Consider the following 57,671-nt stretch of genomic DNA (forward strand, 5'->3'; position numbering starts at 1 on the left):
CCTTCTCCCGGTCGCCGACCACGTCGAGGATCGCCTCCTCGACCTGGAAGTCGACCAGCTGGGTGTCCGACTGCGCGTCGGACACGCAGTGGATCTTCGCGATCGCCCGGCCCAGGTAGTCCAGCACCGGCACGATCTCGCTCGGCTCGGTCAGGTCGCCCCACTCCAGGTCCGACTCGTAGGGCGAGAGCTCGTCGACCAGGTAGCCGACGCCGCCCATCTCGGTGTGGCCCAGCATCGGGTCGGCGTGGGCCTGCAGCGCCCGCTGCGACAGCGCGGTCCGGTGCCCGTGGTGCTTGAAGTGGGCGCGGATGCGCTCATCGGTGACCACCCGCGACGGCGCGGCCACGTTGCCCTGCTTCATCGACAGCACGATGTCGTTCTCCAGGGCCTCGGTCGGGCCCTCGATGAGGATGTTGTAGGCGGGCAGGCCCGCGCTGCCGATGCCGAAACCGCTGGACCCGACGATGTCCTTGATCGTGTAGGCCACGTCCCGCATCCGGTTTTCCGGCGGGATCGACTCCAGGTAGCGCCCGAAGGCCTCCTCGACCCGGCCGCGCTCGGCGTCGTCGAGCTGGCGGATGTTGGGGCCGCGGCGCATCCGCCGGTCGTAGCCCTCGGCCTCGGTGAGCCGGTTGAGCAGCTCGGTGCGGCTGCGCAGCCGGGTCTGCTGCAGCAGCTCGTGGATGGTGCCGTCGGTGGTCGACAGCCGCAGCGAGTACTCCGAGTCGCCGTCGCTGGAGGCGAAGGTGCGCACCTGGTCCAGGTAGGAGGTGGCGGCGTGGCGCACGAACGCGACGATGTCGCCGTCGGGCAGCGCCTTGCTCCAGGCCAGCAGCGCCAGGCTCGCGGCGAAGCGCTGCAGGTCCCAGGTGAAGTGCCCGAGGTAGGCCTCGTCGAAGTCGTTGACGTCGAAGACCAGCACGCCGGAGGCGTTCATGTAGGTGCCGAAGTTCTGCGCGTGCAGGTCGCCCTGGATCCACACGCGGCTGGTGCGCTCGTCGGCCCACGGGTCGGTCAGCCGGTTGACGTCGGCGTAGAACAGGCACGCGCTGCCCCGGTAGAAGGCGAACGGGTCGGCGGCCATCTTGCGGAACTTGGTGCGGAACGCGGCCGGGTTGCGTTCCATGAGGTCGGAGAAGGCGTCGACGAGGATGTCGGCGATCTCCCCGCGGCGGGCGTCGGTGTCGGTGACGCCGAGGCTTCGAGCGAGCTCGGACATGATTTCCGTCCACTGTGAACAGTAGTGACAACGAGGGTGACCGCAGTTTATCGGAGTGTTCCGCGCCTTTCGAAGACGCCAATCCGTCCACATAGAACAATCTGGACTCCCGGTGCGATACCGGAAGTCCGATGCGCCCCGACGAGTATCCGCCCCCGGCCCCACCCCCGCAACGAGGGCGAAAACCGCAGGATTCGACCGGTCAAATACCGCAGTTTTTGACCGGTCGAATCCTGCGGTATTTGACCGCGAGGTGAGGCGAGGTTGTTCCGGTCGGGGTGGGGAAATAGCCTCTGGCCGGTGGTGGGACCGTGCGAGCGGAGGTGGTGATGGCCGAGGTGGGGAGTCCTCCCGCGCGCAACACGCGGCCCCGGAACCGGCGGGCGATGATCACCGCCGCGGCCGCGGAGCTGTTCTTCCGCGACGGCTTCGACCAGGTCGGGATGAGCGACATCGCCGAAGCCGTGGGCGTGGGGTCCTCCGCGCTGTACCGGCACTTCGCGGGCAAGCAGCAGCTGCTGACCCACGTGGTGCTCGACGAGCTGCACCCGTTCGTCGAGATCACCGCCGAGACCGGCGACCTCGACGAGACCGTGGGCAGGCTGGCCGCCGCCGCGCTCGACCACCGCCAGCTCGGCGTGCTCTGGCAGCGGGAGTCGCGCAGGCTGCCCGAGGAGCGCCGCGACGTGCTGCGCGGCGAGCTGCGCGAGGTCGCGCGCGGGCTGGCCCGGCTCGCCCGGGCCTTCCGGCCCGAGCTGACCGACGCCGACGCCCGGTTCCGCGCCTGGTGCATGTTCAGCGTCCTGACCAGCCCGTCCTACCACCAAGTGCAGCTGTCGCGGCGCGAGTTCGAGCAGCTGCTGCGCGCGATGGTGGTGATCATCGGCCAGCGGCCGCCGCAGGAGCTCGCGGCCCGGCCCGACGCTCAGCCCGAGCAGGTCGAGCGCTTCGCCGGGCGGGCGTCCCGGCGCCGGTTGCTGCTGGTCGCGGCCAGCAGGCTGTTCGCCGAGGCCGGATACGGCAAGGTCACCACCGAGGACGTCGGCGCCGCCGCCGGGATCGCCGGGCCCAGCCTCTACAACTACTTCGCCAGCAAGCAGGAGCTGCTCAGCGCCGTGATCACCCGCGGCAACGCGTGGCTGGAGGTGGACCTGGAGCGCACGCTGGCCACCAAGTCCGATCCGGCCGAGGCGCTGCGCGCGCTGCTGCGCTCCTACATCCGCTTCGCCTTCGACCACGGCGGCTTCATCGACATCCTGGTCAGCGAGGTCGGCCACCTGCCCGCCGAGGAGCGGCACCGCGCGCGCCAGACCCAGCACTCCTACGTCGCCGAGTGGGTCGGACTGCTGTGCGAGGCGCGTCCCGAGCTGGATCCCGTCCGGTCGCGGATCCTGGTGCAGGCGGCGTTGACCGCGGCCAACGACATGGCGCGCACCGGTCCGGTCCGGGACGCCAGGGCGGTGCTGCGGCTGGGCACCGCGCTGATGCTCGACACCCCGGTCGAGCGCTGAGGCTGCGCGCTACCCGCCGTTCACTTAGCGGAGGAAAGGGCAGGAGAACCAGCTCGAACGGCGTCGATCCGACTAATGGCGGCTCACTTCTCGGTTGACTCGATCATCATCGGCGAATTAATCTCCGGCGAGAGCGAATCCGCGCGGACGCTGGACCGCGCAGGCAGTCCCGAACAGGTGTCACGAGGACAGGTTGGTTGCATGAGCAGCGCGACGGAGCCGGTCGGTCAGCCGCCGGTTGACGTGCCGGACATCCACACGACCGCGGGCAAGCTCGCGGATCTGTACCGGCGGAACGACGAGGCGGTGCACGCCGGCTCGGCGCGCGCGGTGGCCAAGCAGCACGAGAAGGGCAAGAAGACCGCCCGCGAGCGCATCGACATGCTGCTGGACGAGGGCTCGTTCGTCGAGCTCGACGAGCACGCGCGGCACCGCTCCACCAACTTCGGGATGGAGGAGAACCGCCCCTACGGCGACGGCGTGGTGACCGGCTACGGCACCGTCGACGGCCGCAAGGTGTGCGTGTTCTCCCAGGACTTCACCGTCTTCGGCGGTTCGCTGGGCGAGGTCTTCGGCGAGAAGATCGTCAAGGTCATGGACCTGGCGCTCAAGACCGGCTGCCCGCTGATCGGCATCAACGACTCCGGCGGCGCCCGCATCCAGGAGGGTGTGGCGGCGCTGGGCCTCTACGCCGAGATCTTCAAGCGCAACACCCACGCCTCCGGCGTCATCCCGCAGATCTCGCTGATCATGGGCCCGTGCGCGGGCGGCGCGGTGTACTCGCCGGCGATCACCGACTTCACGGTGATGGTCGACAAGACCTCGCACATGTTCATCACCGGTCCGGACGTGATCAAGACCGTCACCGGCGAGGACGTCACCTTCGAGGAGCTCGGCGGCGCGCACACCCACAACTCGCGCTCGGGCAACGCGCACTACCTCGCCTCCGACGAGGACGACGCGATCGCCTACGTCAAGGAACTGCTGTCGTTCCTGCCGAGCAACAACCTCTCCGAGGCGCCGGTCTTCGAGGGCGCCGACACCGGTGCCGGGGCGATCGCCGACGCGATCACCGACGCCGACCGCGAGCTCGACACGCTGGTCCCGGACTCGCCGAACCAGCCCTACGACATGCACAAGGTCATCGAGACCGTGGTCGACGACGAGGAGTTCCTGGAGGTCTCCTCGCTGTTCGCGCCGAACATCATCACCGGCTACGGCCGCGTCGAGGGCCAGCCGGTGGGCATCGTGGCCAACCAGCCCACCCAGTTCGCGGGCACCCTCGACATCGGTGCCAGCGAGAAGGCGGCCCGCTTCGTGCGGACCTGCGACGCCTTCAACATCCCGGTGCTGACCTTCGTCGACGTGCCCGGCTTCCTGCCCGGCACCGACCAGGAGTGGAACGGCATCATCCGGCGCGGTGCCAAGCTGCTCTACGCCTACGCCGAGGCCACCGTCCCGCTGGTCACCGTGATCACCCGCAAGGCCTACGGCGGCGCCTACGACGTGATGGGCTCCAAGCACCTCGGCGCCGACATCAACCTGGCCTGGCCGACCGCGCAGATCGCGGTGATGGGCGCCCAGGGCGCGGCCAACATCCTCTACCGGCGGCAGCTCGCCGACGCCGCCGCCAACGGCGAGGACGTCGAGGCGCTGCGCGCGGACCTGCAGCAGGAGTACGAGGACACCCTCTGCAACCCCTACACCGCCGCCGAGCGCGGGTACGTGGACTCGGTCATCCCGCCCTCGTTCACCCGCGGCTACGTGGCCCGCTCGCTGCGGATGCTGCGGGACAAGCGGGCGAGCCTGCCCGCCAAGAAGCACGGCAACATCCCGCTGTGACCGGTCCGGTGAACGTCGACGAGGAGGAGCGATCGATGAGCGAGCAGACGCCGCAGCGGCCGGTGCTGCGCATCGTGCGCGGCAATCCCGACGACGTCGAGGTCGCCGCGCTGACCGCGGCGCTGGCCGGTGCGGCCGCCGCGCAGGCTCCCGAGGAGGGGGCGAAGCCGATGTCGCTGTGGGGCGACCCGGCCTCGTCGCTGCGCCACCCGGCGGGGCGCCGACCGCTGCGGCCGGGTCCGCACGCGTGGCGCGCGTCCGGCCTTCCGGGCTGAACCCCCTTGCCAGCCTTGAACTTTTCCGCCTGCTCCGGCGTCGCGCCGGGAAGATGAGGAGTTGACCACTGTGGACGTGACGCCGATCAGCAAGGTCCTGATCGCCAACCGCGGTGAGATCGCGGTGCGGGTCATCCGCGCCTGCCAGGACGAGGGCATCGCCTCCGTCGCGGTCTACGCCGAGCCGGACGCCGACGCGCAGCACGTGAGGCTCGCCGACGAGGCCTTCGCGCTGGGCGGTGCCACGCCCGGCGAGTCGTACCTGAACATCGAGAAGATCATCGACGTCGCGAAGCGCTCCGGCGCCGACGCCGTGCACCCCGGTTACGGGTTCCTGTCGGAGAACGCCGACTTCGCCCAGGCCGTGCTGGACGCGAACCTGATCTGGATCGGCCCGTCGCCGCAGGCCATCCGCGACCTCGGTGACAAGGTCACCGCCCGGCACATCGCCACCCGCGCCGGTGCGCCGCTGGTGCCCGGCACCAAGGACCCCGTGCCGGGCGCCGACGAGGTCGTCGCCTTCGCCCAGGAGCACGGGCTGCCGGTGGCCATCAAGGCCGCCTTCGGCGGTGGCGGTCGCGGCCTGAAGGTCGCGCGCAGCATCGAGGAGATCCCGGAGCTGTTCGCCTCCGCCGTGCGCGAGGCCGAGACCGCGTTCGGCCGCGGCGAGTGCTTCGTGGAGCGCTACCTCGACCGCCCGCGCCACGTCGAGGCGCAGGTGCTGGCCGACCAGCATGGCAACGTCATCGTGGTGGGCACCCGCGACTGCTCGCTGCAGCGCCGCCACCAGAAGCTCGTCGAGGAGGCCCCGGCGCCGTTCCTGAGCGCCGAGCAGCACAGCCGCATCCACGAGGCCGCCCGGTCGATCTGCGCCGAGGCCGGCTACTACGGCGCGGGCACCGTCGAGTTCCTGGTCGGCCAGGACGGCACCATCTCGTTCCTGGAGGTCAACACCCGGCTGCAGGTCGAGCACCCGGTGTCGGAGGAGACCACCGGCATCGACCTGGTGCGCGAGCAGTTCCGCATCGCGGCGGGGGAGAAGCTGCACCTGGGCGCCGACCCGGAGCCGCGCGGGCACTCCATCGAGTTCCGCATCAACGGCGAGGACGCCGGCCGCAACTTCCTGCCGGCCCCGGGCACCGTCACCAAGTTCGTGGCCCCGCAGGGCCCGGGCGTGCGGGTGGACGCGGGCGTGGAGACCGGCAGCGTCATCGGCGGCCAGTTCGACTCGCTGCTGGCCAAGGTGATCGTCACCGGCGCCGACCGGCAGCAGGCGCTGCAGCGCGCCCGCCGCGTCCTCGACGAGATGCAGGTGGAGGGCATGGCCACGGTCCTGCCGTTCCACCGCGCGATCGTGCGCGACCCGGCGTTCGTCGGCGAGGACGGGTTCACCGTGCACACCCGGTGGATCGAGACCGAGTTCGACAACACCATCGAGCCGCACACCGGTGGCGTCGAGGCCGGTGAGGAGGCCGAGGAGCGGCAGACGATCCTCGTCGAGGTCGGCGGTCGCCGCCTGGAGGTCTCCCTGCCCGCGGCGTTCGCGGCGCCCTCGGCGGCTCCGGCCGCGAAGGCCAAGCCGCGCAAGCGCTCCGGCGGGAAGGCGGGCGCCGCGGCCTCCGGTGACGCGGTGGCGGCGCCGATGCAGGGCACCATCGTCAAGGTCGCCGTCGAGGACGGGCAGGAGGTCGCCGAGGGCGACCAGATCGCCGTCCTGGAGGCCATGAAGATGGAGAACCCGGTCACCGCCCACAAGGCGGGCACGGTCACCGGCCTCACCGCCAAGCCCGGCGACTCCGTCACCCAGGGCACCACCCTCTGCGAGATCAAGTAACCCGCACTCCCGCGTTCCGGCCCCGGAGGACCCTCCGGGGCCGGAACGCGTTGCGCCCCTTGCGTTTCCGCAGAACGGGTCAGGGTAGGGATTCGCCCTCGGGGTGGCTGATGTAGCAGTGGGCGTGGTACCAGCCGTCGGCTTCCCTGCCCTCGGGATCGAGTCCCTGGCGCTCGACGTCGTGGACGGCGGCCCGGCGTTCGGCCTCGTCGGCGAAGCGGCGTTGGGGGTAGGTGCCGGGTAAGCGCTCGGTGGTCAGGCCGTGGTCGGCGAGGAGCGCGGCGATGTCGCCGTAGTCGAAGACGCGGAGCACGAAGATCGCCAGCCAGAGCTGCTCCGGCCGCTCGATCGCGGTGAGCAGTCGCTGGAACGTCGGCAGGCCGACGTAGCCGACCCCGCCGGTGGAGATGATCACGCCGGTGTCGGCGACGCCCTTGACGAGTTCCGGTGAGGGATCGGTGGTTTCGAGGTTCTCCGCCCAGCCGTCGGTGAGCAGCCCGGACCGGCGGCCGTAGGCGATCGCGGGTTCGGAGACGTCCAGGCCGATGATGTCGAGATCCGAGTCCAGCTCTCGCCGGTCGGCCTCGGCCAGCTCGGCGGTGGTCGACCGCGCCGCCGCCGGACCGGTGTAGCGGTCGAGCACCGAGTCCAGATCGCCGGAGGACTTCAGCAGGGCCGAGTTGATGCCGTAGGAGCAGCAGACGTCGAGCACGCGCGCGGGGCGCGCCGCCCCGATCACCTCGCGGAAGATCGGGGTGGCGCGCTGCGGGATCTGGTACTCGAACCGCTTCAGCGTCGAGACGTACGCCCGCGGGTCCGGCCGGGCGTAGATGTCGCTGAAGTCGGCCTTGTGATCCCCGGTCCGGCTCATGACACCAGGTCGGACAACTCGTCGATCGCGCGGCCCAGCTGCTCGGCGAACAGCGTCATCTGCTCGCCGACGGTGCGCGGCGTGCTCAGGTGCACGTGGAAGCTCCGCGGCAGCAGCACGTAGGCCACCCCGATGCAGTGCTCGCTGGTGGCGCCGAACCCGAAGTACTGGATGTTCACCGACGGCGCGGCGCTGGTGCTCAGGTAGTCGTCGCGCATCGTGCGCCACCCCGGCGAGGAGTACAGCGCGGGGGAGAAGTCCTGCCCGCGCCGGGCCGCGATGAGCTGCAGCTCCCACAGGTGCTGCTCGGGCGCGTCCCCGGCCTGGCACTCCTTGGCGCGCGTGACGTGCGCGTCGGCGGCCCGCCGGAACGCCTCGGCCCGCTCGGACCGGGAGGTCTCGGCGTCGTCCATCGCGGCCACGAACTCCAGGACCTCCGGGGTCACCACCCGCATCGCCTCGGTGCGCCCGTGGTGGAAGTGCCGGGTGGCGATGGACTCGTAGGTCGCGCCGGTGAAGCCCTTGGACCGCCGGTGCGCCAGCTGGAAGGCCATCTGCACGAACGCGTCCGGCGAGACCCCGAGCGCCTTGGCGCGCTCGGAACCGAAGTCGTCGAAGCGCGCGGTGCGGGTCGCGGTCGCCTCGCCGTAGGCCAGGTAGTCCTTGGTGGCCGCCTCCACCTCGCCCGCGAGCTCCGGCGACAAGCGGAACTCCAGCGCGCGGGGCTCCGGCACGCCCTGGGCGGTGGCGCCGGAGGCCCGCGCGTGCGACTCGGTGGTGCCCGACATCAGCGAGTCGACGAACTCGACGATCGTGGTGCCGTCGAGCAGGCAGTGCTCGCCGTTGATGCCGGCCGCGCCGTCGGGGAACACGATGAGCGTGACGCCCTTGTCGAACCAGCGGTCGGTCGGGTCCCCGGCCAGCAGCTGCTTGCACTTCGCGTCGAGGTCGGCGGGCTGCTCGTGCTCCAGCGCCAGGCAGAACAGCGCCGTCTCGATGACGTCCACCGAGGCGGTGTTGTCGACCAGCAGCGCCTCCCGGTTCGCCGCCCAGCGAACCCGGTCGTGGCTGGTCAGCGCCCCGACACCGGGACCTCGGTCGGGGGTCTCGGCGATCCGGCGGAGCGCCTCGGCGAGCTCGTCGGGGGAGTGCGGAGCTCCGTCGGCGCCGATCACGTCGAGCCGGAAGGCGTTGCCGCGGAAGAACACCGCGATGTGCCGTGCCGGGGTCGGACCCGGCTGCTCGGGCGTGTGGGGCGCCCGCACGCCGTCCCGCTCGGGCCGAGGGATGCGGGTGGTGGAGAACAGGTACCGGTGCTGCTGCATCGACAGCGGCTGACCGCGCCGCGTCGTGGGCGGCACGGTCTCGGCGTCCAGCGCCAGCTTGTGGTCCACGGCCGCGGTGATCAGCCGCACCGCGCGGGAGATCTGGTCGTCGTCGGTGTCGTTGAACAGGAAGAAGAAGTTCGCGTTGAGCGCGATCCGGTCCCGGCGGCCCAGGTAGCGGTCCCGCCAGAACTCGTCGAGCCAGCTGTGCACGTCGTCCTGACCGGCGTAGGCCGCCAGCGAGGCGTGCAGCTCGGCGGTCTCGTCGGAGGCGAGGAACTCGGCCACCGCCTGCCGGGTGGTGGCCAGCTCCTCCTCGGTCAGCAGCGGCGCGCACCACTGCAGGAACCGCTCCGAGCTGTCGGCGAGCGCGGGCAGCGGTATCCGGGGCAGGGAGTCCTCGTTGCCGAAAGTGCTGGTGCTCAAAGCAACCTCGTCGTTCACTAGTCGAGCAGGTCGTCGGTGCGGGCGGTGGTGCCGTGCGCCTCGGTGACCCGGCCGAACAGCTGCCGGGTGCGCTCCGCGGTGCCCACCACCCCAGGACGATCACTGTAGGCGAAGATCGCCGAGTGCCGGGCCACTTCGCCCTCCACGGCGCTGACCCGGTGCAGCGCGTAGCGGCCGTGGAACAGCTGCAGGTCACCGGGCCGCAGCGGCAGCGCACGCACCTGGTCCCGGCTGTCGCCGCTGATCACGGCACCGACGTCGGCGAAGTTCTCGGACTCGGCTGAGCGGATGTGCGGGCAGTACTCGAACACGCCACCGCCCTGCGGCTGCTGGGTGAGCATGCTGACCGCGAACTCGTTGGTGTCGAAGTGCCACGGGTGCTCTTTGCCCGGGTTGACGATGTTGACCACCAGCCCGGCCAGCGGGTCCTCCAGCGGGTGGATCCGCTCCAGCCCCAGGCACTCGGCGAGGAACCGCTGGAACAGCTCGTCGGTGTAGAGCCGGTGGATGAGGTGCTCGGCGGGGATGTCCTCGCGCGCCACGAAGGCGTTGCCGCGCACCGTGGTCCGCTTGCCCGGGTGCCAGTCGGGCAGGTCGGCGTCGGGCGCGGTGTTGTAGACGTTGACCGTCTGCTCCTCGTAGTAGGCGCGGTCGGCCAGGCCCGCGCACTCGGTGCGCAGCGCCTCCCGGTGCTCAGCGGCGACGAAGTCGCGCAGCACGCTGCACCCGTCCACGGCCAGCTCGGCGCGCGCGGACTCGACGGCGGCGCGCCAGCCGGGGCCGCCGGGGTCGGTGAGCGGGTAGCGGTCGGTGTCGACGATGTCGGTCACCGCAGCGGTCATCGGGTTCCCTCCGTGGCCGGGACGACGGGCAGGGTGATCTTCGAAGGATGCTCCGGCGAGGTGTGGATGGCAACGGGCGACAGCGCCGCGGGCAGGTCCCGGACGGTGGGCAGCAGGTGCGGCACGTCGAAGGCCTGCACCGAGATCCGCAGCTTGTGGCCGGGCGGGATGACCGCGCCGGTCGGGAAGATCTCGACGTCGACGGGCTCGACCTCGCCGGGCCGCATGGTGCGCTGGGCTTGCTTGGTGAACGGGTGGAACGGCTGGATCAGCTCGCCGTCGAGGTAGCGGGAGCGCGCCGGGTCGAGGGCGCGGTGCGAGAGCACCTGCCAGCCGCCGGTGAGACGGTCGACGCTGCCGTCGGGCGCCACCGAGGACACCGACACCGACAGCATCCCGTTGCCGGTCGGCGTGGAGGTCTGCAGGTGGGCGTTGATCGGCCCGCGCATCCGCATCGCCTCGGTCATCGGTGCGGTCTCGAACACCGCGCCGGACAGGTCGTTCCAGCGGTGGTCCTCGCAGAGGCGGCTGATCCCGGTGGCGTTGAGCATCCCGGCGGTCCACTGGTTGGTCGAGCGCGTGCAGAGCCCGGACACCGGCACCGGTGCGACCTCGGTCCGGCCGGGCTGCGGGTCGGCGTCGACGAGCCGGCCGGGAGCGCCGGGCAGCGAGGTGCCGGAGAGCTCGAAGCTGCGGGCGCGCTGCTCGCCGATCCACTGGTCGGCCTTGTACCACTGCCCGGACCCGATCTCGTGGTAGGTCAGCGGCGGGATGTCGGTGTCGAGGGCCGGGTCTGCCTGGCCGCGCACGTAGTGGTCGAACCAGCGCAGCTGCAGCTCCTGCAGCGTGCCGTAGCCGGCGGCCGGGACCTCGTCACCGGCGCCCTGCAGGTGGTCCCACGGGCCGAAGATCATCTTCACCGGGACGCCGCGCTGCCGCAGCGCGTCGAAGACCATCGGGGTGCCGCGCTGGAACAGGTCGTACTCGCCGCCGACGAGGAAGGTCGGCACGTCGATGCGGTCCACCACGCTCGCGGGGGAGCGCTCGGCGTAGAACGGGCCGTCGAAGGCCGCGTTGAGCCCGAGGGTGGCCTCCAGCAGCGTCGGCGCGGTGAAGCTCGTCGCCCCCTGGACGCGGTCGAGGTACATCTGCAGCGCGTTGTCGGGCTCGCCGGGGCCGTAAGCCGGTGGGATCAGGCCGGTTCCGGTCACCAGTCCCATCCACAGTGGAATGAACCCGACGTCGAGCGCGCCGCCGGAGGCGACCACGTCGCGGTAGGTGTCCATCGCGGGAACCTGCGGGAAGATCGCCTTGAGGCCCGGCGGCCGGTTGCCCGCCGCGAAGAGCTGGTTGATGCCCATGTAGGAGGCGCCGTGCATGCCGACCGCGCCGTTGCTCCAGGGGCGCTCGGGCGAGGCCGCCCAGTTCACGATCTCCCCGGAGTCGGCGTTCTCCCGCGCGCTGAAGGCCTGCCAGTCACCGCCGGAGGAACCGGTTCCGCGCGCGTCCACCGAGACGTGCACGTAGCCGCGCCGGACGAAGTAGTCGGGCTCGCCGCCGACCGCGCTCGAAGCGGGACCGCTCATGACGTTCTTGTTGTAGGCGATGATCGTCAGCAGCACCGGGAACCGGCCCTCGACCGGCCTGCCCTCGGCGTCGGCCGGGCGCCGCACATCGGCCCGCAGCACGGTGCCGTCCGACATCGTCACCGGCACGTCGGTCTCGATGACCGAACCGGGGTAGTCCTCACCCCGGGCGGTCCACCCGGACACCGGCGTGGCGTCGGCGGCGGTCACACCGGCGAGAACGGTCAGCAACGCGAGCAGAAGAGCCGATAACGAACGGCGCATTTCAGACCTCCCAGGATGTCCGGGAGATCAACGACCGGCTCCCCGGGAGGTTACGCGGATCACACCTAGATGACGTGGAAGTGCAGGTGGGCGGCCATGAATCGGCGCGCGGACGCCGGATCGCGGGCCTCGATGGCACCCAGCAGCCGCTCGTGGCGGGTGATCGCCTCGTCGTCGGTCTCCACCGGAAGGCCGGACAGCACGCGGGTGAACGGTTCGAACAGCAGCGGCACGAACGCGTTGCCGGTCGCGCGCACGACCGCCTGGTGGAAGGCGAGGTGGGCGGCGGAGCGGCAGGCGGGGTCGTCGCTCGCGCGCATCGCGCGCACCTGCTCGCGCAGCTCCCGCAGATCGGCCTCGGTGCGGTTGAGGGCGGCGAGTTCGGCGACGCCGGCCTCCAGCATCCGCCGGGCCTCGTGCACGTCGCTCGCGACGTCCGGATCGGCGCCGGGGGAGGTGGCCGCCCGGATCATCGGGTGCAGCGAGCTCCACTCCGCCGGTGGATTGACGTAGGTGCCGCGACCGCGCTCGATGCGCACCACGTTCTGCACCCGCAGCGCCTTGATCGCCTCGCGCACGGTCAGCCTGCTCATCGTGAACAGCTCGGCGAGCTCGGGTTCGGACGGCAGCGCGCCGCCGGGCGGGTAGGTCCCGTCGATGATCGACCCCAGGAGCTGCTCGGCCAGCTCTTCCGGCAACGACACGCGGTCTCCGCCCGTTCTCGACTCCGACGACGACTCGGCAACCGGGGACCGGCGTCCACAGTGGACCTCGAAGATCCGGATCGGATGAGTCTACTGCATGAGTGAGCGCGGACACACACCAACCGGTTGGTATGTGTGGTAGAGCTGATGGATCGGGTGTCTGGAGGTCGGACCATGAGCAACTCGCGGTACGAGTGGATGGAGCCGGGCGCGTTCGAGGTGGCCCCGGGCGTGCACCGCATCCCGCTGCCCCTGCCCAACGACGGCCTGCGCGCGGTCAACGTCTACGCCATCGCCGACGGCGACGCGCTGACCCTCGTCGACGGCGGCTGGGCACTGGAGGAGTCCCGCGAGCAGCTGGTGGCCGCGCTCGCCCAGATCGGCGCCGGACCCGGCGACATCACGCGCTTCCTGGTCACCCACGCCCACCGCGACCACTACACGCAGGCGCTGGCGCTGCGCCGCGAGTACGGCTCCGAGGTGCTGCTCGGCGAGGAGGAGCGGCACACCCTCGAGCGGCTGATGTCGCCCGAGCACCGCTCCATGGACCGCCAGCTGGAGCTGCTGGCCGAGCACGGCGCCAAACCCGTCCGCGACACGCTGCTGAGCCTGCGCGAGCAGGGATCGCGCAGCCACATCTGGGAGAAGCCCGACGCCTGGATCAACGCGAGCAGCGACCTCGGGCTCACCGACCGGACCCTGCGAGCCCTGCCCACCCCGGGCCACACCCGCGGGCACCTGGTGTTCCTGGAGGAGCAGGCCGGGCTGATGTTCGCCGGGGACCACGTGCTGCCGCACATCACCCCGTCCATCGGCTTCGAGCAGGCGCCCACCGCCAGCCCGCTGCGCGACTACCTCGCGTCGTTGCGGCTGGTCCGCGGCCTTCCCGACATGCGGCTGCTGCCCGCCCACGGCCCGGTCACCGACAGCGTCCACGACCGCGTCGACGAGCTGCTGGCCCACCACGACGCCCGGCTGACGGCCACCGCGGCGGTCGTGGCCGCCGGGGCGAGCACCGCCTACGAGGCCGCTCGCGCGCTGACCTGGACCCGCCGCGAACGCGCCTTCGACGACCTCGACGTGTTCAACCAGATGATGGCGGTGCTCGAAACCGCCGCCCACCTCGACGTCCTCGTGCTCCAGGACGAGCTCGGCGCCGAGCGCGTCGAAGGCGTCGTGCACTACTCCTGAGACCGCCCCGGCGGACCCCGAGGCTGCGCTGCGGAGTGATCGACAACGGTCCGTAACCGGATGCGGGGTCTCCGCCGCGCCGAAATCACCCGACTGCAGCGCAGAGCCGACGGGTGATCACGTGCGAGCCTGGATGAGCTCTCCGGCCGGTTCTGCCGTCGGGGAAAGCGAACCTCGTTGGGGTCGATGGGGACGTCACTAGGAGCTCGCCATGTTGAGCAAGCACGAGCGGGACCGGCTCGCCGAGATCGAATCGGCGCTGGCCACCGCAGACCCGGAGCTCGCCGAGAAGTTCGAGCGGTTCGAGGGCGAACGGGGCTCCGGCGTGCTGCGCCGCGTGCTGGTCTGCACGGCGCTGGCGCTGACCGCGATGCTGTCGCTGCTCTCCCTGGCCAGCGGGCTGGTGTGGACCTCGGCGGCGCTCGGTGCGATCACCGCCGCAGGCGTCATCGCGGCGGGATTCACCTCCCGCCGGCACGAGCAGACCTGACGTCCGTTGTGGACGGTCAGTCGTGCATCGGGTGCGGCAGCGACTGCAGCGCCGTGTCCGCCTCGACGTAGGTGCCCTCCGGCAACCCGTCGAGCCGGTCGAGCTGCTCCGGGCTCGCCCCGAGCTCCTCGCACTGCTGCAGGATCTCGCGCTTGGTCGCCGGGAACCGCACGTGGGCGAGCACCTGCAGCATCTCCGCGCGATCGGCCAGGACCATGACTCCTCCTCCGTCCGCCCGCCTGGTGCGGGCGAGAACCCTCACGGCACCAGCTCGCGGGCCTTCTCGGCGATGGCGGTGGCGTCGATGCGGGCCTGCCCGAGCAGCTCGGCCGGCTTGCCCGACCCCGGCATCTCGTGGACGGCCAGCCGCCGCACCGGAACCGGGTCCTCGGCCAGCGCGCTGAGCACCGCCTCGCCGAGACCGCCCTCGGGCCAGTGGTCCTCGGCGGTGACCAGACCGGCGGTCTCCTTCGCCGCCTGACGCAGCGTCGCGGTGTCGACGGGCTTGACCGAGTACAGGTCGATCACGCGCGCCCCGATGCCCTCGTGCGCCAGCAGATCCGCGGCCTTGAGCGCCTCGTGCAGGGTCACGCCCGCGCCCACCAGCGTCACGTCCGCGCCGTCGCGGACCACCTTCGCGCCGCCGATGGGGAACTCCTCGTCCGGCGGGTAGATCACCGGCATCGCGCCCCGGCTGGTGCGCAGGTAGCTGATGCCCGGCTGATCGGCCATCGCCGCCACCAGGTGCGCGGTCTGGTTGGCGTCGCACGGGTAGAGCACGGTGCTGCCGTGCACCGCGCGGAACGCCGCGAGGTCCTCCAGCGCCATCTGCGACGGGCCGTCCTCGCCGATGGCGACCCCGGCGTGCGAGCCCATCAGCCGCAGGTCGGCCCTGCTGATCGCGGCCATCCGGACGAAGTCGTAGGCGCGGGACAGGAACGCGGCGAAGGTGGAGGCGAACGCGCACCAGCCGCGCACCTGCATGCCCACCGCGGCGGCGATCAGCTGCTGCTCGGCGATGTACATCTCGAAGTAGCGGTCCGGGTGGGCGTCGCGGAACAGCTCGGCGAAGGTCGAGTTCGACACCTCGCCGTCCATCGCCACCACGTCCCCGCGCCGGTCGCCCAGCGCCGCCAGCGCCTGCCCGTAGGCCTTGCGGGTGGCCAGCTCGGTGCCCTCCTCGTAGGCGGGCAACCCGGTGTTGCCGGTGTCGAACGCGTGCGGCGCGGCGTCCTCGGGCGCGACCGGCTTGACCCGCAGGTCGCGCAGCCCGCCCAGCTCGGCGATCGCCTCCTCGGCGTGGGCCAGGGGTTTGCCGTGGAAGCCGGGCTTGTCGGCGACTTCGGCGACGCCCTTGCCCTTCTGGGTGGCGGCCAGGATCATCACCGGCCTGCCGTCGCCGCGCTCGGCCTCGGCCAGCGCGGACTCGATCTCGTCGAGGTCGTGGCCGTCGATCTCCAGCGTCCGCCACCCGGCGGCCTGGGCGCGGGCGGCGTAGGAGGACAGGTCCCAGCCGTGCATCGTCGGGCCGGTCTGGCCGAGCCGGTTGACGTCGACCAGCGCGATCAGGTTGTCCAGCTGCTCGTGCCCGGCGTGCTCCAGGGCCTCCCACACCGAGCCCTCGGCCATCTCGCTGTCGCCGCACAGCACCCAGACCCGGTAGGGCAGCCGGTCTAGCCGCTTGCCGGCCAGCGCCAGGCCGACGCCGACCGGCAGGCCCTGGCCGAGCGAGCCGGTCGCGACGTCCACCCAGGGCAGCACCGGGGTGGGGTGGCCTTCCAGGCGGCTGCCGAACGCGCGGAAGGTCAGCAGCTCGTCGTCCTCGACGGCGCCGACGGCCTTGAACGCGGCGTACTGCAGCGGCGAGGCGTGGCCCTTGGAGAAGATCAGGTGATCGTTGGCGGGGTGATCGGGACGGGAGAAGTCCAGCCGCAGGTGGCCGTCGAGCAGCACGGCCATCAGATCGGCCGCCGACATCGACGAGGTGGGGTGGCCGGACCCGGCGGCAGTGCTGGCCCGCACCGAGTCCACCCGCAGCTGCTGTGCCAGTTCGGAGCGGAACATTGCCTGGTCCATGCCCCGGAAGGTGCCCAGCGCGCGGCGTCGCGAAACAAGGGCCTGGTCACCCCGCCGGTGGCGGCGGGGTGCGGGAGATCAGTCCAGGCCGCCGTTGCTGAGGCCGGACAGCAGTCGCTTGATGACCTCGGGGTCGACCTCGGCGGTCTCCTCGGTGGTCTGCGGGGCCATCGCGTTCTTCTTGCGGGAGCGGCGGGGCAGCGGCACCGAGTCGGCCTTGACGCCGCTGGGCAGCGGCATCTCGCACCACACCAGGGTGCCTCCGGTGCGCAGCGCGGTGGCGCCGCAGCGACCGTCGGCGAAACCGGGCGCGAGCTGCGGGGGAACGGTGGCCTGCTCGTCCTGCACCTCGGCGACGAGGCTCTCACCGCTCAGGCGCAGGCGGACGGTGATGAATCCGGGGTTCTTCTGGTCGGCGGCGTCCACGGCCGCGGTCACCAGGGCACCGGTGAGCTGCGTGGCGATGTCGGTCATCTCGCGCAGGCTCCACTCGGCCAGGGAGAACCGCACGAACATCTCGGTGCAGTTCACCGCGCTGGGGAGCGCGATCAGTCGCAGGTCGTCGACTTGTGCGGTCTGAGTGTTCACCTGGTTGAGATCCTCCGTCCGCCCCCGCTGCGCTTTCGATCACCCGGAAGCCGTATTTTGCCAACTCTACTGGGTGGCTTGTACGCAGGGGCCCCTTTTGCTTTCGGCCTTGTTCTTCGCTCCTCGACCCGGGATTCGGCGGGCCGTCGCGAACACCGCTCGCGCCGTCAACAGCCTTCTCCATCTGCGACGACGCACGATCTGGTGAAAAACGTACGTGACGAAAGCGCATTGCGACCACCTCCGGACGTATCGGTTCCACAACGGGGACATTCCAGGCCGATGGCCCGGGTAATAACCGAGGAGGTGAACGACGATCGGGCGCGGGGAGTGTCGGGGCGGTCACGGCGCGTCGCGACCGCCCCGAGCGGATCAGGCCCCGAGCGGCTCAGGCCAGGGTGTCGAGGCCCTCGGCGAAGGCCTTGCCGATGAGGCCGATCTCCTCCTCGGTGATGATCAGCGGCGGCGAGACCGCCAGCGCCTTGCCCAGCGGGCGCACGATCACGCCCAGCTCGCGGATCGTCTTCTGCAGCGTGCCGAGCGCACCGGCCTGCAGCTGCTCGGCGGTGAGCTCGACGGCCCCGAGCAGGCCGACGCCGCCGCGCACCTCGGCCACCGCCGGGTGGTCGGCGACCTGCAGGAGGGCCTCGTGCAGCGGGCGCTCCAGCTCGTCGGCGCGGGACAGCAGCTTCTCCCGCTCCAGGATGTCGAGGTTGGCCAGCGCCGCGGCCGCCACCGTCGGGTGACCGGAGTAGGTGGCGCCGTGGCGGAACACCCGGCCCGGCTCGTTCCAGAACGGCTCGGCCACGTGCTCGGCGACCACCACCCCGCCCAGCGGCAGGTAGCCGCTGGTCACACCCTTGGCGAAGGTGATCATGTCGGGCTGCAGGCCCCAGCGCTCCACGCCGAACCAGCTGCCGACCCGGCCGAAGCCGCAGATCACCGAGTCGGCGACGAACAGGATGCCGTGCTCGGAGCAGATCTTGGCGACGGCCTCCAGGTAGCCCGGCTCCGGCGGGTACAGGCCACCGGCGCCCATCACCGGCTCGGCGAAGAACGCCGCGACGTTCTCCGCGCCGATGCGCTCGATGGCCTCGCGCAGGCTCTCGGCGTCGTCGTGCGCGACCCGGCCGGTCTCGGGCACCAGTTGGCCGAACCCGGCCTGGTTGGCCTCGATGCCGCCGATGCTGGTGCCCATGCCGTTGGTGCCGTGGTAGGCGTTGCCGCGGCTGAGGATGTGGGTGCGCTGCGGCTGCCCGCGCTGCGACCAGTACTGCCGGGCCAGCTTCGCCGCCGAGTCGATCGCCTCGCCACCGCCGGTGGTCAGGAAGATCTTGGCGTTCGGCATCGGGGCGAGCTCGGCCAGCCGCGCGGCCAGCGCCTCGGCGGGCGGGTTGGTGTAGTCGTTGAAGACGAAGTAGGACTCCAGCTCGCGCATCTGCGCCGCGGCGGCCTCGACGATCTCGGTGCGACCGTGCCCGGCGTTGGCGTACCAGAGGCTCGCGGTCCCGTCGAGGTAGCGGCGTCCGGAATCGTCGTAGATCCAGATCCCCTCGGCTCTGGTGACGCAGAAGCTGCTGCTCTTGACCTCGAACATGTCCGCGAACGGGTGCCACAGCGCGGTTGATGACATGGTTTCCTGCCTCCTTCGTGGTACCCCGACAGCTTCGTCGCCCGGACCCCCGGATGACCAGAGGGCGGGGCGGGAAGTTCGGCGCCGCGCGTCCGCCAGGTGAGAACGCGGGTCCGTTCGTTGACACCGCAACGTCACCGGCCGGACGATGAGCCGGTGACCGCTTCGATGTTCACCAGGCGCAGGCACGTCGACTTCCAGCTCGTGACGACCGGCGCCTGTCGTTCCTGACGGCATCGCATCGTCAGGGGAGGACGCCGTCACCAGGCGGATCCCGAACGCGGTCCACAGTGGACCATCGAGTGGGGAGCAATCCGTGTCCACCGTTCTGGTCATCTCCGGAAGCCCGTCGCGCACCTCGAAGACCGAGAAGGTCGGCGAGCACCTCGCCCAGCGGCTCACCGCAAGCGGTCGCAGCGCCGAGCACCTGCGGGTGCGCACCCTGCCGGCCGAGGCGCTGCTCGGCGCCGACGTCAGCGACCCGGCCATCGCCGCGGCGGTGGACCAGGTCGCCGCGGCCGACGGCATCGTGCTGGCGACGCCGACCTACAAGGCCGCCTACTCCGGCCTGCTGAAGTCGTTCCTGGACCTGCTGCCGCAGTTCGGGTTCGCGGGCAAGGCCGTGCTGCCGCTGGCCACCGGCGGCAGCGTCGCCCACGTGCTGGCCATCGACTACGCGCTGCGCCCCGTCGTGCACTCCCTCGGCGCCCGCCACGCGGTCCAGAGCTTCTTCCTGCTCGACAAGCACCTCACCCTCGCCGACGGACGCCTCACCATCCACCAGGACAGCGCCAACCCCCTGGACGACGTCCTCGAGCAGTTCACCAAGGCCCTCGACGGAATCCCGCACACCACGGTCCTCGGCCGCTCCGCCTGACCCCGCAGGACGAATACCGCAGGATTCGACCGGTCAAATCCTGCGGTATTCGACCGGTCAAAAACCGCAGGATTCGACCCGACGAATCCTGCGGTTTTTGACCCGGGGGTCCGGGGTTGCGGGTCAGAGGGGGTTGTCGATCCAGTTCTGGATGAGCGGGGCTGTGAGGGCGACCAGGTCCTCGGTGGGTTCGGCCGTGATCGCCCGGGTGCGCAGGACGAGGCGGGAGGCGCCGAGGCCCATGAGGTGGCTGCAGACCAGTTCCGCGCGCAGCCGGGCCCGGGGGCCGGTGAGGCGTTCGGCCAGGCGGGTGACCAGCTGGGACTCGAAGTTGTCCCGGAAGCTGCCACCCGCCGGGCGGGACGAGGTGAACATCGCGCGCACCAGCGGATCGCCCTGGGTGCGCTCGTGGTAGTCGAGCAGCGTGCGCACCAGGTGCTCCCCGAGGTTCTCCAGCTCGCAGTCCAGCAGCCGCTCGGCGTCGTTCTCGAAACCCGAGGCCTGGGCGAACAGATCTTCCTTGCTGCCGAAGTACTTCACCACCAGCGCGGCGCTGACCTCGGCGTCGGCGGCGATGTCGCGCAGCGTCACGTCGGCGTAGCCGCAGGACGAGAACCGGCGCCTGGCCGCCTTCAGGATGGTTTCCCGCGTCGCGCACGCGGCGCGGCGCTGCTCCTCGATCGACCCCGTGCTGGGCATGCGTTTCAGGCTAGCGCGAGCCTCCCACCGCAACGGGCATCCGGGGCGCAACGGACTCGTACCGGGCCGGTCCCGGTGTCGCCGCCGCGATCAGCGCCGCGCCCAGACCGGCGCCGGCGGCCACCACGAACACCCACGAGTAGGCGCTGATCGACGGGTAGGTCGCCCCGGCCACCCGCACCAGCGACCCGGTGGTCAGCGCGACCACGATGGCGCTGCAGCTGGAGGTGCCGATCGACCGGGCGAGGCTGTTGAGCGCGTTGGCGGCGGCGGTCTCGGTCTCGGGCACCGAGCGCATGATCAGCTGGGGCAGCGCGCCGTAGGCCAGGGCGCCGCCGATCGAGCTGATGGTCAGGTTCAGCACCACCAGGGTCAGCGGCCCGTGCAGCAGCGAGGCGCCGAGGTTGCCGACCAGCAGGACGCAGGAGCCGAGGATGAGCGTGGTGCGCGGGCCGAAGCGACGCGAGATCCGGGCCGAGACCGGCGAGAACAGCCCCATCGCGGCACCGATCGGCAGCAGCACCAGACCGGCGGTCACCAGCGTCATGCCGTAGCCGTAGCCGGTCTCCGCGGGTGCCTGCAGCAGCTGGGAACCGACCAGGAAGCCGGTGAACATCGCGATGCCCACCAGCACCGAGGCGATGTTGGTCAGCAGCACCGTGGGGCGTGCCGACACGCGCAGGTCCACCAGCGGCGCGGTGGTGCGCAGCTCGAAGGCGCCCCACAGCAGCAGCATCGCCACGGCCCCGGCGAGCAGGCCCAGCACGAGAGCGCTCGACCAGCCCCACTCGTTGCCCTTGGAGATCGCCAGCAGCAGGCAGGTCAGGGCCACCGACAGGCCCAGCGCGCCGACGAGGTCGAACCGGCCGCCGGTGCGCAGCGAGGACTCCGGCACCACCTTGAGGATGAGCGCGATCTCGACCAGCGCGAAGACCATCGCTCCGGCGAACAGCCAGTGCCAGTCCAGCTCCTGGGCGACCACGCCGGTGATCGGCAGGCCGACCGCGCCGCCGATGCCCAGCGTCGCGCTCATCAGCGCCACCCCGGAACCGACCTGGTCCTCGGGCAGCTCGTCGCGCATGATGCTGATCCCCAGCGGTACCACGCCGACCGCCGCGCCCTGCAGCACGCGCCCGATGAGCACGGCGGTGAAGTCGTCGTTGAGGGCGCCGATGGCGCTGCCCAGCGCCATGGTGGCCAGCGAGACCAGCAGCATCCGCCGTTTGCCGTACATGTCGCCGAGCCGCCCGGTGACGGGCGCGCACACCGCGCCGGCGACCAGCGGGGCGGTGACCAGCCAGCCGGCGTTGGCGGCGGTGGTGTGCAGCAGGTGCGGGAACTCGGGGAGCAGCGGGACGACCAGCGTCTGCATCAGCGACACCGCGATGCCGCACGAGGCGAGCACGAGAATGACCCATTTCGAACTGCGCGTAGCGGACGAAGCGGACCCGGCGGCGCTCATCGGACTCCTCACTCACGGGGTGAACTGGTGTTCACCCCGTGAGTAAACCTGTGTTCACCCCCGGAATCAAGACGCCGACCGTCCGATTCCACGGGGCAGCCACGCGAATTCACCTCGAAGTCGTCCACTGTGGACGATGAGTGCGCGCACCGGGCCGGTGCCGCTCAGAGCGGCGGCGGGAGTTCTGCGTGCCGGGTGGCCTGTTCGAAGGCGTGGGCGATGCGCAGCAGCTCCGGCTCGGACCGGTGCGGGCCCACCAGCTGCAGGCCCACCGGCAGGCCCTCCGGGGTGAACCCGGCCGGGACGGAGATCGCCGGGCAGCCGGTGGCCGAGATCCAGTACGCCGAGCGCATCCAGTCCAGGTACGACGGCATGGTCACGCCGCCGATCTCGGTCGGGAACTCCAGGTCGATGTCGAACGGCGGCACCTGGCTGACCGGCAGCGCGAGCACGTCGTAGCGGGTGAAGAACTCCCGCACCCGGTGGTAGAGCTCGGTGTGCAGCCGCTCGGCGCGGCCCACGTCGGCGCCGGTCAGCGCCCGGCCGACGTCGATGTTGTCGCGCAGGCTCGGCTTGATCCGGTCCGGGTGCGCGTCGCGGAGCTCGCCCAGCATCAGCTCGAACTGCCAGGCGCGCAGCGTCCGGAACACCTCGTCGGCGCCGGTCAGGTCCGGCCAGGCCTCCTCGACCGCGCCGCCGAGCTTGGCCAGCACCTGCGCCGCCGGTTCCAGCACCGCCCTGACCTGCGGATCGACCACCAGGTCGCCGCCGAGGTCCATCGAGAACGCCACCCGCAGGTCCTGGAGATCGGCGTCCAGCGGCTCCCGGAACACCGAGCCGGGCTGGTCGATCGAGATCGGGCTGCGGTCGTCGGGCCCGGCGATCACCGACAGCATCAGGGCGACGTCGGCGACCGTGCGCGCCATCGGCCCCTGCACCGACAGCGTCGACCACGCCGCGGCGTCCGGCCACGTCGGCACCCGGCCCGGCGCGGGCCGCAGCCCCACGACGTTGTTGAACGAGGCCGGGTTGCGCAGCGATCCGCCCATGTCGCTGCCGTCGGCCAGCGGCTGCATCCGGCAGGCCAGCGACACCGCCGCGCCACCGCTGCTGCCCCCGGCCGAGCGGTCCAGGGCGTAGGGGTTGGCGGTCGTGCCGAACACCGGGTTGAAGGTGTGCGAACCGGCCGCGAACTCCGGCACGTTGGTCTTGCCCATCGTCACCGCGCCGGCGGCCTTGAGCCGCTCCACGACCAGCTCGTCCCGGGCGGGCACGTTGTCGGCCAGCAGCGGCGAGCCGTAGGTGGTGCGCAGGCCCGCCGTGTCGTGGGTGTCCTTGTGCGCCATCGGCAGCCCGTGCAGCGGCCCGACCGCCGCGCCCGAGGCCAGTCGCTCGTCGGCCGCCGCCGCACCGGCCAGCGCGCCCTCCGGGTCGAGCGAGACCAGCGCGTTGACCTTCGGGTTCAGCCGCTCGATCCGGTCCAGGTGGGCTTGCATCACCTCGCGCGCCGAGACCTCCCGGGCGCGGATCAGCGCGGCCAGCTCGGTCGCCGTGCGCTGGCAGAGCGAATCGGACACGTCGTGGCTCCTCCCGCCGGTGCTTCACCCCGCAACATAGCCGCCCGGACGCGCCGGGGGAGCGGAGGTGATCACCGTCGCCCCGGGATCAGCCCAGGTCGAGGTCGACGACCACCGGGGCATGGTCGGAGGTGCCCTTGCCCTTGCGGGCCTCGCGATCGACGTAGGAGTCGGTGACCGCGCCGGTGAAGTCCTCGTTGCCGTAGACCAGGTCGATGCGCATCCCCTGGTTCTTCGGGAACCGCAGCGCCCGGTAGTCCCAGTAGGTGAACGGCACGTCGTACTTCAGGGCTCGCGGGTAGACCTCGGTGAGGCCGGTCTCGGTGAGCGCGGTCAGCGTCTTGCGCTCCTCGGGGGTGATGTGGGTGCAGCCCTCGAACGCGGCGATGTCCCACACGTCCTCGTCGGTGGGGGCGATGTTGAAGTCGCCCAGCACGGCCCACGGGGTTCCGGCGGTGAGCTCCTCGGCGGCGGTGGCGCGCAGCGCGTCCAGCCAGCGCAGCTTGTAGTCGTAGTGCGGGTGACCGACCTCGCGGCCGTTGGGCACGTAGACCGACCAGACGCGAACCCCGCCGCAGGTCGCGGCGACCGCGCGGGGCTCAGCGGTCTCGAACATGGAGCCGTCGGCCTGGAAGCCGGGCTGGTCGAGCAGGTCGTGGCGGACGTCGGTCAGGCCCACCCGGGAGAGCACGGCGACGCCGTTCCAGCGTCCGGTGCCGTGCGCGGCGGCCTCGTAGCCGAGCTCACCGACCTCGTCGTAGGGGAACGCGTCCTCGGCGCACTTGAGCTCCTGGAGGCACAGCACGTCCGGTTCGGCCGTGCCCAGCCAGTCCAGCAGCTTGGGCAGCCGCGCCCCGACCGAGTTGACGTTCCAGGTGGCGATCCGCATGGCCGCAGCTTGGCACACCCCACCGACGACCCGGCCGACCAGGGGCGGTCCGCGTGCGGTTCCGCGCTCAGCGCTCTCGGGAGGTCACGCTCTGCTCGCCGGCGTACTGGTAGCGCCAGACCCCGTCCGGGCGCTGGTCGTGGCGGTTGTAGCGGGCGCAGGGCGAGCACGGCGCCTCCCCGTCGCGGGGCGAGGGGAAGGCGAACTCGCCCAGGGGTAAGTCCGCGTCGACGGCCGGGATGATGAACGATCGCCCGTCCTCCGGGCCGCCGATGAGTTCTGCGTGCACGTGCTGCTGCATCGAGGTTCTCCTGTTCGGCGTTCGCCGCAATCCGCTTACAGCCAATAGGAACAAATGCAGCGCCCGTTGGTTCCCGTTGCCACCCGAATGTTTTAACGATGTGCTGCGAACGCCGCTCACGACCAGGTGATTGGGGGTTTCGGCGGCGGGGTACGACATGAGCATGCCGCGTCACGACCAGAGGCCGTCCAACCCGGACAAGGTGCTGTACCCGCAAGATTCTTTCCGGAAGCAAGACGTGTTCGACCACTACCGCTCGGTGTCCGGGCCGCTGATCGCGCACGCGCGGGGCAAACCCGCGACGCTGCGCCGGTTCCCGGACGGCATCGACGCCGAGGGCTTCTTCCAGAAGGAGGCCTCGAGTCACTTCCCGGAGTGGATCGCGCGGGCCGAGGTCCCGCAGCGCGGCGGTGGACCGCCCGTGCACCACGTGCTCGTCGACGACGAGGCGACCTTGCTCCACCTCGCCGACCAGGCTGCCCTGGAGATCCACACAGCACTGTCCACAGTGGATGACCTGGAGCGCCCGGTGCTCGCGGTGCTCGACATCGACCCGCCGGAGGAGGTCGAGATCGCGACGCTGCGCCACACCGTGCGCGCGGTGTGCGCGCTGTTCACCGAGGACGGTCTCGATCCGCACGTGCAAACCACCGGCGGCAAGGGATTTCACGTCGCCGCACCCCTGGACGGCAGCCGCGACTTCGAGGAGGTGCGCGGGTGGATCCGCGAGATCGCCGACCGCGCGGCCCGCGACGAACCCGACCGGCTCACCACCGAGCAGCGCAAGAACAAGCGCGGCGACCGGATCTTTCTCGACGTCAACCGGAACGCCTACGGCCAGACGATGATCGCGCCCTACTCGCTGCGCGCCCGCCCCGGAGCTCCCGCGGCCACCCCGATCGACCTCGACGAGCTCGGCCGCGTCCACCCGCGGTCCTACGGCCTGACCAACCTCGCCCGCAGGCTCGCCCGCAAGCCCGACCCGTGGAGCGACCTGCGCTGAACCCGCCGCCGGGTCTACTCGTGCGCGGCGTGCAGGGCCATCTCGGCGACGGTGCGCAGCGGCAGGCCGAGCGCGCTGGCGGCGGCCACGACGTCGTCGTGCTCGGGCTTGGACCGGTGCGGGCCGTGCTTGACGCGGATCGCGTGCCCGCGCACCTCCACGGTCGTGGTGCGGCGGGGCAGCGCCGTGCGCCGGACCTCGTGGCGGCGCACGCCGAGCGCGCCGGTCTCGGTCAGCACGATCTCGCTCAGCGCCGCTTCCCGGTCCGGCGCGCACAGCACGTGCACGACCTGGGCGGGGCGGGACTTTTTCATCGTCACCGGGCTGGTCCACGCGTCGGCGGCGCCGGACTCCAGCAGTCGCTGCACGAGATGTCCGAGGACCTCGCCGGTGACGTCGTCGACGGTGCACTCCACCACGACCATCGTCTCCACCTCCGCGCCCGGTGTCGCCGGCGACGGAGAGCCCAGCGAGGCCGAGAGCACGTTGGGGCGCTGCGGGAACCGCTTGGTGCCCGCGCCGTAGGCGGTGGCGCCCAGCGTCATCGCCGGGGGAGGGGTGAACCGCGCGCCCATCGCCGAGACCAGCGCCGCACCCGTCGGGGTCACGGTCTCACCGGGCAGGTCGGCGCCGACCACGGCCGCGCCCTCCAGCAGCCGCAGCGTCGCGGGAGCGGGGGCGGGAAGCACGCCGTGCGCGCAGGTCACGGTCCCGGATCCCAGCGCGATCGGGGCCGAGCGCACCTCGGTGATCGCCAGGTCGTGCAGGGCCGCGGCCACGCCGACGGTGTCCACGACGGTGTCGAGCCCGCCGACCTCGTGCAGGTGCACCTCGGCGGGGTCCCGGTCGTGCAGCGCCCCTTCCGCCTCCGCGATCGCCCGGATCGCCGAAACCGCCAGGGCGGCAACGGGTTCCGGGTGCGCTCGGGAGGCCAGGTCGAGGAGTTCGGCGGCGTGGCGCTCCGGTGCGTCGTCCTCGGCGGTCACCACGGCCCTGGTCGCGGCGATCCCGTCGACCCGCACCTGCTCGGCCGTCAGCGACCAGCCGGTCAGGCCGGTGGCCTCGATCGCCGAGCGCACCGCCTCCAGCCGGGCGCCGAGGCCGAGCAGGGCGCCCAGCAGCATGTCGCCGGACAGGCCGGTCGCCGGGTTGAGCCAGAGGATCATCGCCGCGCCACCGCGGCCAGTCGGTGCGCGGCCATCGCGGCGGAGAAACCCGAGTCGATGTTGACCACCGTCAGCCCGGCCGCGCACGAGGTCAGCATCGCCAGCAGCGCCGTCACGCCCTCCAGCGAGGCGCCGTAGCCGGTGGAGGTCGGCACCGCGATCACCGGGCACGACACCAGCCCGCCGACGGCGCTGGCCAGCGCGCCCTCCATGCCCGCGACCACGATCACCGCGTCCGCCTCGCGCAGGTCCTCGCGCACCGCCATCAGCCGGTGGATGCCGGCCACGCCGACGTCGCGGATCACGCGCGTGCGCAGGCCGATCGCCGACGCGACCGCCTCCGCCTCGGCTGCGACCGGCCAGTCCGAGGTGCCCGCGGTTGCCACGCACACCCGGAAACCGCGATCGGCGGCGGGGCGCCAGACCAGCAGCCTGGCCGTCTCGTCGTAGTCGCCGCCCGGCACCCGCACCCGCTCCGCGACCTCCGGGTCGACCCGGGTGACCAGGACCGGCCCGGTGCCGCGCGCCAGCAGTTCGGTGACGATCCCGGTGATCTCCTCGGGACGCTTGCCCGGGCCGTAGACCACCTCGGGCAGGCCCTGCCGGGACTCGCGGTCGGTGTCGACGCGGGCGTAGCCGAGGTCGGTGAAGCCCGTCATGACGCGGTCCGGGTGGGCAGCAGCGGCAGCAGCACGTTCATCCGGCCGCTGGAGAAGCCCGCCATGTCCAGCGCGCAGAAGTCGAAACCGGCGTCCCGGCCCGCGGCGTCGATCTCGGCGTGGTGCGCCGCCGCGCGGTCGATGTCCTCGGCCGGGACCTCCAGGCGCGCCACGGTGCCCTGCCCGTGCGCGCGGACCCGGCACACCGGGAATCCCAGGGCGTGCACCGCGGCCTCGGCGCGCTCGATCCGCGCCAGCACCTCCGGGGTCACCGGATCGCCGTAGGCGACGCGAGAGGCCAGGCACGCCGCCGCTGGTTTGTCCGCAGTGGACAGTCCCAGCGCGGCGCTCGCCTCGCGCACCTCGTCCTTGGTCAGGCCCGCGTCGACCATCGGCGCGACCGCGCCCCGCTGCGCCGCCGCCCGCTGGCCCGGCCGGTGATCGCCCAGATCGTCCACGTTGGTGCCCAGCGCGATGCGCGCGCCCAGCGTCGCCGCCAGCGGCTCCAGCGCGTCGAACAGCGCGGACTTGCAGTGGTAGCAGCGGTTTCCGTCGTTGGCGGCGTACTCCGGGCGGTCGGCCTCGTCGGTGCAGACCTCGACGTGGGCGAAGCCGTGCTCGCGCGCGAACCGCTTCGCCTGCTTGCGCTCCTCGGTGGCCAGGCTCGGTGACACGGCGGTCACCGCGAGCATCTTCGGGCCCAGCACCTGGTGCGCCACCACGGCCAGCAACGCCGAGTCCACACCGCCGGAGAACGCCACGACCAGGGCCTCCTCGGTGCCGACACGAGCCCGCAGACGCTCCAAACCGGTCACGACCTCACTCCTCACGCACGCGGTGACACCAGGCGGTCTGACCAGACTCTAACTCCAACGGGCGACGCGTCCCATGCTCGCGAAGGAGATCTTTCCGGTGGTCAACCGGCCTGTTGAGGTCCCGTTCGGGGTGCTAGTGCCGGACTCGCCGACATGTCCCCCGACCGAGTGGCTCTCCCGGGGAGGGCGGCCCGACCGACCTACCTTCCGAGGGGAAGGTGCCAACGGGGAGGAGACTGCGGTGACCGACAACAGCGCTGCCCAGCAGATCGCGTCCGGGTACGACACCGGCGGTGCCGCCGTCGAGCTCGGCGCGGTCGTCATCGACAACGAGGCCGACGCCGGGGCGGCCGTGCGGATCCCGCTGGCCACCCTCAACCGGCACGGTCTGGTCGCCGGGGCCACCGGCACCGGCAAGACCAAGACCCTCCAGCTGCTGGCCGAGCAGCTCTCCGAGGCCGGGGTGCCGGTCGTGCTCGCCGACGTCAAGGGCGACCTGTCCGGCCTGGCGCGGCCGGGGGAGGGTGGCGACAAGCTCTCCGCCCGTGCCCAGGACGTCGGCGACGACTGGCAGGCCTCGTCCTACCCGACGCAGTTCCTGTCGCTGGGCACCAGCGGACGCGGCGTGCCGATCCGCGCCTCGATCACCAGCTTCGGGCCGCTGCTGCTGTCGAAGGTGCTCGGGCTCAACGCCACCCAGGAATCCACCCTCGGGCTGATCTTCCACTGGGCCGACCAGCGCGGCCTGGCGCTGCTGGACACCAAGGACCTGCGCTCGGTCATCCAGTACCTGACCAGCGACGAGGGCAAGGAGGACCTCAAGGGCATCGGCGGTGTCTCGGCCGCCAGCGCCGGGGTGATCCTGCGCGCGCTGGCGAACCTGGAGGCCCAGGGCGGCGACGAGTTCTTCGGCGAACCCGAGCTCGACGTGGCCGATCTGCTGCGCCAGGTCGAGGGCAAGGGCGTGGTCAACCTCCTCGAGCTCGACGACGTGCAGGCCAACCCGGTGCTGTTCTCCACCTTCCTGATGTGGCTGCTGGCCGAGCTGTTCGAGGAGCTGCCCGAAGCCGGCGACCTGGACCGGCCCAAGCTGGTGTTCTTCTTCGACGAGGCGCACCTGCTGTTCAACGACGCCTCCAAGGCGTTCTTGGACCGCATCGAGCAGACCGTGAAGCTCATCCGCTCCAAGGGCGTCGGCGTGTTCTTCTGCACCCAGCTGCCCACCGACCTGCCCAACCCGGTGCTGTCGCAGCTCGGCGCCCGCGTGCAGCACGCCATCCGCGCCTTCACCCCCGAGGACCAGAAGGCGTTGGCGCGCGCCGTCAAGACCTACCCGACCACCGAGCACTACCAGCTCGACCAGGCGCTGACCACGCTCGGCATCGGCGAGGCCATCGTGACCGTGCTGTCGGAGACCGGCGCGCCGACGCCGGTGGCCTGGACCCGGCTGCGGCCACCGCGCTCGCTCATGGGCAGCATCGGCGAGGACGCCGTGCGCGAGGCCGCGCGGTCCTCGGACCTGCACGCCAAGTACGCCGAGACCATCGACCGCGAGTCCGCCTACGAGAAGCTCGCGCAGAAGGTCGCCGAGCCCGCCTCCCCGCCGGAGGGAGCCGCCGCACCGGAGGGGGAGGTGCCGGAGCAGCGCGAGCGCGAGGAGGCCGGGATGTTCCAGAAGGCGATGGAGAACCCCGCCGTGCGCTCCTTCTTCCGCTCCGCCGCCAGCGCCGTGGGCCGCGAGGTCACCCGGGGACTGTTCGGCAACCGGCGGCGCTGACTGACAGCGCCTCACCCGATCAGGTAGGGTCTGCGCGACTTATCCACGCGGGAGCTCGGGCGGACCGGGCTGAGAGGGTGGCAGACCACGCGCCACCGACCGCAGAACCTGTCCGGATAATGCCGGCGTAGGGAGCTGTCGATGACGCATGACGTCGCGCGGTCCGAAGTCCCCAACACCCTCGACGAACCGGCGCCGAAAACGCTGGGAGTGCTCGACCAGGGCGCGTTCTGGGGCAACCTCGGCGTGAGCCTGCTCGGCTTCAGCGGCGCGCTCGCCGTGCTCGCACCGGCCGGGGTGCCGCAGCTGTCGTTCGCCGCGGCGGTCACCGCGACCGTCGTCGGCACCGTGCTCGGCAGCATCATGGTCGGCATCGCCGCCATCCCGGGCGCGCGCACCGGCGCCCCCGCGATGATGCTGCTGCGCGGCCTGTTCGGAACCCGGCTGTCCTACGTGCCGACCGTGCTCAACATCCTGCAGCTGGTCGGCTGGGGCACCTTCGAGCTGCTGGTGATCGCCCAGGGCGCCGAGGCCCTGTTCGGCGGCGGCCCGCGGTGGCTGTACGTGCTCATCGCCGGTGTGATCACCACCGCGCTCACGCTGCGCCCGCTCGGCGCGCTGCGCCTGCTGCGCCGCTACGTGAGCATCGCCGTGCTCATCGCGATGGTCTACTTCTTCGTGCAGCTGCTGCGGGAACCGCTGCCGCCGATGCACGAGGGATCCTGGGAGGGCTTCTGGCCCGGGGCGGACGCCGCGCTGGCCGTGGCCGTGTCCTGGCTGCCGGTGGCCTCGGACTACTCGCGGCACTCCCGCACCGCGGGCGGCGCCTTCACCGCCGCGACCGTCGGCTACTCCATCACCCAGATCGCCTGCTACCTGCTGGGACTGCTCGGCCTGGCGCTGGTCGGCTTCGACGGCGACAAGGCCTTCGACCCGCTGCTGGCCGCGCCGCTGGGCGTGCTGTTCTTCGCGGTGCTGGTGCTGCGCGAGGTCGACCAGTCCTTCGCCGACACCTACTCCACCGCGGTGTCCATCCAAAACCTGCGCCCCAGCACCGATCGCCGCGTGCTGAGCCTGATCGTCGGCGCGATCAGCACGCTGGCGGCGCTGACCATGGACATCGAGCAGTTCTCCAACTTCCTGCTGCTGATCGGCTCGGTGTTCGTGCCGATGTTCGGCGTGCTGGCCGTGGACTACTTCCACAACGCCCGCCACCGCGAGTGGGACGTCTCCGCCGAGGCGCCGTCGCGCTGGGGGATGCTCGTGGCCTGGCTGCTGGGCTTCGCGACGTTCCAGCTGATCAACCCCGGCGAGCTCGGCTGGTGGACGGCGATGTGGACCAGCGCCCGCGAGGCCGCCGGGTTCACCGTGCCGACCTGGATGAGCGCGGCGCTGACCTCGTTCGTCATCTCCGCGGTGGCGGCGGGCGTCATCGGCCTGTTCGCCCGCCACCACCGCGACTGATCGTCCGGGGACGGCTCCGGCCTACGAGGGGCGGCGGGACCGGAGCCGTCATCCCGGACCGCCGGGATCAGTGGTCCCGGCGGGCCACCAGGTGGGCGAGCGCGGTCAGGCCCGCGGCCGCCTCCTCGTCCGGTTCGGTCTTGCGGAGCTCCGACAGCGCCGAGGCCAGCAGCTCGTCGGCCTGGGCCTGGCTCCAGGCCTTCCCGCCGGCCAGCGTCACCAGCTCCGCGGCCTGGGCCAGCTCGCCGCTGATCAACGGCTGCTCCCGGTAGTACAGCGCGGCCAGCCGCTGCCCCGCGCTGGTGCCCGAGGTCAGGGCCGAGACCACCGGCAGCGTCTTCTTGCGGGTCCGCAGGTCGGAGAACACCGGCTTGCCCGTCATCGCCGGATCGCCCCAGATCCCCAGCAGGTCGTCGACGTGCTGGAACGCCAAGCCCAGCCGCTCGCCGAAGCTGCGCAGCCGGGTGATCTGCTCCGGCGTCCCGCCGCCGTAGAGCGCGCCGAGCGCGCACGCGCAGCCCAGCAGCGCACCGGTCTTGTCGCGCGCCATCCGCTGGCACTCGGCGACGCCCACGTCCGCGCGGGTCTCGAACTCCAGGTCCGCGTTCTGCCCGTCGATGAGCCCGAGCACCGCGCTGCTGAGCATCCGCACCGCACTGGCCGATTCCGGGTGCTGCGAGGAGGCCAGCACGTCGGAGGCCAGCGACAGCAGCGCGTCCCCGGCCAGGATCGCCGTCGCGTTGCCGAACACCGTCCAGGCCGTGGGCCGGTGCCGCCGCGTGACGTCGCCGTCCACCACGTCGTCGTGCAGCAGCGAGAAGTTGTGCGCCAGCTCCACCGCCACCGCCGCCGGCACCGCCTTGGCCGGATCACCGCCCACCGCCGAAGCGCTGAGCAGCACCATCGCCGGGCGCATCGCCTTGCCCCGGTCGGCCCGCACCGGATCGCCGCGCTCGTCGAGCCAGCCCAGGTGGTAGCCGGCGACGTCGCGCATCCGGTCCGGGAGTCGGTCCACCGCCGCCCGCAGCGCCGGCTCGACCATGGTCCGGCTGCTGGTCAGCGCCTCGAAGGCCTGACCGGCCCGGTTCGCGTCCTGCTGCATCGCGGTCATCTCCGCACTCCCTTCGCTCAGCGGGTGATTTCGACGTTCTCCAGGACGCCGAGCGCGTCCGGGACCAGTACGGCGGCCGAGAAGTAGGCGCTGACCAGGTACGACAGCACCGCCTGATCGTTGATCCCGGTGAAGCGCACCGAGATCCCCGGCTCGTGCTCCTCGGCGATCCCGGACTGGCGCAGCCCGACCACGCCGTGGTCGTCCTCGCCGGTGCGCATGCACAGGATCGAGGTGGTGCCCTTGCCGCTGATCGGGATCTTGTCGCTGGGCAGGATCGGCACGCCGCGCCACGCCTGTACCGCCTGCCCCCGCACCTCGGTGGTCTGCGGGTAGATGCCGCGCTTGGTGCACTCCCGGCCGAACGCGGCGATGGTGCGCGGGTGGGCGAGGAAGAACCGCGACTTGCGCCGCCGCGACAGCAGCTCGTCGAGGTCCTCGGGGGTGGGCGGGCCGGTTCGGGTGTGCACCCGCTGCTGGAGGTCGGCGTTGTGCAGCAGGCCGAAGTCGCGGTTGTTGAGCAGCTCGTGCTCCTGCCGTTCCTTCAGCGCCTCGATGGTCAGGCGGAGCTGCTGCTCGGTCTGGTTCATCGGCTGGTTGTAGAGGTCGGCCACGCGGCTGTGCACCCGCAGCACGGTCTGGGCGACGTTGAGCTCGTACTCGCGGGGTGCGAGCTCGTAATCGACGAACGTGCCGGGCAGCACGACCTCGCCGGAATGCCCTGAGGCCAGGGCGATGTCGGCCTCACCGCGCTTGTTCGTCGCCGGCGTGGGGGAGGCGTACTCGGCGGCCACGTGCGCGCGCAGCTCGTCGAACTGCCGCGTGACCTCGTGCAGCGCGGCGCGATCCAGCGTCAGGACGATGCACGGCGTCACCGCCCGGTAGGTGCTGTCCCACGTGGACTGGGCGGTGGCCAGCACCTGCGAACCGAAGAACGCGCCCCCGGCGAGGGTGTCGGTGACGGTGTCCTCGCCGTACTCGCCGCTGCGGATCTTGTCGACCTTGCCGTGCGCCACGAGCACGACTTCGGTCGCGGGTTCGCCGGCCACCGACAGCAGCTGGCCCGGCTCGTAGTGCCGCTGCACGAACCGGTCGGCGAGCGCGCCGAGCGCCGAGTCGTCGTCGAAACCGCGCAGCAGCGGCAGTTCGGTGAGCTCGCGGGGGATGACGTGCACGGTGTCGCCGGTGTTGGTGAAGCTGATCCGGCCGTTACCGGAGGCGTAGGTCAGCCGCCGGTTGACCCGGTAGGTGCCCGCGTCGACGTCGACCCAGGGAAGCATCCCGGACAACCATCGCGGGGTCCTGCCCTGCATCTGCGGCTGCGTCTTGGTGGTGGTGGAGAGCTTGCGCGCAGCCTCGGTGCCCAGGCTCAGAGCCGCTTGTTCGGTCGCGGTCAAGGTGGTTCAACTCCTCGCGTCGGGAAGAGGAGCGGGCCTGTCGCAGCGACCGGCCCGCCTGCTCAGTTCTCGCGGCCCACTTCGACGTGCTCGAGCACGCCGAGCGCGTCGAAGACCATCACCGCGGCCGAGTAGTAGGTGCTGACCAGGTAGGAGATGACGGCCTGGTCGTTGATGCCCATGAAGCGGACCGACAGCCCGGGCCGGTACTCGTCGGGCAGGCCGGTTTGGTGCAGGCCGACCACGCCCTGGTTCTGCTCGCCCAGGCGCATCAGCATGATCGAGCTGGTGCGCTTGTCGCTGACGTGCAGCTTGTCGCAGGGCAGGATCGGCACGCCCCGCCACGCCGGCACCTGGTGCCCGCCGAGGTCGATGCTCTGCGGGTACAGCCCGCGCTTGCTGCACTCCCGGCCGAACGCCGCGATGCTCCGCGGGTGCGCCAGGAAGCAGCCCGGCTCCTTCCACACCAGCGTCAGCAACTCGTCCATGTCGTCGGGGGTCGGCGGACCGGTGCGGGTGGGGATGCGCTGGCGCAGGTCGGCGTTGTGCAGCAGGCCGAAGTCGCGGTTGTTGACCAGCTCCTCCTCCTGCCGCTCGCGCAGCGCCTCGATGGTCAGCCGGAGCTGCTGCTCGGTCTGGTTCATCGGCTGGTTGTAGAGGTCGGCGACCCGGCTGTGCACCCGCAGCACGGTCTGGGCGACGCTGAGCTCGTACTCCCGCGGCGAGAGCTCGTAGTCGACGAACGTGCCGGTCAGCGACGGCTCGCCGGAGTGGCCGGAGGCGATGTCGATGTCGGCCTCGCCGTGCGGGTTGTGCGGCCGGCCCGGTCCGGCCAGCGCCTCCCGCACGTGCGCGCGCAACGACTCCGAGGAACCGTTGAGCTCCTGGAAGGTCCGCTGCGCGAGGGAGAGCACGGTGCAGGGGGTGACCGCCTTGTAGCTGGCGTCCCACTCGCCGGCCTCACCGGCCAGCACCTGCGCGCCGAAGTACTGGCCGTCGGCGAGCACCTCCAGCACCGTCTGGTCGCCGTACTCGCCGGTGCCGATCTTGTTGACCTTGCCGTGGGCGATCAGGACGACTTCCTCGGCCGGATCCCCGGAGCTGGCGATGACCTGGCCCGGCTCGTACTGGCGCTGCACGAAGCGGTCGGCCAGCGCGCGCAGCGCCGTCTCGTCGTCGAAACCGCGCAGCAGCGGCAGTTCCTGCAGCTCCTGGGGGATCACGCGGACGTCGGCGCCGGTGTTGCTGAAGGTGATCCGGCCGTCTCCGAGCGTGTAGCTCAACCGCCGGTTCACCCGGTAGACGCCGCCCGCGGCCTGCACCCACGGCAGCATCCGCAGCAGCCATCGGGAGGTGATGCCCTGCATCTGCGGAACCGACTTGGTCGTGGTCGCCAGGTTCCGCGCCGCGGCCGTGCTCAGGCTCAGCTGCGGGGATTCGGTGTCGACGGGGTTGGTCGGATCGGTCGCAGTCACGACAGAAATACCACCAATCATTGTGCTGACAAATCGACGAGCGGGGAACTCGAAGAAGGGCAGGAGAGGTCGAATCGACGATTGTCGTCGAGGAATTAGAGGGAGATGAGGAGGAATAGTTCGTGCGCGGCAACGGCGACGTTGGCGTTGCTCACGAACGGAACGCTAGCACCGGCCCATCCGGCCGTACAGTCACCCGAAAGTGCTGACCGGTTCCATAGTCGGTGGTCAGCGGAGCGTAGCTCCATGATCACCTGATAGCACCCTTGTGCTCGGCGGGGTGCGTCGAATAGATGGGGCGCTTGTCGGGCTTTGTCGGCGGATGCCGTCGTCGTGAGCATTGTTGGGCTTGTTGCAGGACGGCTCTACGGTTTCGCTGCTCCATTGGAGCGACGGAGATGTGAACTCGAATTCCACGAATCGGGTTATCCATTTCTGACGGATCTCCGGCGTATTGTTCGGTCAGTGGTTCGGCCGGGTCTTTCCCCGAATCGATCGGGATGGTTGAAGACCTATCGGAATCGGCGAACCGGTCCGTTGTTCTCTCCAGGAGGCGATTTCGCGTGAAGTGGAACCTGAGGCTGGTCGCGGCTCAGCGGGGTATATGGAAGGCCACCGACCTGCAGCGGCGGTTCGCCGAGCACGGGCTGGTGATCTCCGCCGGGAAGATGTCCGGGCTGTGGTCGAAGACCCCGGCCAGCCTGAAGCTCGAAGACCTCGACGTCATCTGCCGCGTCCTCGGCTGCGAGGTCGGTGATCTGCTCGAACCCGAGGTGCACAGAGTGCCCGTTCCCCGAGCGCCGGAGACCGCGCCGGACAACAACGCGCACGGGTCGCCGGCCGGGGTCGCGGAATGAGCCTGGTCCTCACCGGCACCCTCTGGGTGCTCGGTGCCGCCGTCGGCGCGGCGGTGATCGGCTACCTGGTGCGCCGGATCGGCCAGGACGAGGGCGAACCCAGCAACAACGACGCCGCCAGGCAGGTCTTCACGATCGTCAGCGGCCTGCAGGCCGTGGTCCTGGCGTTCGTGCTGGTGACCCTGTTCGACGCGGTCACCGACGCGCGCGAAGGCGCCTACACCGAAGCGCAGGACCTGGTCGCGGTGTCGTGGGCGATGGAATCGCTGCCCGCGGACTCCGCCGCCGAGGTCCGGGAGCAGAGCCGGTCCTACCTCGGCACCGTGATCTCCGCCGAGTGGCCGCAGATGCAGCGCGGCGTCCCGGTGGGCGGACCCGGCTGGGGCGAGCTGGACAAGATCCGCGCCGCGGTGGTGGCCGCCGAGGCCGACGGGGAGTTCCAGGAGGACCGCAAGTCCGAGGCCCTCGACAAGCTCAACGAGGTCTACACCGAGCGGCACGAACGCCTCACCCGCGCCTTCGACCGCGGGGTGGTGGCGGTGGTGTGGTTCGTGCTCGTCGTCGGCAGCCTGGTGTGCGTGCTGCTGCCGAACCTCTTCGGCGGCACCCGCTCCTTCCCGCACATCGTGCTGGTGTCCACCCTGGCCGGTGCGCTGGCGCTGCTGCTGTTCGCGATCTTTCAGTTGCAGAACCCGTTCAGCGGCGGGTCCCGAATCGAACCGGAGGCCTTCCAGTGGGCGCTCGACCGCTTGGGGCGGGGCTAGCCGGCGCCGCGCTGGCGTCGCTCCTGGCGCTGCCCGCAGCGCCCGCGGTTGCCGAGGCCGCGCCGACCTGCGAAGCGCTGCAGATCCGCACCAGCGGTGCGACCTCGGTGCTGCACCGGGTGCGGCTGCCGGACTTCACCGACGTGCGGGTGGGGGAGCTGCCGTACCGGATGAACGCCCTCGGGTACGCGCGCTCGCAGGGCTGGGCCTACGGCATCGCCGAGGGGTTCGCCGACGGCGGGCACGTGGTGGCGCTGCGCCCGTCCGACCCACCGCTGGACCTCGGTCCCGTGGTGGCCGGGCGCGGCGACACCCCGTGGAACCCGATCGGCCACCCCGAGGCCGGCGCGATCCGCGGCGACCGCTGGTACGTCCTGGAGGACGACCGTCTGTACACAGTGGACGTCGACCGGGACAGCCGGACGTTCCGGCGCGTGCTGCGCTCGATCGCCCTGGAACGACGGCACGGCCCGTTCTCGGTCGACGACGTCGACGTCGGCCCGGACGGACTGCTCTACGGCGTCGCCCAGACCTACACCGGAATCCCGGCCGTCGTGCGGCTGGACCCGGGCACCGGGGTCGTCGAACCGGTCTCCTGGCTGCCGGACCTGCTGCCCGACAGCTACGGGTCGGTGGTGATCGGCCGGGACGGAGCCCTCTACGTCACCGGCAACCGCAGCGGCGGCGCCTACCGCATCGGCGAGGGAGGGAAGGTCGTGAAACTGGCCGAACTGCCGGGAACGTCCAGTTCGGACGCCGCCGGGTGCCTGCGACGACCCCCGTCGCCGGCACCCCCGGAACCACCACCCGTCCCGCCGCCTCCGACGAGCTCGGAGGAGCCACCGCCGCCCCCGACTCCGAGTGCGGAGACGCCCCCGCCCTCGACGACGCCGCCCTCGACGACGCGGCCATCACCGGCCCGGCCGACGCCGAGCCAGGCATCGCCACCACCGGAGGCTCCGCCGCCGAGCGAGACGCCGGAGACCGCCTCGCCCACGCCCAGCGAAGAGCCCGACTCGGACGAAACCGGGCACACCACCCAGGAGAAGCGCCGCTGGGCGCTGGCCGGACTGGTGCTGCTCATCGGCGGCAGCGCGGCCGTGCGCAGGCTCGGACGCGGCTGAGCCGGGACGTGACGCTGGTGACGACCGTGACATCGGCCGGTGGCACCAGCGGCTAGGCTGCCGCGCATGTTGCAGGCTCGGGATGAACGGACGCTGCTCCGCTGCGGGACCGCGGGCGCGGTGCTGTTCGTGGCGGCGTTCCTGATCATCGGTTCGGTGCGGGCCGGGTACGACCCGCTGCGCCACCCGGTGAGTTCGCTGTCCATCGGTTCGTTCGGCTGGACGCAGGCGGTGAACTTCTGCATCAGCGGTGTCCTGGTCACCAGCTTCGCCTTCGGGGTGCGCTCGGTGCTGCTGCGATTAGGCGGCGACTGGTGGATCCCCGGCCTGGTGATCGCGGTCGGCGTCGGGCTCATCGGCGCGGGCTTCTTCACCACCGACCCGATCAACGGCTACCCGCCCGGCGCCGAGGAGGTGACCACCGCGACCGGCGTGCTCCACCAGCTGTTCTCCGCGGGGGTCTTCCTCGGGCTGCCCGCCGCGAGCTGGATGCTCGGCCGCCTGTTCTGGGCCACCGAGCACCCGTGGTGGGCAGGCTACTGCTTCCTCACCGCCGTGGCGTTCCTCGCCGGGTTCGTGCTCGCCGCGCTCGGCTTCGGCGGAATGCCCGACTTCCAGCCCTACGCGGGCCTCTACCAGCGCATCACCCTCGGCATCGGATTCGGGTGGTTGCTGCTGATCTCGCTGTTCCTGCGCAGCGCGCGCTTCTCCCGCGCCTTCAACGTCCGGACCCGGACGAGCTGACGCCCCGGCCCGCGCGAGACCGGGGCGTCCCAGACGCTGCGGCCGGGTTTCAGTCCTGGGCCAGGCGAGCCGGGAAACCGCCGGTCGCGATCGGGCCCCAGCGCTCGATGGTGATCCGGATCAGCGACTTGTCCTGGCGGACCATCGCCTCCCGGTACTCGTCCCAGTCCGGGTGCTCACCGGAGATGCAGCGGAAGTACTCGACGAGCCCCTCCAGCGCATCGGGCATGTCCAGCACCTCAGCGGTGCCGTCGACCTGCACCCACGGGCCGTTCCACTCGTCGGAGACCACGCAGACCGACGCCTGCGGATTGCGCCGCAGGTTCCGCGTCTTCGCCCGCTCCGGGTAGGTGGAGATGACCAGCCGGCCCTCGGTGTCCACACCGCAGGTCAGCGGCGACATCTGCGGCCGCCCGTCGGCCCGGGTGGTGACCAGGACGCCCTTGTGCCTCGGCCGCAGGAACTCCAGCAGCGCGTCGCGGTCGACCTTGTCAGCGGTGGCGATCGCCATGAACAGCTCCTCGAAACAGATCGCAGAGAACGCCACCAAGCCTAATGTGGACTGTTGGTGGTCGCTGTGCTCGGCGGTGCGGCTTCGCCGGTTTTCTGGCGGTTTTAGATGCGTTCGAAGATCGCTGCTAGGCCTTGGCCTCCTCCGATGCACATGGTTTCGAGGCCGTAGCGGGCGTTGCGGCGGTGCATCTCTCGGGAGAGGGTCGCCAGGATGCGGCCGCCGGTGGCGCCGACCGGGTGGCCCAGCGAGATGCCCGAGCCGTTGACGTTGAGGCGGTCGAAGTCCGAGGGCTTGAACTCCCACTCGCGGGTGCAGGCCAGCACCTGCGCGGCGAAGGCCTCGTTGAGCTCGATCAGGTCCACATCGGCCAGACCGATCCCGGCGCGCTGCAGCGCCTTGGCCGTGGCCGGCACCGGACCGATGCCCATCGTGCGCGGCGGCACGCCCGCGCGCGCCCACGACACGAGCTTCACCAGCGGGCGCAGCCCCAGCTCGGCGGCCCGCTCCGGGGTGGTGACCACGCAGATCGCGGCCGCGTCGTTCTGGCCGCTGGCGTTGCCCGCGGTCACCGTGGCCTCCGGGTCGTTCTTGCCCAGCACCGGCTTGAGCGAGGCCAGCTGCTCCAGGGTGGTGTCCGGGCGCGGGTGCTCGTCGGCGTCGACCACGACGTCGCCCTTGCGGGACCGCACCGTCACCGGCACCAGCTCGTCGTCGAAGCGCCCGGCCCGCTTGGCCTCGTCCGCGCGCTGCTGCGAGCGCACCGCGAGCTCGTCCTGCTCCTCGCGCGGGATGCCGTACTCGCGGCGCAGGTTCTCGGCGGTCTCCAGCATCCCGCCCGGCACCGGGTGGTTCTTGCCGCCTGCGGTGGTGCGGCCGCGAGCCAGCGAGTCGTGCAGCTCCAGGCCGCTGCCGCGAATGCCCCAGCGGGCCTCGGTGGTGTAGAACGGCGCGCTGCTCATCGCCTCCGCGCCCCCGGCCAGGACCACGTCGCTGACCCCGGTCTGCACCTGCATCGCGGCGTCGACGACGGCCTGCAGGCCGGAGCCGCAGCGGCGGTCGATCTGGGTGCCGCCGACCTCCACCGGCAGCCCGGCGTCGAGCGCGGCGACCCGGCCGATCGCCGGAGCGTCCGAGGTGGGGTAGCAGTGGCCGAGGATGACCTCGTCGATCGCCTCCCCGGGCAGGCCCGTGCGCTCCAGCAGACCCCGGATCGCGGTGGCGGCGAGCTCGACCGCCGACACCGTCTTGAACACCCCGCCGAACCGGCCGATCGGGGTCCGCAGCGGCTCGCAGATCACCGCTTCGCGCATGGCTCGCTCCTTCACGTTGGCACGCAGCCGTTTCCGGCGTCGTCCTGTCGTTGGTAGCACAGCGCGGAGCCCGATCGTAAGCAGCGCGGATTAAGTCGCGTCCTGTCTCACCGGGGTCGCAATTCGGTATTGGACGCTCTCGGCGGGGGCGTGGGAAGCTGATAGGAACCGGTGTCGCCAACGAAGGAGTCGATCATGCTGCCGGGCGAGTGGGCGGAGCGCGTGAGCACCGTGCGAGTGATCGGCACCGGCGTGATGGGGCGCGGCATCGCCCAGATCTGCGCGGCCGCCGGCATCGCGGTGCAGCTCGCCGACGCGCGCCCCGAGGCCGTGAGCTCGGCCGTCACCGAGATCGGGCGGATGTACGACAAGCTCGTCGGCAAGGGCCGGATGAGCGCCGAGCAGGCCGAGGCCGCCACCGGCAGGCTCGTGCCGCTCGCCGACCCGCTGGCCCCCGCCGACTGCGACCTGGTCGTCGAAGCCGTCCGCGAGGACCTGCCGACCAAGCGGGAGCTGTTCGCGGCGCTGGAGAGCGCCGTCCCGCAGCACGTCGTGTTCGCCACCAACACCAGCTCGCTGCAGGTCACCTCGATCGCCACCGCCCTGCGCGACCCGAGCCGCCTGGCGGGCCTGCACTTCTTCAACCCGGTGCCGCTGATGCGGCTGGTCGAGGTGATTCCCGGCGCGCGCACGGCCCCGGAGCTGCCGGAGGTGCTGACCGCGCTGGTCCGCAGGCTCGGCCACACGCCGGTGCGCGCCACCGACACACCGGGCTTCCTGGTCAACCACGCCGGGCGCGGGCTGATCACCGAGTCGCTGCAGATCCTGGCCGAGGACCTGGCCGCTCCCGAGGACGTCGACCGCATCGCCCGCGACGTGCTCGGCCTCCGGATGGGCCCGTTCGAGCTGATGGACCTCACGGCGCTGGACGTGACCCACCCGGCGATGGAGAGCATCTTCGCCGGCTACTACGGCGACCCCAGGCTGCGGCCCTCGCCGATCACCCGGTCCCGGCTGGAGGCCGGACTGCTCGGGCGCAAGACGGGGGAGGGGTTCTACCGCTACGAGGACGGCGTCAAGCGGGAACGTCCCGAACCGGCCGCGCCGCAGCTCACCGACCGGCCGGTGTGGTGCGACGACACCGCGCTGCTGGACTCGCTGGCCGCGGCGGGCGTGCCCGTCGACCGCGGCGAGGAACCCGGCGAGTCGGCGATCGCGCTGGTCACGCCCTACGGCCACAGCGCGGCCTCGGCGGCCCTGTCGGCCCGGTTGCCCGCCGAGCGGGTCTGCGGCGTCGACCCGCTGAGCACCGCCGAGCGGTGCGTGCTGACCGTGCACCCGGCCACCGACCGGGACGTGGCGCGCGCGGCGTGGGCGGCGCTGGCCGCCACCGGGCGCGCGGTGACCATCGTGCGCGACGGTCCCGGCATGGTCGCCCAGCGGCTGCTCGCCGCGATCGTCAACACCAGCTGCTTCATCGCCGAGCAGCGCCTGGCCACCCCGGAGGACATCGACACCGCCGTGCGACTCGCCCTCGGCTACCCGCGCGGCCCGCTGGAATGGGGCGAGCAGGTGGGCACGCGGCGGATCCTGACCGTCCTGCGCGCCCTGCACTCGGCCACCGGCGACCCGCGCTACCGGCCCAGCCGCTGGCTGGTCGAACGAGCCGACCTGGGTCTCCCGCTCAACCAGACCGGCACCACGGTCACCGACGTGCTCTAGAAACCGGCGAACGCGGTTTCGCTACCCGCACCACCACGCGAAACGACCACGGGGACGGGTCACTCCTCAGGAGTGTTGGCCTCGCGGAGGGTGCGCATGGCTTGTGCCAGCGCCAGGGAATCGGTCTTGCCGAGCGGGGCGAGGACGTGTTCGCGCAGGACCTGGGCACAGGTCTCGCGGGCGCGGTTGGCGACCTCGAGGCCGTGCTCGGTGAGCTCGGCGTAGGTGACCCGGCGGTCGGTCTCGCTCGGGACCCGGCGGATGAGGTCGGCCTTGGCCAGCCGGTCGGCGACCTTGGTGAAGCCGCCGCTGCTCAGCGCCGCTTCGCGGGCCAGCTTGGTCATCGGCATCCGGTTGTCGGGTGAGCGCACCAATCGGATGAGGATGTCGAACGACGCCATCGGCAGCCCGTATCCCTCCATGATCGCGGCCGCCAGCTTCTCAGCCGTGACGTGGTAGCCCTCGATGACCAGGCCCCACCAGGTGACGATCTCGTCGTCGTCGACGGCGGCACTGTCCGGACTGATCGCCTCGCTCAACGCAACGCTCCTTCACTGCGGTCTTGTGAGATCCATGCTACACGAAAGAGATTTTCCGGAAAGTCGCTTGCGCGGAAGACATCTCCCCGATATTGTCTTCCGCGTAAGAGATCGACCGAGCCGGACGATCCGCCGTGTGAACAGGAGTTTTGGATCGTGAGCAACGCCGTCAAGGTCAGCGTCATCTACTACTCGTCCACCGGGATCGGTGCGGAGATCGCCAACACCCTGGTCGCCGAGGCTGAAGCGGCGGGCGCCGAGGTGCGGCTGCGTCGCGTCCCGGAGCTCGCTCCCGATGCCGCCATCGACAGCAACCCCGCGTGGCGCGCCAACGTCGAGGCCACCCGCTCGGTTCCGGAGGCCACGCCCGACGACGTCGTGTGGGCCGACGCGGTGATCTTCGGTTCGCCGACCCGCTTCGGCAACATCGCCGCCCAGCTCAAGCAGTACATCGACACCCTCGGCGGCCAGTGGGCCCAGGGCAAGCTCGCCGACAAGGTCTACAGCGGCTTCACCTCCAGCTCCACCGCCCACGGCGGCCAGGAGTCCACGCTGCTGGCGCTGTACAACACCATCCACCACTTCGGCGGCATCGTGGTCGCGCCCGGGTACACCGACGGCAGCAAGTTCGTCGACGGCAACCCCTACGGCACCAGCCACGTCGACGCCCAGGGTGAGAACAAGGTCGACGACGTCACCCGCGCCGCCGCCTCCGTCCAGGCCCGCCGCGTCGTCAAGGTCGCCCGCGCCCTGAAGAACGGCGCGTGACGACCCGCAGTCCACTGTGAGGGGGGAGTGGAGGGCGTCTTCCCGCCGATAGGCGTCCCGTCGATCTCGCGCCGAACGATTCCTTGAGGGGGGAACCGGACGAGCGCGGATCTTCGGGTGGCGGGGAGGCGCCCTCCTCCTATGCCCGCTCCGCGATGGCCGAGAGCACCAGCCCGTCGCGGACCAGCCAGCGGCCGGTGAAGCCTGTCAGCCCGGCCGCGGTCTTGTGCAGCCGCGCGGTGAACGTCCCGGTGGCGAACCTGGCCGCACCGTCTCCCGGGGCGAACTCCAGCGTCGCGTCCTCGAACCCGAGCCACTCGCCGGTGATCGGGTACCACGTCTTGTAGACCGATTCCTTGCAGCTGAACAGGAGCCGGTCCCACCGCGTTCCCGGCTCGCGCTCGCCCAGCTCCGCGACGTGCTCGCGCTCCTCCGGTCGGGAGACGACCTCCAGCACGCCCTCGGGCAGCGGCTGGTGCGGCTCCGCGTCGATGCCCACCGAACGCACCTCGCCGTCGCGGGCCACCGCCGCGCCCCGGTAGCCGGCGCAGTGCGTGATGCTGCCGACCAGCCCCGGCGGCCACACCGGCGCCCCGCGTTCGCCCCGCGGCAGCGCGACCGGCGGCACGCCCAGCTCCCGCATCGCCCGGTGCGCGCACCAGCGCCCGCTGGTGAACTCCAGGCGTCGCTTGGTAACGGCTTTCGCGATCTCGGCCGCTTCGGCCTCGAACAACCTCGCCTCGGGCGGGTCGTCGAAGGTCTCGGCCGTGGCCACCTCGGCGGGCAGGAGCTCCTCGATCACCTCGCCAAACTAGCTCACCCGGTCGCTGACCAGGACGGACGCCGGATGTTCCCACGATGTGGGGCGGGCTTCCACCGCTCGTGCGGTCCGGCTACCGTCGTCGTCATGATCCGGTCCGTGCCACTGACGATCCGGGGCCACGTCGACTTCTCCCGCGTGTCCTCGGCGCTCTGTCGCGCCTGACCTCCTCTCCCGCCTTCCCCCGCACGTCCTCCGCCGCTGAACGCTCACCGGCGGAGGCCTCCGGATGCCCGCCCACGCTCGTGGAGCCCTCATGACCACACACCTCACACCCGTGCCGACGGGTGAGCAGATCGCCGTCACGCGGGTGCGCACCCGCACCGCGCGGCGCGAATCCCGCATCCCCCGATGGACTTTCAAGCTGATCAGCCCGATCGCCCTGGTCGCGCTGTGGCAGGTGCTCAGCGCCACCGGCGTGCTCAGCGACGACACCCTCGCCTCACCGGCCACCGTGGTGGAGACCGGTGGTGAGCTGTTCGCCGAAGGCCGCCTGCAGGAGGCCATCGCCGTGTCGCTGCAGCGCGTGGGCGCCGGCCTGGCCATCGGCGTGGTGGCCGCGACGGTGCTGGCCACGCTGTCCGGGCTGTTCCGGCGCGGCGAGGACCTCATCGACGCGCCCATGCAGATGCTGCGCACCGTCCCGGTGATCGGCCTGATCCCGCTGCTGATCATCTGGTTCGGCATCGGCGAGGAACCCAAGATCGTGCTGATCGCGCTCGCGGTGACCTTCCCGCTGTACATGAACATCTACGGCGGCATCCGCAACGTCGACGCCGGACTGGTCGAAGCCGCCAAGACCCTCGGACTCGGGCCGCTGGCGCAGGTGCGGCACGTGATCCTGCCCGCCGCGATGCCCAACGCGCTGGTCGGACTGCGCTACTCGCTCGGATCCGCCTGGCTGGCACTGGTCTTCGGCGAGACGATCAACGCCACCGCCGGCATCGGCTACGAGATGAACACCGCGCGCGAGTTCTTCCAGACCGACGTGATCGTGGTCTGCCTCGTGCTCTACGCCCTGCTCGGCCTCATCGCCGACTTCATCGTTCGCGGACTGGAAAGGGTGGTGCTGGCATGGCGACCGGCGTTCAGCGGGAAGTGACCGCCAAACCTGCTGTCGTGCGCGGGCTCTCGCGCAGCTTCGGCGAGCGGACCGTGCTCGACCGCCTCGACCTGGACATCGAGCCCGGGCAGTTCGTCGCGCTGCTCGGCCCCAGCGGCTGCGGGAAGTCGACCCTGCTGCGCATCCTCGCCGACCTCGACCAGGAGGTCACCGGGGACGTCGAGGTCGCCGAGCGGCGGGCGGTGGCCTTCCAGGCCCCGCGCCTGATGCCGTGGAAGCGCGTGTGGCACAACGTCGTTCTCGGGCTGCCCGGACGGCCGGACAAGCAGCGCGCCGTCGCCGCCCTCGAGGAGGTCGGCCTCGGCCACCGGGTCGACGTCTGGCCCAAGGTGCTCTCCGGCGGCGAGGCCCAGCGCACCTCGCTGGCCCGCGCCCTGGTGCGCGAGCCCGACCTGCTGCTGCTCGACGAGCCGTTCTCCGCGCTCGACGCCCTCACCCGGCTCAAGGCGCAGCACCTGGTCGGGGAGCTGTGGAAGCGGCACGGCTGCGCGATCCTGCTGGTCACCCACGACGTGGAGGAGGCGCTGCTGCTCGCCGACCGCGTCCTGGTGATGCACGAGGGGCGCATCGGCTACGACCGGGTGCTGGACCTGCCGCGTCCTCGCGAGGTCGGCGACCCGGAGTTCGTGGCGTTGCGCGCCGAGCTGCTCGCGCGCCTCGGCGTCGAATGAGCCCGCGTCACCGCGCGGGCGCGGTGGTGGCGGCGAGCATCCGGTAGGCGTCGTGCTCGCAGTCGAGCACCTCCTGGTCGCCGTGGTGCGGGCGCAGCGGCTCGCCCGCGGCGACCTGGTGCGCGTCGCGCAGCGCGAACACCGCGCGCACCAGGTCCTCCCGCGCCGCCGGATCACCGGGGGAGCGGCGCAGCTCGGCGGTGGCCCGGCGGGTGGTCTCCAGCGCCTCGCGCAGCCGCGCCCGGGCGCGCCGGTTGGTCAGCACCAGGCACACCAGCACGCCCAGCAACGCGCCGAAGAACGTCATGCCCACGCGTTCGGCGACCAGGTGCGGTCCCTCGCCCGGACTTCCCAGCGAGGCCAGGCACAGCGCCAGCGGGGTCGCGAAGGTCAGGCCCAGCCCGTAGTTGGCCATCACCACGAGCTCCGCGGCGACCTGGCAGGCGATGATCACCACCAGGATCGCGACCGGTGAGGGGTCGGCGGCGAAGATCCCCAGCGCCAGCAGGGAACCCGCCGCGGTGCCCGCGCTGCGCTGCAGGGCGCGTTGCCAGGTGGTCGCGGTGTTGTGCGACTGCAGCACCGAGCTCACCGACACCACCGCCCAGTAGGCGTGGTCGAGCTCGAACGTCGCGGCCAGCAGGCCGGTGACCAGCGAGGCCACCGCCATCCGCAGCGCGTTGGTGCGCAGCTCGGCGAACCGGGCGCCACCGGTGCGGACCGGGCGCGGCAGCGGATGCCGGTGCGCCGGAGCCGGCACCGCGCCGCGGCGCAGGCTCCGGCCCGCGGCGCGCAGCTCCTCGGCGCGCTCGGCGGGGTGGTGCAGCAGGTGCAGGGCGCGCGCCAGGTGCCCGCGCAACCGGATCGCGGTGCGCCCCCGCTTCGCGCGCAGCGCGGTGAGCGCCTGGTGCGCGGCGGCGTGCGCGCGGCGGCGCGACGCGTGCCCGGGCTCGTCGAGGTGGTCGGCGACGGCCAGCAGCGCCCGCGCGGTGGCCAGCCGGTGCGGGCCGGTCGGGTGCAGCAGGCCGCCGAGCATGGCCAGCAGGTACGACAGCAGCGCGGACGCGGCCGCCGCCGCGACGGCCACCGCGAGCCCCGACCACGTCTGCGGCGAGTACGCGGCCGCGCCCGCCGCGAAGACGAACATCAGCCCGGCGGGCGGGCCCAGCCGCAGCGCGTCGGCGAGGAGCTTGGACAGCGTCGCCACGCCCGCCAGGACCACCACCTTGGTGAGACCACCGGCACCAGCTGCGGAGACCGCCGCTCCGGCGGCCACGCTCGCGGTGAGCCCGACCGCCACCACCGCCAGCAGCCACGCCCGGCGCCGGTAGGGATCGACCCGGCAGTACAGCGAGGTGAAGGCGCCCAACGCCGCGAACGGCGTCAGCTCCAGGTGCCCGGTCGTCACCAGCACCAGGATCGGCACCGCGTAGGAGACCCCGACCCGCAGCGCCGGTACCAGCACGCCGCCGAACATCGAGGTGATCCGCAGGGCGTCCCGGGTGCGCAAGGTCTGGAGCAACGAACCGTTCACGAGTAAAATATTACCCGGTGTTTTACCCGTGAAGGAGTGTGGCCTTGGACGTCGTCGGACGGATCCGGGAGCAATGGCGCGAGCGGCACCCCGACCTCGACCTCACGCCGATCGAGGTGATCGGACGGGTGCGCAGGCTGGCGGCGCTCACCGACCAGCGGCACGACGAGGACCTCGACGAGCTCGAGCTGTCGCGGATGGAGTTCGAGGTCCTCAGCGCCCTGCGGCGCGCCGGGGGAGCCCTGCGCCCGAGCAGGCTCACCAAGGAGATGCTGTCCTCGGGCGCGGCCACCACCAAGCGCCTCGCCCGGCTCGAGCGCGACGGGCTGATCACCCGGCACCCCTCCGCGCGGGACCGGCGCGAGGTCGACGTGCGGCTCACCGAGCGCGGCCGGGAGGTCATCGACCGCGTCTTCCCCGCCCAGCTGGACCGGGAGCGGGCGCTGCTGGAACCGCTCACCGACGACGAGCGGGCCCGGCTGGCCGAACTGCTGGCCAAGGTCCTCGGGCCGCTCGAAGGAGCGGGGTGAACGTCAACTCCTTCCCGGCGAGGCGGCTGCCGGATCCGGGTCGACGTGGGTTAAGGTTTTTCGGCTTTCACCGGGGGAATTCCCACGGCGCGGCGAACCCGGTGTGATCGCGCGATCACGCGGATGATGCGCCGGTGCCGCACGGACGAGAGGACAGCGGGTGGCCACGGTACGGATCGGCTCCGTCCCTGCTCTGCACCTCGGCGGTCTGCCCGACCGCCTGCGCGGATTCGTGGTCGCGAACTCGCGCGCGATCACGCTCATAGCGGTCCCGGTGGTGCTGGTCGCGCTCGGCCTGCTGCTGCTCACGCCGCGGGCGGGCCTCGACGAGGAATCGGCCATCGACTACCAGGTCTACCGCTGGGCTGTGCACACCTGGCTGGCCGGCGGCGACATCATGAACACCGCGCCCACGGTGAGCATCGGCCGCGTCCTGCCCTGGGTGTACCCGCCGTTCGCGCTGCTGCCGCTGACGCCGTTGGCGCTGCTGCCCTTCAGTGCGGGCCTGTTCGTGCTCTACCTGCTCGACCTGCTGGCCATCGGCGGCTCGCTCTACCTGGTCACCCGGCGCCTGTGGCCCGCCGTGGGGACGCGCGGTGCGCTGGCCGCGGCGATGGCGCTGCTGCCGCTGACGCTGTTCCTGGAACCGGTGTACTCCTCGTTCGGCCTCGGTCAGGTCAACATCCTGCTCATGGGCCTGGTGATGGCCGACTGCCTCGCCGAATCACCGCGCTGGCCGCGCGGACTGCTCATCGGCATCGCCGCGGCCATCAAGCTCACCCCGGCGGCCTTCCTGCTGTTCCTGGTGCTGCGCAAGGACTACCGCGCGGCCGTGGTCGCCGTGGTCACCGCGGCGCTGGCCACGCTGTCCGGGTTCGCGCTGAACTACTCCGCCGCCGTGGAGTACTGGTTCGGCAAGGGGCCCGCGCACGGCGTGAGCGGGTCGGCCTTCCACACCAACCAGTCCATCATGGGCGCGCTGTCGCGCTTCGAGTTCCCGGCACCGGTGCAGAACGGGCTCTGGCTGGTCGCGGCGGTCGCCGCGACGGTGGCCGTGGCGTTCGCCATCCGGCGGGTGGAGCCCGCGCTCGCCGTGTCGTCCAACGCCCTGCTGGCGCTGCTGATCTCGCCGACGTCCTGGTCGGACCACTGGGTGTGGTGCGCTCCCGGACTGCTGGTGCTGCTGGGCTACGCCGTCCGCCGGCGCAGCGTCGGCTGGCTCGTGGCCGCCGGGTGGACCCTGGTCACGGTGCTGGCGGCGGCCTTCAACTGGATGCCCAGCGGTCCTCCGTGGGACGCCGTGGCCCACCTGTTCGGCAACCCGTACACGCTGCTGGGGCTGCTGCTCACCGGGTTGCTGGTGCGCATCGCCCGGCGCGAGCCGATTCGCGCCGAGGTCCCGAGCGTCCCGCTGCGCGAACCCGCGGGTGTCTGAAATCGCGTTTTCGCATTCGGGTGATTGCGCCCACGCGCACGCACGGTGTAACAACAATTACGGAAAAGTGCGGTTCTGAACCGAATCCGAATGGTGTGAGCTGCTATTCGCACCGGATTCGGTGCTGCGCAAGAAGATCGTGAACAACACCACTGATGATCGCCAGCTGTCGCCTTAGGACAGATGCGTGGTGCACAATTCCTCGGACTCCCGGCCTTGGTGACAACGGCGTCTCACTGTCTGAGAGTCGTCATGTTCCCTTAACTTCGTGTTACCTAGCGGTAGCTTTTACGCCGCTGGGTCTGTACAGTGCCTCAAACTGACCAAGAGTGCAACGGCGCATCCTTCATTGTCAGTGCCCCCAAAGGCTCCCGCGGTTCGCAGTGGGTGAGTCATGCCCTGCTGCGCACCGCAGCCTGTCGACGGGAGGTCCGATGCCCCAATCCCACCATGCAAGAAGCGTGGCGCAGCGTAGCGCCCAAGCCAGTGGTCTGTATGACCCGGCCAACGAGCACGACGCCTGCGGTGTCGCGTTCGTCGCCGACCTCCGCGGTCGGCGGAGTCACGACCTGGTTGACAAAGCACTGACGGCGTTGCGCAACCTGGAGCACCGCGGCGCCAAGGGCGCCGACCCCGAGACCGGTGACGGTGTCGGATTGCTGACCCAGATCCCGGACGCGTTCTTCCGCGCGGTCGTGCCCTTCGAGCTCCCCGAAGCCGGCACCTACGCGGCGGGTACCGTGTTCCTGCCCGCCGATGACGCCGCCGCCGAGGAAGCCGCGGCCGTCATCGAGCGGATCGTGGCCGAGGAAGGGCTGCGGCTGCTCGGCTGGCGCGAGGTCCCCATCGCCGCCGACTGCGCGGGCACCTCCGCCCGCGAGACCATGCCGCAGTTCCGGCAGCTGTTCATCGGCGCCCAGGACGGGCAGCAGGCCGAGACGGCGCTGGCGTTCGAGCGGCGGGCGTTCTGCGTGCGCAAGCGGGCCGAGCACGAGGCCGACGTGTACTTCCCGAGCCTGTCCGCCCGCACCATCGTCTACAAGGGCATGCTGACCGAGGCGCAGCTGGGCGCGTTCTACCCGGACCTGGGTGACGAGCGCTTCGCCAGCGCGATCGGGCTGGTGCACTCGCGGTTCTCCACGAACACCTTCCCCTCGTGGCCGCTGGCCCACCCGTACCGGTTCATCGCGCACAACGGTGAGATCAACACCGTCAAGGGCAACCGCAACTGGATGCGGACCCGCGAGAGCATGCTCGACACCGACCTCATCCCGGGTGAGCTCAAGCGCCTGTACCCGATCGCCTCGCCGGAGGCGAGCGACTCGGCGACCTTCGACGAGGTGCTGGAACTGCTGCACCTGGGCGGTCGTTCGCTGCCGCACTCGGTGCTGATGATGATCCCGGAGGCGTGGGAGAACCACGCCGAGATGGACCCCAAGCGCAAGGCGTTCTACGAGTTCCACAACTACCTGATGGAGCCCTGGGACGGCCCCGCGCTGGTCGCCTTCACCGACGGGACCCAGATCGGCGCCGTGCTGGACCGCAACGGCCTGCGCCCCGGCCGCTACTGGGTCACCGAAGACGGCCTGGTCGTGCTGGCCAGCGAGGTCGGCGTGCTCGAGGTCGAGCCGGACAAGGTCGTCCGCAAGGGACGGCTGCAGCCCGGCCGGATGTTCCTGGTCGACACCGACGCCGGCCGCATCATCGACGACGACGAGATCAAGGGCGAGCTCGCCGACGAGTTCCCGTACCAGGAGTGGCTGGACGCCGGCGTCGTGCGCCTGGGCGACCTGCCCGAGCGCGAGCGCGAGCTGCCCTCGCACGACTCGCTGGTGCACCGCCAGCAGGTCTTCGGCTACACCCAGGAAGAGCTCGGCGTCCTGCTGCAGCCGATGGCCACCACCGGCGCCGAGCCGATCGGCTCGATGGGCAACGACACCGGCTTCGCCGCGCTCTCGGAACGCCCGCGTCAGCTGTTCGACTACTTCACGCAGCTGTTCGCGCAGGTCACCAACCCGCCGCTGGACGCGATCCGGGAAGAGCTGGTGACCTCCCTGGGCACCCACGTCGGGCCCGAGCACAACCTGCTCGACCACGCCCCGGAGGCCTGCCACCAGCTGGTGCTGCCGTTCCCGGTGCTCGACAACGCCCAGCTCGCCAAGATCGTGCACATCAACGACGACGGCGACCGGCCGGACCTCAAGCCCGCCGTCATCGACGCCACCTACCGGGTCTCCGGTGGGGGAGAGGCGCTGCGCGCGCGGCTCGACGAGATCTGCGAGGAGGTCTCCCGGGCGGTCGCCGACGGCGCCCACATCCTGGTGCTCTCCGACCGCAAGGCCGACGCGACGCGGGCACCGATCCCGTCGCTGCTGGCCACCGGAGCCGTTCACCACCACCTGGTGCGCGAGAAGGAGCGCACCCAGGTGGGGTTGATCGTCGAAGCCGGCGACGTTCGCGAAGTGCACCATGTCGCTCTCCTCATCGGTTACGGCGCCGCCGCCGTTAACCCCTACGTGGCGATGGCTACGGTCGAAGATCTCGTCAACACCGGCGTGATCACCGGGACCACCGCCGAGCAGGCGACCTCGAACCTGATCAAGGCGCTGGGCAAGGGCGTCCGCAAGACCATGTCCAAGATGGGCGTGTCCACTGTGGCCTCCTACACCGGTGCGCAGATCTTCGAGGCCATCGGCCTCGGCGAGGACGTGGTGCAGCGCTGCTTCACCGGCACCACCTCCCGGCTGGGCGGCGTCGGGTTCGACGTGCTCGCCCAGGAGGTCGCCGAGCGGCACCGCCACGCCTACCCGGTCGACGGCGTGCAGGCGCCGCACCGCTCGCTGGCCGTCGGCGGCGAGTACCAGTGGCGCCGTGAGGGCGAACCGCACCTGTTCAACCCGAAGACGGTGTTCAAGCTCCAGCACTCCACGCGCTCCGGGCGCTACGAGGTGTTCAAGGAGTACACCCAGGCCGTCGACGACCAGTCGCGCGACCTGATGACGCTGCGCGGCCTGTTCAAGTTCCGCGACGGCGTCCGCAAGCCGGTCCCGATCGACGAGGTCGAGCCCGTCTCGTCCATCGTCAAGCGCTTCGCCACCGGCGCCATCTCCTACGGGTCGATCTCGCAGGAGATGCACGAGACGCTGGCGATCGCCATGAACCGGCTGGGCGGCAAGTCCAACACCGGTGAGGGCGGCGAGGACGCCGACCGGTTCACCCCGGACGACAACGGCGACTCGCGGCGCTCGGCCATCAAGCAGGTCGCCTCCGGACGTTTCGGCGTGACCAGCGAATACCTGGTCAACGCCGACGACATCCAGATCAAGATGGCGCAGGGCGCCAAGCCCGGCGAGGGCGGCCAGCTGCCCGGCGGCAAGGTCTACCCGTGGGTGGCCAAGACCCGGCACTCCACGCCGGGCGTCGGCCTGATCTCGCCGCCGCCGCACCACGACATCTACTCGATCGAGGACCTGGCGCAGCTGATCCACGACCTGAAGAACGCCAACCCCCGGGCGCGCATTCACGTCAAGCTCGTCTCCGAGGTCGGTGTCGGCACGGTCGCGGCCGGTGTGTCCAAGGCGCACGCCGACGTCGTGCTCATCTCCGGGCACGACGGCGGCACCGGCGCCTCGCCGCTGTCGTCGATCAAGCACGCCGGTGGTCCCTGGGAGCTGGGCCTGGCCGAGACGCAGCAGACGCTGCTGGCCAACGACCTGCGCGACCGGATCGTCGTGCAGACCGACGGTCAGCTCAAGACCGGTCGCGACGTCGTGATCGCGGCCCTGCTGGGCGCCGAGGAGTACGGCTTCGCCACCGCTCCGCTGGTCGTCTCCGGCTGCATCATGATGCGGGTCTGCCACCTCGACACCTGCCCGGTGGGCGTGGCCACGCAGAACCCGAAGCTGCGGGAGAAGTTCTCCGGCAAGGCCGAGTACGTGGTGAACTTCTTCGAGTTCATCGCCCAGGAAGTGCGGGAGTACCTGGCGGAGCTGGGCTTCCGGTCCCTGGAGGAGGCCATCGGGCACGCCGACCTGCTCGACACCTCCGACGCCGTCCGGCACTGGAAGACCCAGGGCCTGGACCTCGGGCCGATCACCCACGTGCCGGAGCTGCCGCAGGGCGCGGCGCTGCACCAGACCACCGAGCAGGACCACGGTCTGGAGAAGGCGCTGGACAACACCCTCATCCAGCTCTCCGAGGGTGCGCTTAAGGAAGGCACCCCGGTGCGGCTGGACCTGCCGGTGCGCAACGTCAACCGGACCGTGGGCACCATGCTCGGCTCCGAGCTGACCCGGCGCTGGGGCGGCGAAGGCCTGCCGGACGACACCATCGACGTGACCTTCACCGGTTCGGCCGGGCAGTCCTTCGGTGCGTTCGTCCCGCGGGGCATCACCCTGCGACTGCTGGGCGACGGCAACGACTACGTCGGCAAGGGCCTCTCCGGCGGGCGCATCGTGGTGCGGCCCGACCCGAAGGCGCCGTTCGTGGCCGAGCAGAACATCATCGCGGGCAACGTGCTGCTCTACGGCGCGACCGGCGGTGAGCTGTTCGTGCGCGGCATCGTCGGCGAGCGGTTCTGCGTGCGCAACTCCGGTGCGATCGCCGTCGTCGAAGGCGTCGGCGACCACGGTTGCGAGTACATGACCGGCGGACGCGCGGTGATCCTGGGCAAGACCGGGCGCAACTTCGCGGCCGGCATGTCCGGCGGCGTCGCGTACCTGCTGGACATCGACCCGCAGCGGATCAACCCCGAGATGGTCGACCTGGACACGCTGGACGACGAGGACCGCGAGTTCCTGCACGACCGGGTGCGCAGGCACTTCGAGCAGACCGAGTCGGCGGTGGCCCGCGAGCTGCTGGCCGACTGGGACACCGCGGTCGAGCGGTTCGGCAAGGTCATGCCGCGCGACTTCAAGCGCGTGCTGGAGGCGCGCAGCGCCGCCGAGCGCGAGGGCCGCGACGTCAACGAGGCGATCATGGAGGCGGCTCATGGCTGACCCCAAGGGATTCATGACGACGCCGCGGGAGACCCCGCAGCGTCGCCCGGTGGACGTGCGCATCAAGGACTGGCGCGAGGTCTACCTGGAGTTCGAGCAGCCGCGGCTGACCAAGCAGGCCGGTCGCTGCATGGATTGCGGCATCCCGTTCTGCCACCAGGGCTGCCCGCTGGGCAACCTCATTCCCGAGTGGAACGACCTGGTGTGGCGGGACGACTGGGAATCCGCGATCGAGCGGCTGCACGCCACCAACAACTTCCCGGAGTTCACCGGGACGTTGTGCCCCGCTCCGTGCGAGGCGGCGTGCGTCGTCGGCATCAACAGCGACCCGGTGAGCATCAAGCAGGTCGAGATCTCGATCATCGACAAGGCTTGGGAGTCCGGCTACGTCAAGCCGCAGCTGCCGCCGAAGCGCACCGGCAAGAAGGTCGCGGTCATCGGCTCCGGTCCGGCCGGGCTCGCCGCCGCGCAGCAGCTGACCCGCGTGGGCCACAGCGTCGTGGTCTACGAGCGGGCGGACCGCATCGGCGGACTGCTGCGCTACGGCATCCCCGAGTTCAAGATGGAGAAGAGCCGCCTGGACCGGCGCCTCGGCCAGATGCGCGCCGAGGGCACCGAGTTCCGCACCGGGGTGAACGTCGGCGTGGACGTCACCGTGGAGCAGCTGCGCGCCGACTACGACGCGGTCGTGCTCGCCGGTGGGGCCACCCAGGCCCGCGACCTGCCCGCCCCGGGCCGGGAGCTCGACGGCGTGCACCAGGCCATGGAGTACCTGCCGCTGGCGAACAAGGTGCAGGAGGGCGACTTCGAGCGCTCGCCGATCCACGCCGAGGGCAAGCACGTCGTGGTCATCGGCGGCGGTGACACCGGTGCCGACTGCGTGGGCACCGCCCACCGCCAGGGCGCCGCGTCGGTGACGCAGCTGGAGATCATGCCGCAGCCGCCGACGGAGCGCTCCGCGGCGCACCCGTGGCCGACCTACCCGATGCTCTACCGCGTCACCTCGGCGCACGAGGAGGGCGGCGAGCGGCTGTACTCGGTCAACACCCAGGAGTTCGTGGGTGACGAGCAGGGCCGGTTGCAGTCGCTGCGGCTGGTCGAGGTCGAGCGCACCGACAACGGCTTCGAGCCGGTGGCCGGCACCGAGCGCGAGATCCCGGCGCAGCTGGTGCTGCTGGCGATGGGGTTCGTCGGCCCCGAGAAGCCGGGGCTGATCGAGGACCTGGGCGTGGAGCTCGACGCGCGCGGCAACGTCGCCCGCGACGAGAACTTCATGTCCAGCGTGGACGGTGTGTTCAGCGCCGGTGACATGGGACGCGGTCAGTCGCTGATCGTGTGGGCCATCTCCGAGGGCCGCTCCGCGGCCGCGGGCGTGGACCGCTACCTCACCGGACGGGACGTGCTGCCGGCTCCGATCGAGCCGACCGACCGCCCGATGGTCTGAGCGGAAGTTCCCGGCGGTGCCCCGGTCCTCTTCGGACCGGGGCACCGCTGTTTCGCGCTCAATCCGGCACCGGGGAACCGAAATCCGGTGTGCCGTCGTGCTTCCAGCCGAAGGACTGCAACCGGGCGTGCCGGTTGGGATCGCCGACCTCGGCGTCGTACGGGCGCGCGTGGTAGACGAGCACGTCGGTGCCGTCCTCGGCGACCGTGAAGCTGTTGTGGCCCGGGCCGTACTGGCCGTGGGCGACGGAGGTGCGGAACACCGGCTCCGGTTCCTTCCGCCACGAGTCCCGGTCCAGCAGGTCCGCGTCGGCCGGGGCCGTGAGCATCCCCAGGCAGTAGTTGCTGTCGGTGGCGCTGGCGGAGAAGGTCAGCAGCACCTTGTCCTTGCGCACCAGCGCGGCCGGGCCCTCGTTGACCCGGAAACCGCGCGTCTCCCAGTCCCGGGTGGGGATCGACAGCCGCACCGGCGGCCCGCCGAGCGTCCACGGGTCCGACAGCGGCGCGAGGTAGAGGTTCGAGTTGGTCTCGATGCCCGGCTCGCGCTGCGCCCACGACAGGTAGCGGACGCCCCGGTGGGCGAACGTCGTCGCGTCCAGGGCGAAGGTGTCCCACGGCGTGCGGATCGGCCCGCGCTCCACCCACGTGCCGCTCAGCGGGTCGGCCGCGGTGTTCTCCAGCACGTGCATCCGGATGCTCTGGATGTCCTCGGAACTCCCCGCGGCGAAGTAGACGTACCAGCGCCCGTCGACGTGGTGCAGTTCCGGGGCCCAGACGTGCCTGCTCATCTCGCCGCTGTCGTGCCTGCGCCAGAGCACGTGCTCCTCGGCGGTGCGCAGGCCGCGCAACGTCGCGGAACGGCGCAGCACGACGCTGTCGTAGGTCGGCACGGTCGCGGTGAAGTAGTAGGTGCCGTCGGTGTGCCGGTGGACGTGCGGGTCGGCGCGTTGCCGGGCCAGCGGGTTGTCGAAGCGCACGGGCGATCCCCAGGCGGCGGAGGTGGCGGTCGCGGTCAGGGCGCCGGTGGCCAGCGCCCCGCGCAGCAGTGTCCTGCGAGCGATTGCTGATCGGTGTCGCACGCCGCCGACCGTGCTGCGAACACGCCGCGCACGGGCCGATTTCCGGTCGTCGGCGTGGCATTCGAGCCGATCCGGGTCCCCCGTCCCGGGGACGGGCGCGGGGTTCGCCCAGCGATCGCGGAGTTCGGCCTGCGAACCGCCGGCGGGAGCGGATCCGGGGGTACCGGGTGGTGACCGGCCCGGTGCGGTTCCACTGGTCAGAGCGCGAATTCGGATGCTTTCCCCGCGCTGTTTCGGTGCTTTCGCCGATGCGGGCGCCGAGAACGTGCCTTGCTGTTCTCCTTTCGCGGACTAGCGTCGGAGACACCGGAATTCCGCAGCAGA

49 protein-coding genes and 1 riboswitch (1 of these 50 running past the window's edge) are annotated in these 57,671 nt (G+C 71.3%); of the genes, 22 read left to right on the forward strand and 27 right to left on the reverse strand.

The window, feature by feature from the left end; all coding sequences use genetic code 11:
* Positions 1-1,222, reverse strand: the 5' portion of a protein-coding gene (locus BM424_RS26125) for a DUF2252 domain-containing protein (RefSeq protein ID WP_093423327.1). Its footprint begins 125 nt before the window's first position; the window shows 1,222 of its 1,347 coding nt (coding positions 1-1,222); its start codon is at positions 1,220-1,222; the stop codon falls past the left edge of the window.
* 311 nt (positions 1,223-1,533) lie between these two features.
* On the opposite strand from BM424_RS26125, the gene BM424_RS26130 reads away from it, so the two are divergent.
* From BM424_RS26130 to BM424_RS26145, 4 genes are all read left to right on the forward strand, one after another.
* Entirely contained in the window at positions 1,534-2,733 is a 1,200-nt protein-coding gene (locus tag BM424_RS26130; protein ID WP_245776139.1) for a TetR/AcrR family transcriptional regulator, read from the forward strand.
* Positions 2,734-2,934: 201 nt separating this feature from the next.
* Entirely contained in the window at positions 2,935-4,575 is a 1,641-nt protein-coding gene (locus BM424_RS26135) for an acyl-CoA carboxylase subunit beta (RefSeq protein WP_093423332.1), read from the forward strand.
* Between the two features lie 35 nt (positions 4,576-4,610).
* Entirely contained in the window at positions 4,611-4,850 is a 240-nt protein-coding gene (locus tag BM424_RS26140) for an acyl-CoA carboxylase subunit epsilon (RefSeq protein WP_093423520.1), read from the forward strand.
* Positions 4,851-4,920: 70 nt separating this feature from the next.
* Entirely contained in the window at positions 4,921-6,684 is a 1,764-nt protein-coding gene (locus BM424_RS26145; protein WP_093423335.1) for an acetyl/propionyl/methylcrotonyl-CoA carboxylase subunit alpha, read from the forward strand.
* A gap of 79 nt (positions 6,685-6,763) precedes the next feature.
* Here BM424_RS26145 and BM424_RS26150 read toward each other — a convergent pair whose 3' ends face one another.
* From BM424_RS26150 to BM424_RS26170, 5 genes are all read right to left on the reverse strand, one after another.
* Positions 6,764-7,555, reverse strand: a complete 792-nt coding sequence (locus BM424_RS26150; protein ID WP_093423337.1) for a hypothetical protein — start codon at positions 7,553-7,555, stop codon at positions 6,764-6,766.
* Positions 7,552-9,306, reverse strand: a complete 1,755-nt coding sequence (locus tag BM424_RS26155; RefSeq protein ID WP_245776140.1) for a choline/carnitine O-acyltransferase — start codon at positions 9,304-9,306, stop codon at positions 7,552-7,554. Before BM424_RS26155 ends, BM424_RS26150 begins: the two co-directional genes overlap by 4 nt.
* A gap of 17 nt (positions 9,307-9,323) precedes the next feature.
* On the reverse strand, positions 9,324-10,169 hold the full coding sequence (locus tag BM424_RS26160; protein WP_093423343.1) for a HalD/BesD family halogenase: 846 nt from the start codon (positions 10,167-10,169) through the stop codon (positions 9,324-9,326).
* Positions 10,166-12,019, reverse strand: coding sequence for a CocE/NonD family hydrolase (locus tag BM424_RS26165; protein WP_093423345.1), 1,854 nt, complete (start codon positions 12,017-12,019; stop codon positions 10,166-10,168). The genes BM424_RS26160 and BM424_RS26165 overlap by 4 nt, the downstream gene beginning before the upstream one ends.
* A 65-nt stretch (positions 12,020-12,084) precedes the next feature.
* Positions 12,085-12,723: a FadR/GntR family transcriptional regulator gene (locus BM424_RS26170; RefSeq protein WP_093423348.1), complete on the reverse strand. Its 639-nt coding sequence runs from the start codon at positions 12,721-12,723 to the stop codon at positions 12,085-12,087.
* A 174-nt stretch (positions 12,724-12,897) separates the two neighbouring features.
* Here BM424_RS26170 and BM424_RS26175 point away from each other — a divergent pair, with 174 nt between their 5' ends.
* Both BM424_RS26175 and BM424_RS26180 read left to right on the forward strand, forming a co-directional pair.
* Positions 12,898-13,914, forward strand: a complete 1,017-nt coding sequence (locus BM424_RS26175; protein WP_093423351.1) for an MBL fold metallo-hydrolase — start codon at positions 12,898-12,900, stop codon at positions 13,912-13,914.
* Positions 13,915-14,125: 211 nt separating this feature from the next.
* Complete coding sequence (locus BM424_RS26180) at positions 14,126-14,404, forward strand: DUF3040 domain-containing protein (protein ID WP_093423354.1); 279 nt, start codon at positions 14,126-14,128, stop codon at positions 14,402-14,404.
* A 16-nt stretch (positions 14,405-14,420) separates the two neighbouring features.
* On the opposite strand, the gene BM424_RS26185 is transcribed toward BM424_RS26180, so the two are convergent.
* From BM424_RS26185 to BM424_RS26200, 4 genes are all read right to left on the reverse strand, one after another.
* On the reverse strand, positions 14,421-14,621 hold the full coding sequence (locus tag BM424_RS26185; RefSeq protein ID WP_093423356.1) for a DUF2795 domain-containing protein: 201 nt from the start codon (positions 14,619-14,621) through the stop codon (positions 14,421-14,423).
* 41 nt (positions 14,622-14,662) lie between these two features.
* Positions 14,663-16,480, reverse strand: coding sequence for a transketolase (locus tag BM424_RS26190; protein ID WP_093423359.1), 1,818 nt, complete (start codon positions 16,478-16,480; stop codon positions 14,663-14,665).
* A gap of 78 nt (positions 16,481-16,558) precedes the next feature.
* A complete protein-coding gene (locus tag BM424_RS26195; protein ID WP_093423361.1) occupies positions 16,559-17,068 on the reverse strand; it encodes a histidine kinase in 510 nt (169 codons plus the stop codon).
* 388 nt (positions 17,069-17,456) lie between these two features.
* Positions 17,457-18,701: an aminotransferase family protein gene (locus BM424_RS26200; RefSeq protein WP_093423364.1), complete on the reverse strand. Its 1,245-nt coding sequence runs from the start codon at positions 18,699-18,701 to the stop codon at positions 17,457-17,459.
* Positions 18,702-19,017: 316 nt separating this feature from the next.
* Between BM424_RS26200 and ssuE the strand changes: the two genes are divergently transcribed.
* The gene (gene ssuE, locus BM424_RS26205; protein WP_093423366.1) at positions 19,018-19,578 is read left to right on the forward strand and encodes an NADPH-dependent FMN reductase; all 561 of its coding nucleotides are present in this window, start codon (positions 19,018-19,020) and stop codon (positions 19,576-19,578) included.
* Positions 19,579-19,701: 123 nt separating this feature from the next.
* Here ssuE and BM424_RS26210 read toward each other — a convergent pair whose 3' ends face one another.
* The 5 genes from BM424_RS26210 to BM424_RS26230 form a co-directional block, all read right to left on the reverse strand.
* Entirely contained in the window at positions 19,702-20,277 is a 576-nt protein-coding gene (locus BM424_RS26210) for a TetR/AcrR family transcriptional regulator (RefSeq protein WP_093423369.1), read from the reverse strand.
* Between the two features lie 10 nt (positions 20,278-20,287).
* Positions 20,288-21,682, reverse strand: a complete 1,395-nt coding sequence (locus tag BM424_RS26215; protein WP_245776141.1) for an MFS transporter — start codon at positions 21,680-21,682, stop codon at positions 20,288-20,290.
* Positions 21,683-21,903: 221 nt separating this feature from the next.
* Positions 21,904-23,316: an amidase gene (locus BM424_RS26220; protein WP_093423374.1), complete on the reverse strand. Its 1,413-nt coding sequence runs from the start codon at positions 23,314-23,316 to the stop codon at positions 21,904-21,906.
* Positions 23,317-23,404: 88 nt separating this feature from the next.
* Positions 23,405-24,205: an exodeoxyribonuclease III gene (locus BM424_RS26225; RefSeq protein ID WP_093423376.1), complete on the reverse strand. Its 801-nt coding sequence runs from the start codon at positions 24,203-24,205 to the stop codon at positions 23,405-23,407.
* Between the two features lie 67 nt (positions 24,206-24,272).
* Complete coding sequence (locus BM424_RS26230) at positions 24,273-24,506, reverse strand: hypothetical protein (RefSeq protein ID WP_093423379.1); 234 nt, start codon at positions 24,504-24,506, stop codon at positions 24,273-24,275.
* Positions 24,507-24,669: 163 nt separating this feature from the next.
* On the opposite strand from BM424_RS26230, the gene ligD reads away from it, so the two are divergent.
* A complete protein-coding gene (ligD, locus tag BM424_RS26235) occupies positions 24,670-25,509 on the forward strand; it encodes a non-homologous end-joining DNA ligase (RefSeq protein WP_175548276.1) in 840 nt (279 codons plus the stop codon).
* A 14-nt stretch (positions 25,510-25,523) separates the two neighbouring features.
* Here the strand turns inward: ligD and larC are convergent, their stop codons facing one another.
* The 3 genes from larC to larE are packed head-to-tail and all read right to left on the reverse strand — an operon-like array spanning position 25,524 to position 28,149.
* Complete coding sequence (gene larC, locus BM424_RS26240; protein WP_093423384.1) at positions 25,524-26,675, reverse strand: nickel pincer cofactor biosynthesis protein LarC; 1,152 nt, start codon at positions 26,673-26,675, stop codon at positions 25,524-25,526.
* Positions 26,672-27,334, reverse strand: coding sequence for a nickel pincer cofactor biosynthesis protein LarB (larB, locus tag BM424_RS26245; protein ID WP_093423387.1), 663 nt, complete (start codon positions 27,332-27,334; stop codon positions 26,672-26,674). The genes larC and larB overlap by 4 nt, the downstream gene beginning before the upstream one ends.
* Positions 27,331-28,149, reverse strand: a complete 819-nt coding sequence (larE, locus tag BM424_RS26250) for an ATP-dependent sacrificial sulfur transferase LarE (RefSeq protein WP_245776142.1) — start codon at positions 28,147-28,149, stop codon at positions 27,331-27,333. The genes larB and larE overlap by 4 nt, the downstream gene beginning before the upstream one ends.
* 241 nt (positions 28,150-28,390) lie before the next feature.
* On the opposite strand from larE, the gene BM424_RS26255 reads away from it, so the two are divergent.
* Both BM424_RS26255 and BM424_RS26260 read left to right on the forward strand, forming a co-directional pair.
* Positions 28,391-29,926, forward strand: coding sequence for a helicase HerA-like domain-containing protein (locus BM424_RS26255; RefSeq protein WP_093423392.1), 1,536 nt, complete (start codon positions 28,391-28,393; stop codon positions 29,924-29,926).
* A 37-nt stretch (positions 29,927-29,963) separates the two neighbouring features.
* Positions 29,964-30,077: riboswitch (TPP riboswitch) on the forward strand.
* Positions 30,068-31,390 (forward strand): purine-cytosine permease family protein, encoded by a 1,323-nt coding sequence (locus BM424_RS26260; protein ID WP_093423523.1) that lies wholly within the window; start codon positions 30,068-30,070, stop codon positions 31,388-31,390. It overlaps the preceding riboswitch by 10 nt.
* 67 nt (positions 31,391-31,457) lie before the next feature.
* Here the strand turns inward: BM424_RS26260 and BM424_RS26265 are convergent, their stop codons facing one another.
* The 3 genes from BM424_RS26265 to BM424_RS26275 all read right to left on the reverse strand — a co-directional run bounded on the left by BM424_RS26265 (position 31,458) and on the right by BM424_RS26275 (position 35,394).
* Complete coding sequence (locus tag BM424_RS26265) at positions 31,458-32,501, reverse strand: family 2 encapsulin nanocompartment cargo protein polyprenyl transferase (protein ID WP_093423395.1); 1,044 nt, start codon at positions 32,499-32,501, stop codon at positions 31,458-31,460.
* Between the two features lie 17 nt (positions 32,502-32,518).
* Positions 32,519-33,898 (reverse strand): family 2B encapsulin nanocompartment shell protein, encoded by a 1,380-nt coding sequence (locus BM424_RS26270; RefSeq protein WP_245776143.1) that lies wholly within the window; start codon positions 33,896-33,898, stop codon positions 32,519-32,521.
* A 62-nt stretch (positions 33,899-33,960) separates the two neighbouring features.
* The gene (locus tag BM424_RS26275; RefSeq protein WP_093423398.1) at positions 33,961-35,394 is read right to left on the reverse strand and encodes a family 2B encapsulin nanocompartment shell protein; all 1,434 of its coding nucleotides are present in this window, start codon (positions 35,392-35,394) and stop codon (positions 33,961-33,963) included.
* Between the two features lie 542 nt (positions 35,395-35,936).
* Here BM424_RS26275 and BM424_RS26280 point away from each other — a divergent pair.
* The 4 genes from BM424_RS26280 to BM424_RS26295 all read left to right on the forward strand — a co-directional run bounded on the left by BM424_RS26280 (position 35,937) and on the right by BM424_RS26295 (position 38,862).
* Positions 35,937-36,230 (forward strand): helix-turn-helix domain-containing protein, encoded by a 294-nt coding sequence (locus tag BM424_RS26280; protein WP_093423400.1) that lies wholly within the window; start codon positions 35,937-35,939, stop codon positions 36,228-36,230.
* Positions 36,227-36,994 (forward strand): bestrophin-like domain, encoded by a 768-nt coding sequence (locus tag BM424_RS26285; protein WP_093423403.1) that lies wholly within the window; start codon positions 36,227-36,229, stop codon positions 36,992-36,994. Before BM424_RS26280 ends, BM424_RS26285 begins: the two co-directional genes overlap by 4 nt.
* Complete coding sequence (locus BM424_RS26290; protein ID WP_093423405.1) at positions 36,964-38,118, forward strand: DUF6923 family protein; 1,155 nt, start codon at positions 36,964-36,966, stop codon at positions 38,116-38,118. Before BM424_RS26285 ends, BM424_RS26290 begins: the two co-directional genes overlap by 31 nt.
* 66 nt (positions 38,119-38,184) lie before the next feature.
* Positions 38,185-38,862: a DUF998 domain-containing protein gene (locus BM424_RS26295; RefSeq protein WP_093423408.1), complete on the forward strand. Its 678-nt coding sequence runs from the start codon at positions 38,185-38,187 to the stop codon at positions 38,860-38,862.
* 49 nt (positions 38,863-38,911) lie between these two features.
* Here the strand turns inward: BM424_RS26295 and BM424_RS26300 are convergent, their stop codons facing one another.
* Positions 38,912-39,373, reverse strand: coding sequence for a PPOX class F420-dependent oxidoreductase (locus BM424_RS26300; protein ID WP_093423529.1), 462 nt, complete (start codon positions 39,371-39,373; stop codon positions 38,912-38,914).
* A 104-nt stretch (positions 39,374-39,477) separates the two neighbouring features.
* On the reverse strand, positions 39,478-40,686 hold the full coding sequence (locus BM424_RS26305; protein WP_093423411.1) for an acetyl-CoA C-acetyltransferase: 1,209 nt from the start codon (positions 40,684-40,686) through the stop codon (positions 39,478-39,480).
* A gap of 195 nt (positions 40,687-40,881) precedes the next feature.
* On the opposite strand from BM424_RS26305, the gene BM424_RS26310 reads away from it, so the two are divergent.
* A complete protein-coding gene (locus BM424_RS26310; RefSeq protein ID WP_093423413.1) occupies positions 40,882-42,408 on the forward strand; it encodes a 3-hydroxyacyl-CoA dehydrogenase in 1,527 nt (508 codons plus the stop codon).
* Positions 42,409-42,467: 59 nt separating this feature from the next.
* On the opposite strand, the gene BM424_RS26315 is transcribed toward BM424_RS26310, so the two are convergent.
* Positions 42,468-42,947 (reverse strand): MarR family winged helix-turn-helix transcriptional regulator, encoded by a 480-nt coding sequence (locus tag BM424_RS26315; protein ID WP_245776144.1) that lies wholly within the window; start codon positions 42,945-42,947, stop codon positions 42,468-42,470.
* A gap of 156 nt (positions 42,948-43,103) precedes the next feature.
* Here BM424_RS26315 and wrbA point away from each other — a divergent pair, with 156 nt between their 5' ends.
* Complete coding sequence (gene wrbA / locus BM424_RS26320) at positions 43,104-43,715, forward strand: NAD(P)H:quinone oxidoreductase (protein WP_093423416.1); 612 nt, start codon at positions 43,104-43,106, stop codon at positions 43,713-43,715.
* Positions 43,716-43,854: 139 nt separating this feature from the next.
* Here wrbA and BM424_RS26325 read toward each other — a convergent pair whose 3' ends face one another.
* A complete protein-coding gene (locus tag BM424_RS26325) occupies positions 43,855-44,517 on the reverse strand; it encodes a 4'-phosphopantetheinyl transferase family protein (RefSeq protein ID WP_093423418.1) in 663 nt (220 codons plus the stop codon).
* 274 nt (positions 44,518-44,791) lie between these two features.
* Between BM424_RS26325 and BM424_RS26330 the strand changes: the two genes are divergently transcribed.
* Both BM424_RS26330 and BM424_RS26335 read left to right on the forward strand, forming a co-directional pair.
* The gene (locus tag BM424_RS26330) at positions 44,792-45,637 is read left to right on the forward strand and encodes an ABC transporter permease (RefSeq protein WP_175548277.1); all 846 of its coding nucleotides are present in this window, start codon (positions 44,792-44,794) and stop codon (positions 45,635-45,637) included.
* A complete protein-coding gene (locus BM424_RS26335) occupies positions 45,610-46,329 on the forward strand; it encodes an ABC transporter ATP-binding protein (RefSeq protein WP_093423424.1) in 720 nt (239 codons plus the stop codon). Before BM424_RS26330 ends, BM424_RS26335 begins: the two co-directional genes overlap by 28 nt.
* 7 nt (positions 46,330-46,336) lie before the next feature.
* Here BM424_RS26335 and BM424_RS26340 read toward each other — a convergent pair whose 3' ends face one another.
* Positions 46,337-47,863 (reverse strand): FUSC family protein, encoded by a 1,527-nt coding sequence (locus BM424_RS26340; RefSeq protein ID WP_093423426.1) that lies wholly within the window; start codon positions 47,861-47,863, stop codon positions 46,337-46,339.
* Between the two features lie 44 nt (positions 47,864-47,907).
* On the opposite strand from BM424_RS26340, the gene BM424_RS26345 reads away from it, so the two are divergent.
* The 4 genes from BM424_RS26345 to BM424_RS26360 all read left to right on the forward strand — a co-directional run bounded on the left by BM424_RS26345 (position 47,908) and on the right by BM424_RS26360 (position 56,269).
* Positions 47,908-48,393: a MarR family winged helix-turn-helix transcriptional regulator gene (locus BM424_RS26345; RefSeq protein WP_425442075.1), complete on the forward strand. Its 486-nt coding sequence runs from the start codon at positions 47,908-47,910 to the stop codon at positions 48,391-48,393.
* 160 nt (positions 48,394-48,553) lie between these two features.
* Positions 48,554-49,828 carry a glycosyltransferase family 87 protein gene (locus tag BM424_RS26350; RefSeq protein ID WP_245776145.1) on the forward strand — a complete coding sequence of 425 codons (1,275 nt, stop codon included), beginning with the start codon at positions 48,554-48,556 and terminating at the stop codon, positions 49,826-49,828.
* A 434-nt stretch (positions 49,829-50,262) separates the two neighbouring features.
* Complete coding sequence (gltB, locus tag BM424_RS26355) at positions 50,263-54,825, forward strand: glutamate synthase large subunit (RefSeq protein ID WP_093423431.1); 4,563 nt, start codon at positions 50,263-50,265, stop codon at positions 54,823-54,825.
* The gene (locus BM424_RS26360) at positions 54,818-56,269 is read left to right on the forward strand and encodes a glutamate synthase subunit beta (RefSeq protein WP_093423434.1); all 1,452 of its coding nucleotides are present in this window, start codon (positions 54,818-54,820) and stop codon (positions 56,267-56,269) included. Before gltB ends, BM424_RS26360 begins: the two co-directional genes overlap by 8 nt.
* A 58-nt stretch (positions 56,270-56,327) precedes the next feature.
* Here BM424_RS26360 and BM424_RS26365 read toward each other — a convergent pair whose 3' ends face one another.
* Entirely contained in the window at positions 56,328-57,347 is a 1,020-nt protein-coding gene (locus BM424_RS26365) for a glycoside hydrolase family 43 protein (RefSeq protein ID WP_217649847.1), read from the reverse strand.
* Between the last annotated feature and the right edge of the window lie 324 nt (positions 57,348-57,671).

This window comes from Saccharopolyspora flava (assembly GCF_900116135.1).
In the GTDB taxonomy this organism is placed as follows: Bacteria; Actinomycetota; Actinomycetes; order Mycobacteriales; family Pseudonocardiaceae; genus Saccharopolyspora; species Saccharopolyspora flava.

Coding starts and splice junctions, on each gene's coding strand:
- BM424_RS26260 (WP_093423523.1), top strand. CDS start 30,068: ATGACGCATGACGTCGCGCGGTCCGAAGTCCCCAACACCCTCGACGAA.
- gltB (WP_093423431.1), top strand. CDS start 50,263: ATGCCCCAATCCCACCATGCAAGAAGCGTGGCGCAGCGTAGCGCCCAA.
- BM424_RS26200 (WP_093423364.1), bottom strand. CDS start 18,701: ATGTCATCAACCGCGCTGTGGCACCCGTTCGCGGACATGTTCGAGGTC.
- BM424_RS26300 (WP_093423529.1), bottom strand. CDS start 39,373: ATGGCGATCGCCACCGCTGACAAGGTCGACCGCGACGCGCTGCTGGAG.
- BM424_RS26190 (WP_093423359.1), bottom strand. CDS start 16,480: ATGGACCAGGCAATGTTCCGCTCCGAACTGGCACAGCAGCTGCGGGTG.
- ligD (WP_175548276.1), top strand. CDS start 24,670: ATGCCGCGTCACGACCAGAGGCCGTCCAACCCGGACAAGGTGCTGTAC.
- BM424_RS26135 (WP_093423332.1), top strand. CDS start 2,935: ATGAGCAGCGCGACGGAGCCGGTCGGTCAGCCGCCGGTTGACGTGCCG.
- BM424_RS26185 (WP_093423356.1), bottom strand. CDS start 14,621: ATGGTCCTGGCCGATCGCGCGGAGATGCTGCAGGTGCTCGCCCACGTG.
- BM424_RS26310 (WP_093423413.1), top strand. CDS start 40,882: ATGCTGCCGGGCGAGTGGGCGGAGCGCGTGAGCACCGTGCGAGTGATC.
- BM424_RS26230 (WP_093423379.1), bottom strand. CDS start 24,506: ATGCAGCAGCACGTGCACGCAGAACTCATCGGCGGCCCGGAGGACGGG.
- BM424_RS26335 (WP_093423424.1), top strand. CDS start 45,610: ATGGCGACCGGCGTTCAGCGGGAAGTGACCGCCAAACCTGCTGTCGTG.
- BM424_RS26165 (WP_093423345.1), bottom strand. CDS start 12,019: ATGCGCCGTTCGTTATCGGCTCTTCTGCTCGCGTTGCTGACCGTTCTC.
- BM424_RS26360 (WP_093423434.1), top strand. CDS start 54,818: ATGGCTGACCCCAAGGGATTCATGACGACGCCGCGGGAGACCCCGCAG.
- BM424_RS26285 (WP_093423403.1), top strand. CDS start 36,227: ATGAGCCTGGTCCTCACCGGCACCCTCTGGGTGCTCGGTGCCGCCGTC.
- larB (WP_093423387.1), bottom strand. CDS start 27,334: ATGACGGGCTTCACCGACCTCGGCTACGCCCGCGTCGACACCGACCGC.
- BM424_RS26330 (WP_175548277.1), top strand. CDS start 44,792: ATGACCACACACCTCACACCCGTGCCGACGGGTGAGCAGATCGCCGTC.
- BM424_RS26295 (WP_093423408.1), top strand. CDS start 38,185: ATGTTGCAGGCTCGGGATGAACGGACGCTGCTCCGCTGCGGGACCGCG.
- BM424_RS26210 (WP_093423369.1), bottom strand. CDS start 20,277: ATGCCCAGCACGGGGTCGATCGAGGAGCAGCGCCGCGCCGCGTGCGCG.
- BM424_RS26175 (WP_093423351.1), top strand. CDS start 12,898: ATGAGCAACTCGCGGTACGAGTGGATGGAGCCGGGCGCGTTCGAGGTG.
- BM424_RS26305 (WP_093423411.1), bottom strand. CDS start 40,686: ATGCGCGAAGCGGTGATCTGCGAGCCGCTGCGGACCCCGATCGGCCGG.
- BM424_RS26180 (WP_093423354.1), top strand. CDS start 14,126: ATGTTGAGCAAGCACGAGCGGGACCGGCTCGCCGAGATCGAATCGGCG.
- BM424_RS26275 (WP_093423398.1), bottom strand. CDS start 35,394: ATGATTGGTGGTATTTCTGTCGTGACTGCGACCGATCCGACCAACCCC.
- BM424_RS26265 (WP_093423395.1), bottom strand. CDS start 32,501: ATGACCGCGATGCAGCAGGACGCGAACCGGGCCGGTCAGGCCTTCGAG.
- BM424_RS26140 (WP_093423520.1), top strand. CDS start 4,611: ATGAGCGAGCAGACGCCGCAGCGGCCGGTGCTGCGCATCGTGCGCGGC.
- larC (WP_093423384.1), bottom strand. CDS start 26,675: ATGATCCTCTGGCTCAACCCGGCGACCGGCCTGTCCGGCGACATGCTG.
- BM424_RS26150 (WP_093423337.1), bottom strand. CDS start 7,555: ATGAGCCGGACCGGGGATCACAAGGCCGACTTCAGCGACATCTACGCC.
- BM424_RS26160 (WP_093423343.1), bottom strand. CDS start 10,169: ATGACCGCTGCGGTGACCGACATCGTCGACACCGACCGCTACCCGCTC.
- BM424_RS26225 (WP_093423376.1), bottom strand. CDS start 24,205: ATGCGGATCGCCACCTGGAACGTCAACTCGGTCGGGGCGCGGCTGCCC.